56 protein-coding genes, 3 pseudogenes and 1 riboswitch (2 of these 60 only partly in view) are annotated in these 55,882 nt (G+C 72.7%); of the genes and pseudogenes, 16 read left to right on the forward strand and 43 right to left on the reverse strand.

Features of this window, described 5'->3' with window-relative positions; all coding sequences use genetic code 11:
* The 16 genes and pseudogenes from KIS93_RS42995 to pyrR all read right to left on the reverse strand — a co-directional run.
* A protein-coding gene (locus tag KIS93_RS42995) for a hypothetical protein (RefSeq protein WP_080041095.1) crosses the window boundary here: on the reverse strand, positions 1-294 show its 5' end (the start). It extends 1,176 nt beyond the left edge of the window; 294 of the gene's 1,470 nt are visible here — the first part of the coding sequence; its start codon is at positions 292-294; the stop codon falls past the left edge of the window.
* A 49-nt stretch (positions 295-343) separates the two neighbouring features.
* Positions 344-2,824 carry a primosomal protein N' gene (locus KIS93_RS43000; RefSeq protein WP_418115051.1) on the reverse strand — a complete coding sequence of 827 codons (2,481 nt, stop codon included), beginning with the start codon at positions 2,822-2,824 and terminating at the stop codon, positions 344-346.
* 904 nt (positions 2,825-3,728) lie between these two features.
* Positions 3,729-4,916 (reverse strand): methionine adenosyltransferase, encoded by a 1,188-nt coding sequence (gene metK, locus KIS93_RS43005; protein ID WP_080041096.1) that lies wholly within the window; start codon positions 4,914-4,916, stop codon positions 3,729-3,731.
* Between the two features lie 128 nt (positions 4,917-5,044).
* On the reverse strand, positions 5,045-5,368 hold the full coding sequence (locus KIS93_RS43010) for a hypothetical protein (RefSeq protein ID WP_080041097.1): 324 nt from the start codon (positions 5,366-5,368) through the stop codon (positions 5,045-5,047).
* A gap of 151 nt (positions 5,369-5,519) precedes the next feature.
* Complete coding sequence (coaBC, locus tag KIS93_RS43015) at positions 5,520-6,710, reverse strand: bifunctional phosphopantothenoylcysteine decarboxylase/phosphopantothenate--cysteine ligase CoaBC (RefSeq protein ID WP_080041098.1); 1,191 nt, start codon at positions 6,708-6,710, stop codon at positions 5,520-5,522.
* 8 nt (positions 6,711-6,718) lie between these two features.
* Positions 6,719-6,988 (reverse strand): DNA-directed RNA polymerase subunit omega, encoded by a 270-nt coding sequence (rpoZ, locus tag KIS93_RS43020; RefSeq protein ID WP_080041099.1) that lies wholly within the window; start codon positions 6,986-6,988, stop codon positions 6,719-6,721.
* A 4-nt stretch (positions 6,989-6,992) separates the two neighbouring features.
* Positions 6,993-7,601 (reverse strand): guanylate kinase, encoded by a 609-nt coding sequence (gene gmk / locus KIS93_RS43025; protein ID WP_080047036.1) that lies wholly within the window; start codon positions 7,599-7,601, stop codon positions 6,993-6,995.
* A gap of 100 nt (positions 7,602-7,701) precedes the next feature.
* Positions 7,702-8,025: an integration host factor, actinobacterial type gene (mihF, locus tag KIS93_RS43030; protein ID WP_020541698.1), complete on the reverse strand. Its 324-nt coding sequence runs from the start codon at positions 8,023-8,025 to the stop codon at positions 7,702-7,704.
* A 333-nt stretch (positions 8,026-8,358) separates the two neighbouring features.
* Complete coding sequence (pyrF, locus tag KIS93_RS43035) at positions 8,359-9,051, reverse strand: orotidine-5'-phosphate decarboxylase (protein WP_080041100.1); 693 nt, start codon at positions 9,049-9,051, stop codon at positions 8,359-8,361.
* 25 nt (positions 9,052-9,076) lie between these two features.
* Positions 9,077-10,054: a dihydroorotate dehydrogenase gene (locus KIS93_RS43040; protein WP_080047037.1), complete on the reverse strand. Its 978-nt coding sequence runs from the start codon at positions 10,052-10,054 to the stop codon at positions 9,077-9,079.
* The gene (locus KIS93_RS43045) at positions 10,044-10,895 is read right to left on the reverse strand and encodes a dihydroorotate dehydrogenase electron transfer subunit (RefSeq protein WP_230466408.1); all 852 of its coding nucleotides are present in this window, start codon (positions 10,893-10,895) and stop codon (positions 10,044-10,046) included. The genes KIS93_RS43040 and KIS93_RS43045 overlap by 11 nt, the downstream gene beginning before the upstream one ends.
* A 39-nt stretch (positions 10,896-10,934) precedes the next feature.
* On the reverse strand, positions 10,935-14,222 hold the full coding sequence (gene carB, locus KIS93_RS43050) for a carbamoyl-phosphate synthase large subunit (RefSeq protein ID WP_080041102.1): 3,288 nt from the start codon (positions 14,220-14,222) through the stop codon (positions 10,935-10,937).
* Complete coding sequence (gene carA, locus KIS93_RS43055; RefSeq protein WP_080041103.1) at positions 14,209-15,327, reverse strand: glutamine-hydrolyzing carbamoyl-phosphate synthase small subunit; 1,119 nt, start codon at positions 15,325-15,327, stop codon at positions 14,209-14,211. Before carA ends, carB begins: the two co-directional genes overlap by 14 nt.
* Positions 15,324-16,610, reverse strand: coding sequence for a dihydroorotase (locus KIS93_RS43060; protein ID WP_080041104.1), 1,287 nt, complete (start codon positions 16,608-16,610; stop codon positions 15,324-15,326). The genes carA and KIS93_RS43060 overlap by 4 nt, the downstream gene beginning before the upstream one ends.
* The gene (locus KIS93_RS43065; protein ID WP_080041105.1) at positions 16,607-17,524 is read right to left on the reverse strand and encodes an aspartate carbamoyltransferase catalytic subunit; all 918 of its coding nucleotides are present in this window, start codon (positions 17,522-17,524) and stop codon (positions 16,607-16,609) included. Before KIS93_RS43065 ends, KIS93_RS43060 begins: the two co-directional genes overlap by 4 nt.
* A pseudogene (gene pyrR, locus KIS93_RS43070) lies at positions 17,521-18,077 on the reverse strand (bifunctional pyr operon transcriptional regulator/uracil phosphoribosyltransferase PyrR). Before pyrR ends, KIS93_RS43065 begins: the two are co-directional and overlap by 4 nt.
* 253 nt (positions 18,078-18,330) lie before the next feature.
* On the opposite strand from pyrR, the gene KIS93_RS43075 reads away from it, so the two are divergent.
* From KIS93_RS43075 to bldD, 5 genes are all read left to right on the forward strand, one after another.
* Positions 18,331-19,575, forward strand: coding sequence for an arginine deiminase (locus tag KIS93_RS43075; RefSeq protein WP_080041106.1), 1,245 nt, complete (start codon positions 18,331-18,333; stop codon positions 19,573-19,575).
* Between the two features lie 15 nt (positions 19,576-19,590).
* Positions 19,591-20,526, forward strand: a complete 936-nt coding sequence (locus KIS93_RS43080) for a carbamate kinase (RefSeq protein ID WP_080041107.1) — start codon at positions 19,591-19,593, stop codon at positions 20,524-20,526.
* Positions 20,527-20,536: 10 nt separating this feature from the next.
* Positions 20,537-21,958 (forward strand): amino acid permease, encoded by a 1,422-nt coding sequence (locus KIS93_RS43085; RefSeq protein ID WP_186404759.1) that lies wholly within the window; start codon positions 20,537-20,539, stop codon positions 21,956-21,958.
* Positions 21,959-22,879 carry a universal stress protein gene (locus KIS93_RS43090; RefSeq protein WP_080041108.1) on the forward strand — a complete coding sequence of 307 codons (921 nt, stop codon included), beginning with the start codon at positions 21,959-21,961 and terminating at the stop codon, positions 22,877-22,879.
* Between the two features lie 301 nt (positions 22,880-23,180).
* A complete protein-coding gene (bldD, locus tag KIS93_RS43095) occupies positions 23,181-23,675 on the forward strand; it encodes a transcriptional regulator BldD (protein WP_026214021.1) in 495 nt (164 codons plus the stop codon).
* 1,151 nt (positions 23,676-24,826) lie between these two features.
* Here the strand turns inward: bldD and KIS93_RS68455 are convergent.
* From KIS93_RS68455 to KIS93_RS43110, 3 genes are all read right to left on the reverse strand, one after another.
* Positions 24,827-25,609 carry an SAV_6107 family HEPN domain-containing protein gene (locus tag KIS93_RS68455; protein WP_329607753.1) on the reverse strand — a complete coding sequence of 261 codons (783 nt, stop codon included), beginning with the start codon at positions 25,607-25,609 and terminating at the stop codon, positions 24,827-24,829.
* A 112-nt stretch (positions 25,610-25,721) separates the two neighbouring features.
* The gene (locus KIS93_RS43105) at positions 25,722-25,916 is read right to left on the reverse strand and encodes a ferredoxin (protein ID WP_230466410.1); all 195 of its coding nucleotides are present in this window, start codon (positions 25,914-25,916) and stop codon (positions 25,722-25,724) included.
* 3 nt (positions 25,917-25,919) lie between these two features.
* Positions 25,920-27,119: a cytochrome P450 gene (locus KIS93_RS43110; RefSeq protein WP_080041110.1), complete on the reverse strand. Its 1,200-nt coding sequence runs from the start codon at positions 27,117-27,119 to the stop codon at positions 25,920-25,922.
* A 96-nt stretch (positions 27,120-27,215) separates the two neighbouring features.
* Between KIS93_RS43110 and KIS93_RS43115 the strand changes: the two genes are divergently transcribed.
* The gene (locus KIS93_RS43115) at positions 27,216-27,821 is read left to right on the forward strand and encodes a TetR/AcrR family transcriptional regulator (RefSeq protein ID WP_080041111.1); all 606 of its coding nucleotides are present in this window, start codon (positions 27,216-27,218) and stop codon (positions 27,819-27,821) included.
* 89 nt (positions 27,822-27,910) lie between these two features.
* Entirely contained in the window at positions 27,911-28,453 is a 543-nt protein-coding gene (locus KIS93_RS43120; protein WP_080041112.1) for a hypothetical protein, read from the forward strand.
* A 14-nt stretch (positions 28,454-28,467) separates the two neighbouring features.
* Here the strand turns inward: KIS93_RS43120 and KIS93_RS43125 are convergent, their stop codons facing one another.
* Complete coding sequence (locus KIS93_RS43125; protein WP_186404760.1) at positions 28,468-29,349, reverse strand: Rossmann-fold NAD(P)-binding domain-containing protein; 882 nt, start codon at positions 29,347-29,349, stop codon at positions 28,468-28,470.
* Positions 29,350-29,421: 72 nt separating this feature from the next.
* On the opposite strand from KIS93_RS43125, the gene KIS93_RS43130 reads away from it, so the two are divergent.
* Positions 29,422-29,841, forward strand: coding sequence for a winged helix-turn-helix transcriptional regulator (locus KIS93_RS43130; RefSeq protein WP_080041113.1), 420 nt, complete (start codon positions 29,422-29,424; stop codon positions 29,839-29,841).
* A gap of 7 nt (positions 29,842-29,848) precedes the next feature.
* Here KIS93_RS43130 and KIS93_RS43135 read toward each other — a convergent pair whose 3' ends face one another.
* On the reverse strand, positions 29,849-31,546 hold the full coding sequence (locus KIS93_RS43135) for a hypothetical protein (RefSeq protein WP_155128150.1): 1,698 nt from the start codon (positions 31,544-31,546) through the stop codon (positions 29,849-29,851).
* A gap of 107 nt (positions 31,547-31,653) precedes the next feature.
* A complete protein-coding gene (locus KIS93_RS43140; RefSeq protein WP_230466412.1) occupies positions 31,654-32,472 on the reverse strand; it encodes a L,D-transpeptidase family protein in 819 nt (272 codons plus the stop codon).
* 92 nt (positions 32,473-32,564) lie between these two features.
* On the opposite strand from KIS93_RS43140, the gene KIS93_RS43145 reads away from it, so the two are divergent.
* Positions 32,565-33,041 (forward strand): YbaK/EbsC family protein, encoded by a 477-nt coding sequence (locus KIS93_RS43145; protein WP_080041116.1) that lies wholly within the window; start codon positions 32,565-32,567, stop codon positions 33,039-33,041.
* A gap of 1 nt (position 33,042) precedes the next feature.
* Positions 33,043-33,621 carry a GNAT family N-acetyltransferase gene (locus tag KIS93_RS43150; protein ID WP_335673926.1) on the forward strand — a complete coding sequence of 193 codons (579 nt, stop codon included), beginning with the start codon at positions 33,043-33,045 and terminating at the stop codon, positions 33,619-33,621.
* Positions 33,622-33,843: 222 nt separating this feature from the next.
* On the opposite strand, the gene metF is transcribed toward KIS93_RS43150, so the two are convergent.
* Positions 33,844-34,764 carry a methylenetetrahydrofolate reductase [NAD(P)H] gene (gene metF, locus KIS93_RS43155; protein ID WP_080041117.1) on the reverse strand — a complete coding sequence of 307 codons (921 nt, stop codon included), beginning with the start codon at positions 34,762-34,764 and terminating at the stop codon, positions 33,844-33,846.
* 92 nt (positions 34,765-34,856) lie between these two features.
* Between metF and KIS93_RS43160 the strand changes: the two genes are divergently transcribed.
* Positions 34,857-35,924 (forward strand): polyprenyl synthetase family protein, encoded by a 1,068-nt coding sequence (locus KIS93_RS43160; protein ID WP_080041118.1) that lies wholly within the window; start codon positions 34,857-34,859, stop codon positions 35,922-35,924.
* 639 nt (positions 35,925-36,563) lie between these two features.
* Here KIS93_RS43160 and thiE read toward each other — a convergent pair.
* Genes thiE through KIS93_RS43175 form a run of 3 tightly spaced genes read right to left on the reverse strand, consistent with a single transcriptional unit; the run spans position 36,564 to position 38,754 of the window.
* Positions 36,564-37,202, reverse strand: coding sequence for a thiamine phosphate synthase (gene thiE, locus KIS93_RS43165; RefSeq protein ID WP_080041119.1), 639 nt, complete (start codon positions 37,200-37,202; stop codon positions 36,564-36,566).
* Entirely contained in the window at positions 37,180-37,554 is a 375-nt protein-coding gene (locus tag KIS93_RS43170) for an Rv2175c family DNA-binding protein (protein WP_080041120.1), read from the reverse strand. Before KIS93_RS43170 ends, thiE begins: the two co-directional genes overlap by 23 nt.
* A 30-nt stretch (positions 37,555-37,584) precedes the next feature.
* Positions 37,585-38,754: an NAD(P)/FAD-dependent oxidoreductase gene (locus KIS93_RS43175; RefSeq protein WP_329607755.1), complete on the reverse strand. Its 1,170-nt coding sequence runs from the start codon at positions 38,752-38,754 to the stop codon at positions 37,585-37,587.
* Between the two features lie 52 nt (positions 38,755-38,806).
* Positions 38,807-38,924: riboswitch (TPP riboswitch) on the forward strand.
* On the opposite strand from KIS93_RS43175, the gene KIS93_RS43180 reads away from it, so the two are divergent.
* The 4 genes from KIS93_RS43180 (at position 38,893) to pknB (ending at position 43,200) form a co-directional block, all read left to right on the forward strand.
* The gene (locus tag KIS93_RS43180) at positions 38,893-40,134 is read left to right on the forward strand and encodes an FAD-dependent oxidoreductase (protein ID WP_155128153.1); all 1,242 of its coding nucleotides are present in this window, start codon (positions 38,893-38,895) and stop codon (positions 40,132-40,134) included. (Overlaps the previous riboswitch by 32 nt.)
* Complete coding sequence (gene thiS, locus KIS93_RS43185) at positions 40,131-40,331, forward strand: sulfur carrier protein ThiS (protein WP_185106778.1); 201 nt, start codon at positions 40,131-40,133, stop codon at positions 40,329-40,331. Before KIS93_RS43180 ends, thiS begins: the two co-directional genes overlap by 4 nt.
* Positions 40,324-41,079: a thiazole synthase gene (locus KIS93_RS43190; RefSeq protein ID WP_080041122.1), complete on the forward strand. Its 756-nt coding sequence runs from the start codon at positions 40,324-40,326 to the stop codon at positions 41,077-41,079. The genes thiS and KIS93_RS43190 overlap by 8 nt, the downstream gene beginning before the upstream one ends.
* Before the next feature lie 126 nt (positions 41,080-41,205).
* On the forward strand, positions 41,206-43,200 hold the full coding sequence (gene pknB, locus KIS93_RS43195; protein ID WP_080041123.1) for a Stk1 family PASTA domain-containing Ser/Thr kinase: 1,995 nt from the start codon (positions 41,206-41,208) through the stop codon (positions 43,198-43,200).
* A gap of 4 nt (positions 43,201-43,204) precedes the next feature.
* Here pknB and alc read toward each other — a convergent pair whose 3' ends face one another.
* The 10 genes and pseudogenes from alc to uraD form a co-directional block, all read right to left on the reverse strand.
* Positions 43,205-44,149, reverse strand: a complete 945-nt coding sequence (gene alc / locus KIS93_RS43200) for an allantoicase (RefSeq protein WP_080041124.1) — start codon at positions 44,147-44,149, stop codon at positions 43,205-43,207.
* Positions 44,146-45,458 (reverse strand): annotated as a pseudogene (allB, locus tag KIS93_RS43205) (allantoinase AllB). Before allB ends, alc begins: the two are co-directional and overlap by 4 nt.
* A pseudogene (locus KIS93_RS69255) lies at positions 45,455-46,611 on the reverse strand (glycerate kinase). The pseudogenes allB and KIS93_RS69255 overlap by 4 nt, the downstream one beginning before the upstream one ends.
* A 120-nt stretch (positions 46,612-46,731) precedes the next feature.
* Positions 46,732-46,944 (reverse strand): EF-hand domain-containing protein, encoded by a 213-nt coding sequence (locus KIS93_RS43215; protein WP_080041126.1) that lies wholly within the window; start codon positions 46,942-46,944, stop codon positions 46,732-46,734.
* A 37-nt stretch (positions 46,945-46,981) separates the two neighbouring features.
* Positions 46,982-48,364: an 8-oxoguanine deaminase gene (locus KIS93_RS43220; RefSeq protein WP_186404761.1), complete on the reverse strand. Its 1,383-nt coding sequence runs from the start codon at positions 48,362-48,364 to the stop codon at positions 46,982-46,984.
* Positions 48,361-48,831: a (2Fe-2S)-binding protein gene (locus KIS93_RS43225; RefSeq protein WP_080041127.1), complete on the reverse strand. Its 471-nt coding sequence runs from the start codon at positions 48,829-48,831 to the stop codon at positions 48,361-48,363. The genes KIS93_RS43220 and KIS93_RS43225 overlap by 4 nt, the downstream gene beginning before the upstream one ends.
* Positions 48,831-49,691 (reverse strand): FAD binding domain-containing protein, encoded by an 861-nt coding sequence (locus KIS93_RS43230; protein ID WP_080041128.1) that lies wholly within the window; start codon positions 49,689-49,691, stop codon positions 48,831-48,833. Before KIS93_RS43230 ends, KIS93_RS43225 begins: the two co-directional genes overlap by 1 nt.
* A gap of 5 nt (positions 49,692-49,696) precedes the next feature.
* Positions 49,697-50,560, reverse strand: coding sequence for a factor-independent urate hydroxylase (gene pucL / locus KIS93_RS43235; RefSeq protein ID WP_080041129.1), 864 nt, complete (start codon positions 50,558-50,560; stop codon positions 49,697-49,699).
* The gene (gene uraH, locus KIS93_RS43240; RefSeq protein WP_080041130.1) at positions 50,561-50,860 is read right to left on the reverse strand and encodes a hydroxyisourate hydrolase; all 300 of its coding nucleotides are present in this window, start codon (positions 50,858-50,860) and stop codon (positions 50,561-50,563) included.
* Positions 50,857-51,348: a 2-oxo-4-hydroxy-4-carboxy-5-ureidoimidazoline decarboxylase gene (gene uraD / locus KIS93_RS43245; protein WP_080041131.1), complete on the reverse strand. Its 492-nt coding sequence runs from the start codon at positions 51,346-51,348 to the stop codon at positions 50,857-50,859. Before uraD ends, uraH begins: the two co-directional genes overlap by 4 nt.
* Positions 51,349-51,503: 155 nt before the next feature.
* Here uraD and KIS93_RS43250 point away from each other — a divergent pair, with 155 nt between their 5' ends.
* A complete protein-coding gene (locus tag KIS93_RS43250; protein WP_080041132.1) occupies positions 51,504-52,343 on the forward strand; it encodes a deoxyribonuclease IV in 840 nt (279 codons plus the stop codon).
* Positions 52,344-52,716: 373 nt separating this feature from the next.
* Here the strand turns inward: KIS93_RS43250 and KIS93_RS43255 are convergent, their stop codons facing one another.
* The 7 genes from KIS93_RS43255 to KIS93_RS43285 form a co-directional block, all read right to left on the reverse strand.
* Complete coding sequence (locus KIS93_RS43255) at positions 52,717-53,028, reverse strand: hypothetical protein (RefSeq protein WP_186404762.1); 312 nt, start codon at positions 53,026-53,028, stop codon at positions 52,717-52,719.
* Positions 52,995-53,174 carry a hypothetical protein gene (locus KIS93_RS43260; protein ID WP_186404763.1) on the reverse strand — a complete coding sequence of 60 codons (180 nt, stop codon included), beginning with the start codon at positions 53,172-53,174 and terminating at the stop codon, positions 52,995-52,997. The genes KIS93_RS43255 and KIS93_RS43260 overlap by 34 nt, the downstream gene beginning before the upstream one ends.
* A gap of 87 nt (positions 53,175-53,261) precedes the next feature.
* Complete coding sequence (locus KIS93_RS43265; protein WP_186404764.1) at positions 53,262-53,540, reverse strand: hypothetical protein; 279 nt, start codon at positions 53,538-53,540, stop codon at positions 53,262-53,264.
* 151 nt (positions 53,541-53,691) lie between these two features.
* A complete protein-coding gene (locus tag KIS93_RS43270; protein ID WP_186404765.1) occupies positions 53,692-54,213 on the reverse strand; it encodes a sodium:solute symporter family transporter in 522 nt (173 codons plus the stop codon).
* The gene (locus KIS93_RS43275; protein ID WP_080041134.1) at positions 54,210-54,512 is read right to left on the reverse strand and encodes a hypothetical protein; all 303 of its coding nucleotides are present in this window, start codon (positions 54,510-54,512) and stop codon (positions 54,210-54,212) included. Before KIS93_RS43275 ends, KIS93_RS43270 begins: the two co-directional genes overlap by 4 nt.
* Positions 54,509-55,249 (reverse strand): LytR/AlgR family response regulator transcription factor, encoded by a 741-nt coding sequence (locus tag KIS93_RS43280; RefSeq protein WP_080047045.1) that lies wholly within the window; start codon positions 55,247-55,249, stop codon positions 54,509-54,511. The genes KIS93_RS43275 and KIS93_RS43280 overlap by 4 nt, the downstream gene beginning before the upstream one ends.
* Positions 55,250-55,315: 66 nt before the next feature.
* Positions 55,316-55,882: the final stretch of a sensor histidine kinase gene (locus KIS93_RS43285; protein WP_080041135.1), read on the reverse strand. 591 nt of this gene lie beyond the right edge of the window; only the last 567 of its 1,158 coding nucleotides appear in the window; its start codon lies beyond the right edge, outside the window — the gene reads right to left on this strand; it ends in the stop codon at positions 55,316-55,318.

Consider the following 55,882-nt stretch of genomic DNA (forward strand, 5'->3'; position numbering starts at 1 on the left):
CGCCGCCGTCTCGCCGCTCACCTGAGCCGCCTCGTGCAGGTAGTCGACGAGGGTACGGGCGGCGGCGACGGTCTCCGGCGCGCTCTCCGGCGGGGCGATGACCTTGCGCGGGTAGATGGAGAGCAGCAGCTCGTCGAAGGTCTCGGGGGTGAAATCACCCAGTTCGTTGACGTTGAGGTAGTCGCTGGCGTAGTCGCAGAGCAGGCGGACCTCGTCCGCGTCCACTTCGACTTCCCGCGCGCGCCCCCAAGCGCGCAGGTCGTCGATGGCCTGGTTCACCCATTCGATCGACACAGGGGCACGCTAACGGCTGACCCACGGATGAGCGAATCGGGGAAACGGTCTAAATCAGGTCGAGCGGGTCGACACTCACCCTCACGACATCAGGCGTCTTTCTGGCCGCACGCACCCCACTGGCCCCTTTGAGCGCAGCGGCCAGCGCCGCTCCGCCCGCCCGCCGTACGCGGATCATGGCGCGTTCCTGACCCGACTCGTCCACCGGCACGGGGCCCAGCACCTGCGCGTCGGGCGGCAGGCGCACCTCGTCCAGCATCTGCCGGACAGCCGCCGCCGCGCCCGTCAGCGTCGCCATCCGCACCGCCGGCGGGAACCCCAGCTCCGCACGATCCGCCAGCTCCCGCTCCGCGTGCGTGACCGGATCCCACCTCAGCAGCGCCTGCACGGCCGGCAGCGCCGCGTCCCCCAGCACCACCAACTCCGCGGCCGGACGCAGCAGGGCGGCGGCGTTCATCCACCGGCGCACCGTCTCCTCCCCCGCCCGCAGATCGGCCCGCCCCAGCAGCGCCCACCCGTCCAGCAACACCGCCGCCGCATAACCGCCCTCCGCCACCGGCTCCGCGCCCGGCGTGGCGACGACCAGCGCACGAGCGGCCGGCACCGAGGCCAGCACGCCATCGCGCCCCGAGGTTTTGACCGGCACGGACGGGAACGCCCGGCCCAGCTCCTCCGCCGTCCGCCTCGCGCCCGTGACCACGGCACGCAGGCGCGGGCTGCCGCACGACGGGCAACGCCAGCCGGCGTCCACACGGCCGCACCAGCGGCAGTACGGGGCCGCATGGCCACCCCTGAGCGCCAGCGGACCATGGCAGAGCGGCCCCTGCCCGCCCGGCATCGTCTGGACGCCCGCCGGATATCGGCCGTGGACGCCCGCCGCAAGCTCCGTCTGGGCGCCCGCCGGGAACTGTGTCTGGGCACCCGCCGGGAGCTGCGTCTGAGCGCCCGCCGGGAACGGTGCCTGGACGCCGCCGGCCGGGAGCTGGGCGCGGGCGCCCGGCGCGTACTGGACCTCGGCCTGGGGCAGGTCCCCGTGCGCGGTGCGGGTGGGCGGCAGCACGCAGCGGGCGGGGGTGCGGCAGTGCTGGCAGGCCAGGGCGGGCAGATAGCCCCGCCTCGGGACCTGCACCAGCACCGGGCCGCTCTCCAGCCCGGCCCGCAGGGCGCGCCAGGCGATGCTGGGCAGGCGCGCCTGCCGCGCGGCCTGGTCCTTGGCCAGCTCGGCATCCTCACCCGCCGGCCGCACCCGCGGCGCCAGGCTCCTGATCGTGGTCCGCGCCGCCACGATCGGCCTGGCCCAGCCGCTCGCGACCAGCTGGGTTGCTTCGGCGGTACGGGCGTAACCGCCAATCAGCATGCCCGCACCGGTCCTGTGCGCGCGCAGGCCGAGCACTTCGCGGGCATGAGGGTACGGGGCCAGGCGTTCGGCATGCAGGTCGTCACCGTCGTCCCAGATGACCACCAGGCCGAGATCCGCGACGGGGGCGAACATGGCCGCCCTGGTGCCGACCACGGCCCGCACCTGCCCTCTCAGCACCTTCAACCACCGCCGGTACCGCTCCGCCGGCCCCAGATCGGCGGTCAGCGCCACGTGCCTGCCGGGCCCCAGCAACCGGCCGAACTCCGCATCGGCCAGCGCCACGTCCTTCCCGTCGGGAACCACGACGACCGCTCCCCTGCCACCGTCCAGCGTCGCCCGCACCGCCTCCGCCACCGCCCCGGCCCACCCCCTCGCCCCGGGCAGCGCCGACCACACCGCCCGCGGCGCCCGCCCGTCACGCAGCGCACTGAGGAACGACGGCCCGGCCGGATACGCATCCCAGGCACTCACGGGCCGTTCCCCGGTGTCAGGGCTCGCGTCCGCCGGACGCCCCGGGCCGGCAGCCGGGCTCGCGTCCGCCGGACGCCCCGGGGCGGCATCCGGGCTCGCGGCCGGGGTGCGTTGGAACGGCGGGCGCACCGGCACAGCCTCCGGTCCGGCAGTCGCCGCGCTCGGGGACGACGGGTGCACCGGCGCGGCATCCGGGCCCTGCGGATCAGCGGACGGGCCCGTTTCCGGTGAGGCGCTCTTCGGCGCGTCCGGTTTGGGCGCCTCCGCCTCGGCCTTGGCGTGGCGAGGAGGGACGGCCAGGCGGAGCACGTCCGTCAGGGTGCCCGCGTACCGGTCGGCCACCGCCCTCGCCAGGCCCGCGATCTCGGGGGTGAGGACCCGCTCGGGCGAGACCACCCGTTCGAGCGGCGTGAGCTTCCCCTCGTGCTCGCTCTCGGACACCCGCTCCAGCAGGAAACCGTCCACCAGCTTGCCCGCGAACCGCACCCGCACCCGCACCCCCGGCTCGGCCGTCTCGTGCATCGCCTCGGGGATGAGGTAGTCGAAGGGCCGGTCGAGGTGCGGCAGCGGGCTGTCCACGACGACCCTGGCCACGGGGTTCTCAGGAGCGGGGACGGGCGCGCCCTTGGTGTCCTTCGACGACTGCGCGGGCCGCACGGCTTCGAGCGGCAGGAGGGCGTCGTCGGAGGATCGGGTCACGCATAACGTCTACCAGACCCCCACCCTCCCCCATGCCCACCAACCCAACCCGGGGTCCACCGCCTGCCCCGCCGCGCCCACCTGACTGGCCCTGTGTACGGGAGCACACCGAGCCGACCGCCGATGACGTGCGCCGGCCTCCACCGCACCACGTCCCACCGACGCGGCGCCACGAGGAGCTGGCTGACGACGCGCTCTCTCGGACCGCTCTGCGGCACCTCAGCAACAGCCGCCGATCACGTGCGCCGACCTCCACCGCACCACGCCCCGCCGACGCGACGCCACGAGAAGCCGCCCGACGGCGCGCGCAGGAGCACGCCCGGCGCTTGAACGGCGGGCCACAACCAGGGCCCGCTCCCACAAGCACACGCCACGCCGGGCTGAGCCGAGCAAGCGCACGCCGGGCCGGCCGCCGATCACGTGCGCCGACCTCCACCGCACCACGTCCCGCCGACGCGACGCCACAATGAGCCGCCCGACGGCGCGCGCAGGAGCACGCCCGGCGCTTGAATGGCGGGCCACAACCAGGGCCCGCTCCCACAAGCACACGCCACGCCGGACTGGGGCCGAGCAAGCGCACGCCGGGCCGGCCCCCGATCACGTGCGCCGACCTCCACCGCACCACGCCCCGCCGACGCGGCGCCACGAGAAGCCGCCCGCCGGCGCCTCAGGAGCACGGCCGGCGCCTGAACGGCGACCAGAGCCGGGGCCGCTTGCACAGGCGCACGGCGGCAGGGCCGGGAGGGCAGAGGAGCCGAGTCAGGGTCGCGGCGCGCCCGCACGCAGAGCCAGGCAGGCTCCGGGCATGCCCGATGTCCCAGGCGAAGGTCCGGGCGCCCCTTGGCATGCCGAACCGGCGCCACCCCCCAGAAGGAGGGCGGCGCCGGTCAGCGAGCGTGGGCCGTCAGAGGCCGGCGGCGGTGCGGAGGGATTCGGCGCGGTCGGTGGACTCCCAGGAGAAGCCCTCGCGGCCGAAGTGCCCGTAGGCGGCGGTCTCCGAGTAGATCGGCCGCAGCAGGTCGAGGTCGCGGATGATCGCGGCGGGCCGCAGGTCGAAGACCTGGAGGACGGCCTCCTGGATCTTCTCCACGGGCAGCTTCTCGGTGCCGAAGCACTCGACGAACAGGCCCACCGGCTGGGCCTTGCCGATCGCGTACGCGACCTGCACCTCGCACCGGTCGGCGAGCCCGGCCGCGACGACGTTCTTGGCGACCCAGCGCATGGCGTAGGCGGCGGAGCGGTCGACCTTGGACGGGTCCTTGCCGGAGAAGGCGCCGCCGCCGTGGCGGGCCATGCCGCCGTAGGTGTCGATGATGATCTTGCGGCCGGTGAGGCCGGCGTCGCCCATGGGGCCGCCGATCTCGAAGCGGCCGGTCGGGTTGACCAGCAGGCGGTAGCCCTCGGTGTCGATCTCGATGTCCTTGAGGACGACGTCGACGACGTGCTCCTTGATGTCGGGAGCGAGCATCTCCTTGAGGTCGATCTCGGCGGCGTGCTGGGTGGAGACCACGACGGTGTCGAGGCGGACGGGCGTGTCGCCGTCGTACTCGATGGTGACCTGGGTCTTGCCGTCGGGGCGGAGGTAGGGGACGGTGCCGCTCTTGCGCACCTCGGACAGGCGCTGGGCCAGCCGGTGGGCGAGGGTGATGGGCAGCGGCATCAGCTCGGGGGTCTCGCGGCAGGCGAAGCCGAACATGAGGCCCTGGTCGCCGGCGCCCTGGCGGTCGAGCTCGTCGCCGTCGCCGTCGACGCGGTGCTCGTAGGCGTCGTCGACGCCCTGGGCGATGTCGGGCGACTGCGCGCCGATGGACACCGACACGCCGCAGGAGGCGCCGTCGAAGCCCTTGTGGGAGGCGTCGTAGCCGATCTCCAGGATCTTCTCGCGGATGACGCCGGGGATGTCGACGTAGGTCTCGGTCGTGACCTCGCCTGCGACGTGAACCTGGCCGGTAGTGATCATCGTCTCGACGGCGACCCGGCTCTTGGGGTCGTCCTTGAGCATGGCGTCGAGAATCGCGTCACTGATCTGGTCGGCGATCTTGTCCGGGTGGCCCTCGGTGACCGACTCGGATGTGAACAGGCGACGTGACAACTCAGTGGCTCCTCATGCAGCGGCTGCTGACGGATTTGGGACCCGGGGCGCTTGGGCGCGGCTGGGCCTCGGGGAAGTCTAGCCCTACCCGGCGCCAGGTCGCGAAACTGTCCACCATATGTCTCCCATCACAGCTCGGGCAGGGGGTCGGCCGGCAGGATCTCCGGGGTGAAGATCTCCGCGTCGGCGGCCGACACCACAGCGGCGTACTCCTCATCGAACTCGAAGACGATCGAGCCGAGTTCGAGAACGTGTCCAGGCATGATGGGGCCGAGTCTGGTGCGCCTCGGGAACTCGGCGAACACCGACACCGGCCTGTCGGTCCTGAGCGTCCTCGTGGCCAGGACGGATATGGCCGTGTCGGTGACCACGATCAAGAAGTTGCCCGTCCCCGCGGGCCCCTCGGAGAACGCCGGGAAGACGTAGTGGATCTCCCCTTGGTCGCCGAGCAACGTTCTACAACGTTCCCTGACAGCAGAACCCACCGGCATTCCATCCCCCTTCGCCCCAAGTATCCGCAGGCGAGGAGGATTGTTGCAACAGGTGATCGGGTAATCGCGACTGTACGCTTTGTACGATTTCCGCCGTATCTGCGAGCTCGGCTCAGGAGAGCCGTACGGCCACCAGATCCCAGATGGCGTCGGCGAGATCCTCCTTGGGCCCGAACGGCACCTCGACCGGCTCGCCGCCCGCCACCAGCACGGTGGCGGCGTTGTCGGGCGTGCCGAAGGCCAGCCCCTCCCCCACCTGGTTGACCACCAGCAGGTCGCACCCCTTGCGCGCGAGCTTGGCCTGCCCGTTGGCGAGCACGTCGTGCGTCTCGGCGGCGAAGCCGACGATCACGCGGGGGCCGGGCTCGTGGCGGCGGCGCTCGCCGAGCTCGGCGAGGATGTCGGGGTTTTTGACGAGGTGGATGGCCTCGGGCTCGCCGTCGGTCTTCTTGATCTTGGCGTCGTGCCGGGTCGCCGGACGGAAGTCGGCCACCGCGGCCGCCATGACCACCACGTCGGCGTCGGCGGAGGCGGCGAGCACGGCGTCGCGCAGCTCGGCCGCGGACTCGACCCGCGCCACCTTGGCGCCGGCCGGGTCGGGGAGCGTGACGTTGGCCGCCACGAGCGTGACCTCGGCGCCCCGCGCGGCGGCCGTGCGGGCCAGGGCGTAGCCCTGCAGCCCGGAGGAGCGGTTGCCGATGTAGCGCACCGGGTCGATGGCCTCGCGGGTGCCGCCGGCGGAGACGACGACCTTGCGGCCGGCGAGGTCGCGGGGCCGGCCGCGCAGCACGCGCAGGCAGACCTGGAAGATCTCGGCGGGGTCGGGCAGCCGCCCGGGGCCGGTGTCGGCGCCGGTGAGCCGGCCCACGGCCGGGTCGATCACGACGGCGCCCCGCTCGCGCAGGGTCGCGACGTTGGCCCGCGTCGCGGGGTGCTGCCACATCTCGGTGTGCATCGCGGGCGCGAACACCACCGGGCACGTCGCGGTCAGCAACGTGTTGGTGAGCAGGTCGCCCGCCAGCCCGTGCGCGGCCTTGGCCAGCACGTCGGCGGTCGCGGGCGCGACCACGACGAGGTCGGCCGACTTGCCGATGCGCACGTGCGGCACCTCGTGCACGTCGTCCCACACCTCGGGGGACACGGGGTGGCCCGAGAGGGCGGCCCAGGTGGGCGCGCCCACGAACTTCAGGGCCTCGCGGGTCGGGACGACCCGCACCTCGTGACCCGACTCGGTGAACAGCCGCAGCAGCTCACACGCCTTGTACGCGGCGATGCCGCCGCTGACTCCCAGGACGACTCGCATCGAAGGGGTCAGGCCGCGCCTTCGATGGGCTCGGCGTTGAGCAGGCCCTCGGAGACCTCTCGCAGCGCGATGGACAGCGGCTTCTCCTGGGCGTGCGTCTCGACCAGGGGGCCGACGTACTCCAGCAGGCCCTCGCCGAGCTGGGAGTAGTAGGCGTTGATCTGGCGAGCGCGCTTGGCGCCCATGATCACCAGGGAGTATTTGCTGTCGACGATGTCGAGCAGCGCGTCGATCGGCGGGTTGGTGATGCCCTCCGCGGCCGGGGTGGTGCCTGCCACGATGTCAGACCTCTCGGTTGGTGGTTGTCGTGACCCCCTGAGGGTCAGTCATCAAGGCTATCAGCCGCAGGCACACGTCCTGGACACTCGTGTTCACCAGTGTCAGGTCGAACTCCGACTCGGCGGCCATCTCGACCCGCCCGGCCTCCAGCCGGCGCGCGATGACGTCCTCGGGCTCGGTGCCGCGGCCGCGCAGCCGCTTCTCCAGCTCCTCCCACGTGGGCGGGGCCAGGAACACCAGCAGCGCCTCCGGCATGCTCCTGCGGACCTGCCGGGCGCCTTCGAGGTCGATCTCGAGCAGGGTCGGCACGCCCTCGGCCAGTTTCTTCAGCACCGGCTCGCGGGGCGTGCCGTAGCGGTTGCCCGCGAACTCCGCCCACTCGAGCAGCTCTCCCGACTCCACGAGCCGGTCGAACTCCTCGCCGTCGACGAAGAAGTAGTGGACCCCGTTCACCTCGCCGGGACGGGGCCTCCTGGTGGTCACCGAGACCGACAGCCACACCTCGGGGTGTGCCCGCCGGAGCTCGGCGACGACCGTGGACTTGCCGACGCCCGACGGCCCTGACAGGACCGTCAGCCGCCGTTCGCTCAAGGGCGGGAAGCCGACCTCCACTTCCGGTCCGACCGCCTCGTAGGCACTGACTTCGCCGGACCAGGACCTGTCGGTCACTTCCTACCCCCCGTTGAACCTGCGCTTTCGTGTGGAACAGAGATTAGCTCTCGTTGCCACCGAACTCGCGCTCGAGGGAGGCCCTCTGGTTCGCGCCGAGACCCCGCACGCGGCGGGACTCGGCGATGGCAAGCCGCTCCATGAGCTGCTTGGCGCGGACCTTGCCCACGCCGGGGAGCGATTCCAACAGGGCCGACACCTTCATCTTGCCGATGACGTCGTCGGTCTGCCCATCCTTGAGCACCTCAGCCAGAGAAACCGCGCCATGCTTGAGCCGGTTCTTGACCTCGGCACGCTCTTTACGGGCCTTGGCAGCCTTTTCCAAAGCTGCGGCGCGCTGCTCAGGGGTCAGGGGAGGAAGAGCCACGCCGGGTCACCTCGAATTTCTGTCGATGTACTCGGACGGGAAGGGAAACTAGCTGGTCATCGCCCCCTAAGCAACGTCAAGAGCGGTTTCTCTCGCGACAAAATCCACTTCATCACTCTCCGTGTTCGTAAAATCACCTTGTGCTGATCAAATCGCCCTCACTTCCGCCTTCACGCGTCGGCTCGCGCCGGTGTCGCGAAACGCAAGGACGGTCGCCTCCGGGCCGCTGACCGATGTCCGAAACCCGGCCCGCACCAGGGCCGAAACCCGGGTCGCAAGATCGTCCGGAGTGCCTTATGATCTTGTCCAGGCAGGCGGTGCGGGCGCGCGGCCTCAGCTCGCGCGGCGGAGCGAGGCGGCGATGGCCGCCGCGGCCGCTCCCGGGTCGGGCGAGCCCGTGATGGGCCGGCCGATCACGAGCAGGTCGGCGCCGTCCGCGAGGGCCTGCTCGGGCGTGGCGACGCGCATCTGGTCCTGGGTGGCGGCTCCGGTGGGCCGCACGCCGGGCGTGATGAGCGTGATATCCGGGCCCACCTCGGCCCGTACGGCGGGCACCTCGTTGGGCGAGCACACCAGCGCGGTAGCTCCGGCCTCGACCGACAGCGCTGCCAGGCGGCGCACGGCCTGGTCGGCCGGCCCGGAGAGCCCGATGCGCTCCAGGTCGCCCTCGGTGAGGGAGGTCAGGACGGTCACGGCGGCGATCTGGGTGTGCGGCGCGGACTCCACGGCCGCCCTGATCATGGCGGGCCCGCCGGCGGCGTGCACGGTCAGGATCGAGGGCCGCAGCCGCGCCACCGCCCGCGCGGCGCCCGCGACGGTGTTGGGGATGTCGTGCAGCTTGAGGTCGAGGAACACGCGCACGCCGCTGGCCCCCCGCACGGAGGCGATCACGTCGGGCCCGTAGCGCAGGTAGAGCTCCAGGCCCACCTTGACCGTGCTGACATGGGGCGTGACCAGGGCGGCCCACCGGGCGGCCGTCTCCAGGTCGGGGGCGTCGAGAGCGACGGCGATCGGTGCGGGGGTCAAGACGTGCTCTCCTGGGATTCGGGAGTCAAGGCGTGCTCTCCTCGGTGTCGACCAACAGGTGCCGGGGTGCGCTCCCCGGCGGGCGGTGGGCCAGGCCGACGGCGTCGGCCAGCCGCTGGAAGCCGCGGGCCCTCAGGAGCTCCTCAAGCTCGCGTTCGATGCGCAGGCAGGCGTAGGGGTCGTGGAACAGCGCCGTGCCCACTCCGACCGCGCAGGCGCCCGCCAGGACGAGCTGGAAGGCGTCCCTGCCCGTCATGACGCCGCCGACGCCGATCAGGGGCACCCCGGGCAGCGCCGCGTGCACCTGCCAGACGCACCGTACGGCCAGCGGCAGGATGGCGGGCCCCGACAGCCCTCCGGTGACGGCGGCGAGCGAGGGGCGCAGCGCCTCGGTGTCGATGGCCATGCCGAGCGGGTTGTTGATCATGGACAGGGCGTCGGCCCCGGCGTCCACGCAGGCGCGCGCGACGGAGACGATGTCGGCCACGTCGGGGGCGAGCTTGGCGACGACGGGCACGTCGTAGCGCATGATGGAGCGCACGGAGGCGATCACCTCGGCCGCGGCGCTGCCCTCGCGGGCGAAGACGCGCCCGCGGTCCTCCATGTTGGGGCAGGAGAGGTTGACCTCGAGCGCGGTGACGCCGGGCGCGTCGGCGAGCCTGCGGGCCAGCTCGGAGTACTCGGCGACGGTGCCGCCGCCGATGGAGACGATGGTCTTGATGCCGCGCTGGGCCAGCCAGGGCAGCTCGCGCTCCAGGAACGCCTCGATGCCCGGCCCCTGGAGCCCGACGGCGTTGAGCATGCCGGAGGGTGTCTCGGCCATGCGGGGGGTGGGCCGGCCGGCGCGCGGGGCCATGGTGATCGAGCGGGTGGTCAGCGCGCCGAGCCGGTGCAGGTCGAAGAACTGGGCGAGCTCGCGGCCGGAGGCGGCGCAGCCGGCGGCGGTGGTGATGGGGTTCGCCAGCTCCACGTGCGCCAGAAAGGTCCGCATATCAACTGACATGTCGTGCACCGCCTCCGGGGGCGCCGAGCGCGTCGAACGGGATCGTTCCCACGTCCTCGAACCGCACCCGCTCCCCCCGGAACACCGGCCCCTCCGCGCACGCCCTGACCATCCTGGTCGCCCCGTCGTCGCCGATGACGGGCAGCACGCACGTCATGCACACCCCGATGCCGCAGGCCATGGCCTCCTCGACCGCCACCTGCACCGGGATGTCGAACTCCATCGCCACCGCCGTCACCGCCCGCAGCGTCTCCATCGGCGCGCACGCGTACACGGCGTCGGCCCGCGTGTCGGCGATCACGGACGGCAGCGCGTCGGTGACCTTGCCGCGCAGGCCCAGCGAGCCGTCCTCGGTGGTCAGCGTGGTCGTCTCGGCGATGCGGCGGGCCCGCATCGCCCCGAACACCCGCTCGGCCCCCGCGCCGCCGAGCACGAAGTCGACCCGGCAGCCCCGCGCCAGCAGCGCGTCGGCCAGCGGGAACAGCACGGCCGAGCCGTACTCGGAGCCGACCAGCACGCAGTGGACCGGGTCGCGCGGCAGCGGGAAGGGCCGCCCGAGCGGCCCCACCAGGTCGAGCGTGTCACGGGCGCGCCGCTCGGCCAGCCACGCCGTGCCCGAGCCGCGCACGGTGAAGACCAGCTCCACCGTGCCGCCGTAGTCGGACTTCACGTCGTGGATGGACAGCGCGCGGCGCGTCACCATCGACGAGTACGGCCCGCCGACCGCCACGGAGACGAAGTGGCCGGGGCGGTAACGCTCGGCGATGCCGGGCGCCACCACCGTCAGCGCATGGTAGGCGTCGACCCGGCGCGTCGTCAGCACCGTGCCCGTCACCTGCACCGGTGTGCCGGCCAGTCGTCTTCACCTCCTGTGCGGGGGTCAGCCCCGGAGTGCCTGTGCGTGCTCCTGGAGAGACCGTACGCCGACGTCGCCGCGCACGATCGCCTGGATGCCGGCCGCCGCGGCGGCCAGGCCCGAGACCGTGGTGATGCACGGGATGCCGCGCAGCACCGCGGCCGTGCGGATCTCGTAGCCGTCGAGCCGCGGCCCCGACTGCCCCGGGCTGCCGAAGGGCGTGTTGACGATCAGGTCGACCTCGCCGTCGAGAATGGCCTGCACGCTCGTGGGCTCACCTCCGGGACCCGTCCCCTCGCTGTGCTTTCGCACGATCTTGGCATGGACACCGTTGCGGCGCAGCACCTCGGCGGTGCCCTCGGTCGCGAGGATCTCGAACCCGAGATCCGCGAGCGCCTTCACAGGGAAGATCATCGCACGCTTGTCCCTGTTGGCCACAGATACGAACGCGCGTCCCTTCGTCGGGAGCTGCCCGTACGCGCCCGCCTGCGACTTGGCGTAGGCGATGCCGAAGAACTCGTCGATGCCCATGACCTCGCCCGTGGAGCGCATCTCGGGCCCCAGGACGATGTCCACGCCGCGGAAGCGGTTGAACGGCAGCACCGCCTCCTTGACCGCGATGGACGCGTCGAGCGGCAGCGTGCCACCGTCGCCCTCGGCGGGCAGCATGCCCTCCTCGCGCAGCGAGGCGATCGACGCGCCGAGCATCACCCTGGCCGCCGCCTTGGCCAGCGGCGTGCCGGTGGCCTTGGACACGAACGGCACGGTGCGGCTGGCGCGCGGGTTGGCCTCCAGGACGTACAGGATGCCGGCGGACATGGCGTACTGGACGTTCAGCAGGCCGCGCACGCCCACCCCGGCGGCGATGGCCTCGGTGGCGGCGCGGATGGCCTTGATGTCGGCGCTGCCGAGCGTGATCGGCGGCAGGGCGCACGCCGAGTCGCCGGAGTGGATGCCGGCCTCCTCGATGTGCTCCATGACGCCGCCCAGGAACAGCTCCTCGCCGTCGTAGAGGGCGTCGACGTCGATCTCGATGGCCTCGTCGAGGAACTTGTCCACCAGCACCGGGTGGCCGCCCTCCTGGGCCGCCATGTACGTGCTGAGCGTCTCCTCGTCGTAGACGATGGCCATGCCGGCCCCGCCGAGCACGTACGAGGGGCGGACGAGCACGGGGTAGCCGATCTCCTCGGCGATCTCCAGCGCCTCGGCCACGGTCAGCGCGGTGCCGTGCTTGGGCGCGGGCAGCCCGGCCTCGGCCAGCACCCGTCCGAACGCGCCGCGTTCCTCGGCCAGGTGGATGGACTCGGGCGAGGTGCCGACGACGGGCACGCCGGCGTCCTTGAGCGCCTGCGCGAGCCCGAGCGGCGTCTGGCCGCCGAGCTGCACGATGACGCCCGCGACGGGGCCCGTCTGCTGCTCGGCGTGCACGACCTCCAGGACGTCCTCCAGCGTGAGCGGCTCGAAGTAGAGCCGGTCGGAGGTGTCGTAGTCGGTGGAGACGGTCTCGGGGTTGCAGTTGACCATGACGGTCTCGAACCCGGCCCGCGACAGCTCGAACGAGGCGTGCACGCACGCGTAGTCGAACTCGATGCCCTGCCCGATGCGGTTGGGCCCGGAGCCGAGGATGATGACCTTCTGGCGCTCCCCGGTGGGGACCTCGGTCTCCTCGTCGTAGGTCGAGTAGAGGTAGGGCGTCTTGGCGGCGAACTCGGCGGCGCAGGTGTCGACGGTGTTGTAGACCGGCCGCAGCCCGAGTGCGTGCCGCAGGTCGCGCACCCTGGCCTCGTCGATGCCGCGGATCTCGCCGATCTGCACGTCGCTGAACCCGAGGTGCTTGGCCCGCTCGAGCACCTCGGCGGTGAGCTCGGGCGCCTCGGCGACCGCCTGGGCCTCCTCGTGCAGCAGGAAGAGCTGGTCGAGGAACCACGGGTCGACGCTGGTGGCCTCGTACAGCTCCTCGGCCGTGGCGCCGGCCCTGATGGCCTGCTGCATCGTGCGCAGCCGGCCGTCGTGCGGGGTGCGGCAGGCCGCCAGCAGCTCCTCCTTGGGCGCGACCTCGCCGGCCCAGGTGAAGGAGGAGTCCTTCTTCTCCAGCGAGCGCAGCGCCTTCTGCAGCGCCTCGGGGAACGAGCGGCCGATGGCCATGGCCTCGCCCACCGACTTCATGTGCGTGGTGAGGGTCTGGTCGGCGCCCCTGAACTTCTCGAACGCGAAGCGCGGGACCTTCACCACGATGTAGTCGAGCGTCGGCTCGAAGGAGGCCGGAGTCTCCTTGGTGATGTCGTTGGGGATCTCGTCGAGGGTGTAGCCGATGGCCAGCTTGGCCGCGATCTTCGCGATGGGGAAGCCGGTGGCCTTGGAGGCCAGCGCCGACGAGCGCGACACGCGCGGGTTCATCTCGATGACGATCATGCGCCCGGTGCGCGGGTCGACCGCGAACTGGATGTTGCAGCCGCCGGTGTCGACGCCGACCTCGCGGATGACCGCGATAGCGACGTCGCGCATGTTCTGGTACTCGCGGTCGGTCAGGGTCAGCGCGGGCGCCACGGTGACGCTGTCGCCGGTGTGCACGCCCATCGGGTCGATGTTCTCGATGGAGCAGACGATGACGACGTTGTCGGCCTTGTCGCGCATGACCTCCAGCTCGTACTCCTTCCAGCCGAGGATCGACTCCTCCAGGAGCACCTCGGTGGTCGGCGAGGCGTCGAGCCCGGCGCCGGCGATGCGGCGCAGGTCGTCCTCGTCGTACGCGAAGCCGGAGCCGGCGCCGCCCATCGTGAACGAGGGCCGCACGACCAGCGGGTAGCCCAGCTCGCCGGCGGCGGCCAGGCACTCGTCCATGGTGTGGCAGATCAGGGACCGGGCGGACTCGGCGTTGAGGCCGTGCTCGCGGGCGACCTTGGCGACGATCTCCTTGAACTTCTCGCGGTTCTCGCCCGACTGGATCGCGTCGAAGTCGGCGCCGATCAGCTCGACCTCGTACTTGTCCAGGACGCCCGACTCGTGCAGCGCCACGGCGGTGTTGAGCGCGGTCTGGCCGCCCAGCGTGGGCAGCAGCGCGTCGGGCCGCTCCTTGGCGATGATCTTCTCGACGAACTCGGGGGTGATCGGCTCGACGTACGTGGCGTCGGCGAACTCCGGGTCCGTCATGATCGTCGCGGGGTTGCTGTTGACCAGGATCACGCGGAACCCCTCGGCCCGCAGCACGCGGCACGCCTGGGTGCCGGAGTAGTCGAACTCGCACGCCTGGCCGATCACGATCGGCCCCGAGCCGATCACCAGGACCGACTGGATGTCCTCACGCTTTGGCACGGGTCATGACCTCGCAGAACTCGTCGAAAAGATAGGCGGCGTCGTGCGGCCCGGCGGCGGCCTCCGGGTGGTACTGGACGCTGAAGGCGCGCCCGTCGAGCAGGCGCAGCCCCTCCACGCAGCGGTCGTTGAGGTTGACGTGGCTGACCTCGGCCGGCCCGTATGGGGTCTCGAACGGCCCGTCGAGCGGCGCCTCGACCGCGAAGCCGTGGTTGTGCGCCGAGATCTCCACCTTCCCGGTGCGCACGTCCTGGACGGGCTGGTTGACGCCGCGGTGGCCGTACCGCAGCTTGTAGGTGGACAGCCCGAGTGCCCGCCCGAAGAGCTGGTTGCCGAAGCAGATGCCGAAGAACGGCACCCTGGCCTCCAGCACCTGCCGCAGCGCCGAGACGTCGGCGGTGGCGGGGTCGCCCGGCCCGTTGGAGAAGAACACGCCGTCGGGCTCGACCGCCATGATCTGCTCGTAGGTGGCGTCGGCGGGCAGCACGTGCACCTCGCAGCCGCGCTCGGCCATCCGGTGCGGGGTCATGCCCTTGATGCCGAGGTCCACGGCCGCGACCGTGAACCGCTTGGCGCCGATGGCGGGCACGACGTACGTCTCGCCGGTGGCGACCTCGCGGGCCAGGTCGGCGCCCTCCATGAGGGGCGAGCGGCGCACCCGCTCGACGAGCTCCTCGACCGGCTCCCGCGGCGCGCTGAAGATGCCGGCGCGCATGGCGCCGCGCTCGCGCAGGTGGCGGGTGAGCGCGCGGGTGCCGGGGATGGCGATCCCGACGACGCCCTGCTCCTTGAGGTAGTCGTCGAGCGAGCGGTTGGCCCGCCAGTTGGAGACCACCCTGGACGGCTCGCGCACGACGTAGCCGGCCACCCAGACGCGCTTCGACTCGGGGTCCTCGTCGTTGACGCCGGTGTTGCCGATGTGGGGCGCCGTCATGGCGACGATCTGCCGGTGGTAGGAGGGGTCGGTGAGGGTCTCCTGGTAGCCGGTCATGCCGGTGTTGAAGACCATCTCGCCGAACGTCTCGCCTTCGGCGCCGTAGGACGTTCCGTGGAAGACCCGGCCGTCTTCCAGGACGAGCACCGCAGCGTTGGACGCAGTGTTCAAACCAGCTTCCCTTCGAGAACGGTCGGCCTGCCGCGCAGGAACGTGGCCACTACCCGGCCGGGCAGCGTCATCCCCTCGTACGGGGTGTTCCGGCTCTTGGAGGCGAAGGCGGACGGGTCCACCTTCGTGCGCGCGGACGGGTCGTACAGGGTGATGTTGGCCGGGGCGCCCACGTCGAGCGGCTGCCCCTGGCCGCCGAGCCGCCCGATGCGGGCGGGCACGACGGACATGCGCTGGGCGACGCCCGCCCAGTCGAGCAGGCCGGTCTCGACCATGGCCTCCTGGACCACGCTGAGCGCGGTCTCCAGCCCGACCATGCCCATGGCCGCGGCCGACCACTCGGTCTCTTTGTCCTCGACCGGGTGGGGCGCGTGGTCGGTGGCCACGATGTCGATCGTGCCGTCGGCCAGCGCGGCGCGCAGCGCCTCGACGTCGGCGCGGGTGCGCAGCGGCGGGTTGACCTTGTAGATGGGGTTGTAGGCGCCCACCGGCGACTCCTCGACGAGGTCGTCGGTGAGCAGCAGGTGGTGGGGGGTCACCTCGGCGGTGACGTTCCAGCCCTTGGACTTGGCCCAGCGGATGATCTCGACCGAGCCCGCCGTGGAGACGTGGCAGACGTGCAGCCGGGAGCCGACGTGGGCGGCCAGCAGGCAGTCGCGGGCGATGATCGCCTCTTCCGCGACCGCGGGCCAGCCGGTCAGGCCGAGCCTGCCGGAGACGACGCCCTCGTTCATCTGGGCGCCGGCGGTGAGCCTCGGCTCCTGGGCGTGCTGGGCGACGACGCCGTCGAACGCCTTGACGTACTCGAGGGCGCGGCGCATCAGCACGGCGTCGTCCACGCACTTGCCGTCGTCGGAGAAGACGCGCACGCGGGCGGCGGAGTCGGCCATGGCGCCCAGCTCGGCGAGCTGCTTGCCCTCCAGCCCGACGGTGACGGCCCCGACCGGGTGCACGTCGCAGTGGGCGAACTCGCGGCCCAGCCGCCACACCTGCTCGACGACGCCGGCGGTGTCGGCGACGGGCGAGGTGTTGGCCATGGCGTGCACGGCGGTGTAGCCGCCGCGGGCCGCCGACTGGGTGCCGGTCTGGACGGTCTCGGCGTCCTCGCGGCCGGGCTCGCGCAGGTGCGTGTGCAGGTCGACCAGGCCGGGCAGCGCGATCGCGCCCGCCCCGTCGACGACGCTCTCGCCGGGCAGGTTCGGCCCGATCTCGGCGATCGCGCCGTCCTCGATCCTGATGTCGGCGGGCTCGCCGCCCAGGATCCTCACGTTGCGAATGATCATGCGGTCTCTCCCCCGAGCAGCAGGTACAGGACGGCCATGCGGATGGTCACGCCGTTGGCGACCTGCTCGACGATCGTGGATCGCGCCGAGTCGGCCACTTCGGCGGCGATCTCCATGCCCCGGTTCATCGGACCCGGGTGCATGACGATCGCCTCATCGGGCATCTTCGCGAACCGCTCTCGATCCAGACCATAACGCCGGCTGTATTCGCGCTCACTCGGGAAGTACGCGGCGTTCATCCGCTCCTTCTGCACCCGCAGCATCATCACCGCGTCGGACTTCGGCAGCACCGCGTCGAGGTCGTAGGACACCTCGCACGGCCAGGTGCCGACGGAGACGGGCAGCAGCGTGGGCGGCGCGACGAGGGTGACCTCGGCGCCGAGCGTGTTCAGCAGCAGCACGTTGGAGCGGGCGACCCGGCTGTGCAGCACGTCGCCGACGATGGTGACCTTGCGGCCCTCCAGGCTGCCCAGGCGGCGGCGCATGGAGAAGGCGTCGAGCAGCGCCTGCGTGGGGTGCTCGTGGGTGCCGTCGCCGGCGTTGACGACGCTGCCGCGCACCCACGTGGCCAGGCGGTGCGGCGCGCCGGAGGCGCTGTGGCGGATGACGACCGCGTCGGCGCCCATGGCCTCCAGGGTGAGCGCGGTGTCCTTGAGCGACTCGCCCTTGGACACGCTCGACCCCTTGGCCGAGAAGTTGATCACGTCGGCGGACAGCCGCTTGGCCGCCGCCTCGAACGAGATGCGGGTGCGGGTGGAGTCCTCGAAGAACAGGTTGACGACCGTGCGCCCGCGCAGCGTCGGCAGCTTCTTGATGGAACGTTCCGAGACCCTCGCCAGCTCCTCGGCGGTGTCGAGGATGAGCAGCGCGTCGTCCTTGGTCAGGTCTCCGGCCGAGATCAGGTGCCGCTTCACTGGGCGCCCCCCTTCATGAGCAGGACGGCGTCGCGGCCGTCGATCTCCTCCAGGTAGACCTTCACCTTCTCGCTCTTGGCGGTCGGGAGGTTCTTGCCGACGTAGTCGGCGCGGATGGGCAGCTCGCGGTGGCCGCGGTCGACCAGGGTGGCGAGCTGCACGGCGGTGGGGCGGCCGAGGTCGTTGAGCGCGTCGAGCGCGGCGCGTACGGTGCGGCCGGAGTAGAGGACGTCGTCGACGAGCACCACGACCTTGCCGTCGATGCCGTCGGGGGCAGCTCGGTCGGGCCGAGCGGCCGGACGGGCCCGCGCCGCAGGTCGTCGCGGTACATGGTGATGTCGATCGAGCCGACGGGGGTCTTGACGCCTTCGAACTGCTCGATGCGGTCGCCGAGCCGGCGGGCCAGAGTGGCCCCGCGGGTGGGGATGCCGAGGAGGACGACGTCGCCCGCCCCCTTGGTGCGCTCGAGGATCTCGTGCGCGATCCGGGTGAGTGCCCGGTGGATGTCGGGGGCCTCCAGGACGGCCCTGGAATCGCCCACAGGTGTGGACATGACGAAGCTCACCACCTTTCCCGCCTCACGGGACGGGTCTTAAAAGGGTGTTGGTCGGGACACACAGTACCAGGGGCTACCAGGTACAACGCGAGCACCCTCCCCCAGGGCCTGCACGGGGAGCGACGGCCCGGTCGCGATCCCGGATCAGGTAATTTCCCCCGCCCCGCCGTGTGGGAGGCCGCTCCGCAGGGCAGGTCGTCTACCCGGTGCGGGGCGTGACTTCTGCGTCCGGGAGGGGGATACAGGACAGATGACGTTCCATGTCGATTCCGAGGTCGGGCGCCTGCGGCAGGTCCTGCTGCACCGGCCCGACCTGGCGCTGAGACGGCTGACCCCCACCAGCAAGGACGCGTTCCTCTTCGACGACGTGCTGTGGGTGCAGCGCGCGATCGAGGAGCACGAGGAGTTCGAGCGGGTGCTGACCGATCGCGGCATCCAGGTCCACCTGCTGGCCGACCTGCTCAGGGAGACCGTCGACATCCCCGAGGCGCGCAAGCACATCCTCGACGCGGTCATCGACGAGCGCTGGCTGGGGCCCGGCGCCATCGACGACATCCGCAACACGCTCGACGGCATGGACTCCGCCACGCTCCAGGTCTACCTGACCGGCGGCATCACCAAGCGCGAGCTGGTCGCGATGGGCTGCGACCCCAAGTCGGTGACCTTCCACGCCACGCACGACGACGACTTCATCCTGCCGCCGCTGCCCAACCACCTGTTCACGCGCGACACCTCGTGCTGGATCTACGACGGGGTGTCGATCAACGCGATGAAGAAGAAGGCCCGCATGCGCGAGACGGTCAACATGGAGGCCGTCTACATGTACCACCCGACGTTCGCCGGCGGCTTCGACCGGCCCGGGCAGGGCGGCTACCACTGCTGGATGCCCGGCCAGCCGGTCGCCCCCGCCACCATGGAGGGCGGCGACGTGCTGGTCATCGGGCGGGGCGCGGTGCTCGTCGGGATGAGCGAGCGCACCCAGCCGCAGGCCGTCGAGATGCTGGCGCAGCGGATGTTCAGCGCCGGGTCAGCGCGCCGGATCGTGGCGCTCGACATGCCGAAGGCGCGGGCGTTCATGCACCTCGACACCGTGATGACGATGCTCGACGTGGGCGTGTTCACCAAGTACGCCGGGCTGGGCATGCTGCCGGCGTACACGATCGAGCCGGGCGAGACGTCCAAGGAGCTCAAGGTCACCGACCACCCGCCCGAGGACATGCACAAGGCGATCGCGCACGCCCTCGACCTGCCCGACATCAAGGTCCTGACCCCCGCCCAGGACGTCTACGCCGCCGAGCGGGAGCAGTGGGACGACGGCTGCAACGGGCTGGCGCTGGAGCCCGGCGTGGTCGTCGCCTACGAGCGCAACGCCACCACCAACAACTACCTGCGCGACAACGGCATCGAGGTGATCACCATCAGGGGCAGCGAGCTCGGCAGGGGGCGCGGCGGTCCCCGCTGCATGAGCTGCCCGCTGGAGCGCGACGCGGTCTGAGGAGAGGGGGGCGGCATGCGGGTCATCGTGGCGCTGGGGGGCAACGCGGTGCTGCGGCGCGGGCAGCGTCCCGACGCCGACGTGCAGCTCGCCAACGTGCGCGGCGCCGCCAGGACGCTCGCCAGGCTGGCCGGCGAGCACGAGCTGGTCATCACCCACGGGAACGGCCCGCAGGTCGGGCTGCTGGCCATGCAGAGCGCCGCCGACCCCGGCCTGACCGGCCCGTACCCGTTCGACGCGCTCGGCGCGCAGACGCAGGGCCTGATCGGCTACTGGATGCAGCAGGCCCTGCAGAACGCGCTGCCCGGCCGCCAGGTGCTGGCCATGGTCACGCAGACGCTGGTGTCGGCCGTCGACCCCGCCTTCGCGGAGCCGTCGAAGTTCGTCGGCCAGGTCTACGAGCGGGAGGAGGCGGAGAAGCTGGCCGCCGAGCACGGCTGGACGGTGCGGCCCGACGGGCGGCACTGGCGGCGCGTCGTGCCCTCCCCCGCGCCGCGCCGCGTCGTCGAGACCCGGCTGATCCGCCGCATGATGGGCGAGGGCGTGATCGTGGTGTGCGCGGGCGGCGGCGGCGTGCCCGTCGTCCGCGACGAGCGCGGCCGGCTGACCGGCGTCGAGGCCGTCGTCGACAAGGACCTCACCACGGCGCTGCTGGCCGAGGCGCTGGAGTGCGACGCGTTCCTCAGCCTCACCGACGTGCCGCGCGTCATGCGCGGCTTCGGCACGCCCGCCCAGAGCGGGATCGGCCACACCACGCCGCACGAGCTGCGCGCGCTCGACTTCCCCGCCGGGTCGATGGGGCCGAAGGTCGAGGCGGTGTGCCGGTTCGTCGAGACGACCGGCGACATGGCGGCCATCGGCCGGCTGGAGGATGCTGAGAGCATCCTCGGCGGGTCGGCCGGCACCATCGTCACGCCCAACGGCCGCTGGCCGCTGACGAGCACGTTGTGAGGGGTGTGCGATGACACTGGCCCGGCGGCTCCTCCGCACCAAGCCCACCGAGCGCATCGTGGCCGAGGGCGGGCACGGCGAGGGCGGCGAGCTGCGCCGCACCATGTCGTTGTGGCAGCTCACGCTGTTCAGCGTCGGCGCGACGCTCGGCACGGGGATCTTCGTCATCCTCGGGCAGGCGGTGCCGAAGGCCGGGCCCGCCGTGGTGCTGGCGTTCGTGCTGGCGGCCGTCACCGCGCTGTTCTCGGCGCTGTCGTACGCCGAGCTGGCCGGCACGATCCCCGTGTCCGGGTCGTCCTACTCCTACGCGTACGCGACGCTGGGCGAGCTGGTCGCCTGGGTCTGCGGCTGGTGCCTCATGCTCGAGTACGCGGTCTCCGTGGCGGCCGTGGCGGTCGGCTGGGGCGAGTACCTCAACGCGTTCCTGCGCGCCGTCTTCGGCTTCGCGCTGCCCGACGCGATCACCCGCTCCCCCGGCCAGGACGGCGGCGTGATCAACGTCGCCGCCGTCGTCATCGTGCTGCTGGCCACCTGGCTGCTCCTCTATGGCGCCTCCGAGAGCGCCAAGGCCAACGCCTTCTTCGTGCTCATCAAGATCGCGGTGCTGCTGTTCTTCTGCGCGGTGACGTTCACGGCGTTCCGGTCGGGCAACCTGGCGCCGTTCGCCCCCATGGGCGTGGCCGGCATCACCGCCGCCGCCTCCCAGGTCTTCTTCTCTTACATCGGCTTCGACGCCGCCTCCACCGCCGGCGAGGAGGCCAAGAACCCCAAGCGCGACCTGCCGCTGGCCATCATCCTGTCGCTGGCCATCGTGACGGCCGTCTACGTGCTCGTGGCCCTGGCCGCCGTCGGCGCCATGCCGTACACCTCGTTCGAGGCCGGCGGCACCGAGGCGAGCCTGGCGCACGTCGCCGACCTCGCCGCCGGAGCCACCTGGCCCGGCCTGATCGTCTCGTTCGGCGCGGTCGTCGCCATCGCCAGCGTCGTGCTCACCGTCATGTACGGCCAGACCCGCATCCTGTTCGCGATGTCCCGCGACGGGCTCATCCCCCGCGTCTTCCAGCGGGTCGACCCCCGCCGGCAGGTGCCGGTCGCCAACACCCTCATCGTGGCCGCGTTCGTCTCGGTGCTGGCCGGGCTGGTGCCGCTCGGGCAGCTCGCCGAGGCCACCAGCATCGGCACGCTGTTCGCGTTCGCCATCGTCAACGTCGGCGTGCTCGTGCTGCGCTACCGCAGCCCCGAGCTGCCGCGCAGCTTCCGCACGCCGCTCTTCCCCGCCACGCCGGTGCTGGGCGCGGTGCTGTGCGTCGTGGTCATGGCGGGGCTGGCCGGGGTGACCTGGCTGGCGTTCGGGTTGTGGATGCTCGCGGGCCTGATCTGCTACTTCCTGTACGGGTACGGCCATTCGCGGCTGAATGCCGAGGTGGAGTGAATGAAGCTCGACGACGTGCTGGCCGGATACGTCTCCGGCGTCCGGGGCAGGGACGCGCTGGCGCTGGCCGTCCTGCTGGCGCGGCAGGCGCACGCCCGGCTGACGGTGGCGACCGTGCGGCCGCCCGCCCACTCCACGCCCGGGCCCGCCAGGGCCGAGGAGAGCGCATGGCGCGCCTACCTGCGCGAGCAGGCGGAGGCGACGCTCGCGCAGGCCCGCGAGCTGGTCGCCGAGCTGGGCGGCGGCGACGCCGAGTACGTCACGCACACCCACAGGGGCAGCGGGCGGGGGCTGGTGGAGCTGGCGCGCCGGCGCGGCGCCGGCGTCGTGGTGATCGGCTCCGCGCCCGGCGGCTCCGCGCTCAGTGCGGGGCTCGGTGGCGGCAGGGGGCGTATCTCGGTGGGCAGCACCGCCGACCAGCTCCTGCACTCCTCCTCCGTTCCCGTCCTGCTCGCGCCGCGCGGCTACGGCGAACGGCCGCCGGCCGCCTTCGACCGCCTGACCGTCGCCTACCGCCGCGGCCCCGGCTGCGACGCGGCGGTCAAGGACGCGGCCGGGACGGCCGCCGCGCTCGGCGTGCCGCTGCGGCTGGTCACGCTCGTGATCAGCAGCGGCAGGCGGGCGAGGATCGAGGAAGAGATGCTCGTACGCCTGCGCGACCGGGCCGCGGCCGACCTGGAGGCGGCGGCGCGGGCCCAGCGCTCGCCGGGACGGCCGGCGGGCAGGCCCGTGGAGGTCGAGGTGCTGGAGGGCCGCAACGTGGCCCAGGCGCTCGGCACGACCTCGTGGCTGCCCGGCGAGATGATCATATGCGCTTCGAGCGACACCGGGCCACTCAGACGGGTCTTCCTCGGGGACACCTCGATCAAGATCGTCCGGGCTTCCACCTGCCCTGTCATGATTCTCACCCGCCAGCCCTGATCCCCCGAATTTCTCGTCAAAACCTGACGAAGTCACCGTTCCCAGTGGGACATGAGGGGCGATTGTGGCGATCCCTACCGGACCGGATTCGGCATCTTTTTTCCAATCAGCTTGACCTTAGGCGTCCACCCCTTTACCGTCACTGTGCGTAACCACACCGCGCGGCGTTCTGGGGTAAACCCAGAGCCATGGCTACCGATGGTGCCTAGCCTGGCACCACACCCCCCGGTGGCCCGGGCATACGCCGCAAGGGAGCACAATCTACTGAGAGCGATACATACGAGAGCCGGGGGGCCACACGATGCCGTCTGAGTACGCAAAGTCGCTGGGTGCACGACTCCGCGCCATCCGCACCCAGCAGGGCCTGTCCCTGCATGGAGTCGAAGAGAAGTCGCGTGGCAGGTGGAAAGCCGTGGTCGTGGGCTCCTATGAGCGTGGCGACCGAGCGGTGACCGTGCAGAAGCTTGCCGAGCTTGCCGACTTCTACGGGGTGCCCGTATCCGAGCTGCTGCCGGGCGGCGCCGCCCCCAGCCCGCTCGGGCCGACACCCAAGCTTGTGATCGACCTGGAGCGGCTCGCCACACTGCCCAAGGAGAAGGCCGGCGCCCTCGCCCGGTACGCCGCCACCATCCAGAGCCAGCGTGGCGACTACAACGGCAAGGTGTTGTCGATCCGCCAGGAGGACCTGCGCTCCCTGGCCGTGATCTACGACAAGTCGCCGAGTGAGCTGACCGAGGAGCTCATCAGCTGGGGCGTCCTCGACGCCGAGGCCCGCCGGGCCGTCGAGTCGTTCTGACCCCCTGACACCACCCACCCTCCGGGACGGTCCCCCGTCCTGAGGGGTGGTCGTTTTCGGGCCCCGGTCCCGATCGAGGACCGGTCCGGGTCGGCTCCGGCTCGTTGAGCTCGACCCACCGCTCAAGGTCGCCTCGTCGCGGTCGCCTCCTCGAACGGCTTGTCGAGGCCGGCACGGCGGTCGAGGCCGCCCTGGTCGTACACCCGAGGCCCGTGGTTTTGAGGTCACCCGCTCCCACCGAGGGGCTCGCCGCACCGTCGGCGAGCCCCTCGGCTTTTCCCCACCTCTGCCCTCCTCACCCGTCCCCACCGGCGCCCTTTCGCCTCCCCGGCCACGTTGGCGCCCGGGTGCGGGCTCAGTCCCATGTGCCGGCCGCCGCACACGTTGCGCCGACCACCACCGCACCACATCCCGCCGCACCGGCGCCGGAGTGGGCGGCGGAGGGCCGCACGCGAGGCTCGGCCCGCACGCACGCCCGTGGACGTGACCCCGCCGAAGACGCGGGCCGCCCACCTGGGCGAGGCAGCGCGAGCGAAACAGCCTGGGCGACACGACCTGGGCGGATGCGGGTGCGGGCTCGGTCCACGTGCCGGCCGCCGCACACGTTGCGCCGACCACCACCGCACCACATCCCGCCGCACCGGCGCCGGAGTGAGGGGCGGAGGGCCGCACGCAAGGCTCGGCCCGCACGCCTCCCCCGAGGACGCGGGCGGCGCACCTGGACCAGGCACCGCGAGCGAGACAGCCTGGGCGACACGGCCTGTGGCATGGCCTGGGCGGCTGCGCGGCAGGCTTGCGTGGGCGACATCGCAGGCGCGATCAGGGGCATGAGCCGTCCTGCGGGGCCATGCCTGCGAGGCGCGGGCGTCAGGCGGCATCGCGGCGGCATGCCAGCCGGCCGCACGCCACACCCGCCCGCACCAGCGCGCACACCGAGGCACCGGAGCCGCGTCACGTGGCGCGCTCAAGCGGCGCGACCGCGACGAGCACGGCACAGCCGCCTCACCGCGCGGGGAAGCTCACACCCGCACGATCGCGCCGACGCGGGAGAGGACGACCGCGTCGAGCGGCAAGCGGGCCGTCTCAGTCGCCTCGGCGGCCCTGGGAGGGTGGTGCGGGAGCGCGGGGCCGTGGGGCCCGGGCTCCCCGGGCTATCCCGCCAGCGGCACGTTGACGTCCACCGGCAGCTGGGGCTGGGACGGGACGCCCAGGATGCTTTCGACGGTCGTCACGAACGTCTCCGCCTCGGCGAGGATCTCGTCGGCGTCGGCGGCGCTGACGCGGCGGACCATGCCCGCCTCGGCGGCGGCCCGCTTGGCGGCGGTGGTGGAGAAGTAGCCGGCCCACTCCGCCAGGTCGGGCTCGGCCTCGGGCAGGAGGTCCCAGGCGCTGCGCAGCCGGCGGCGGCGGCCTTCGGTGGGGCGGGGGTGGGCGGCCAGGATCGCCGCTGCGGCTCGGAGTGCCGCCAGGTGGGCGGCCACATATCGGGATGCCGGGGTGCGAGCGGCGCTCGCCTCCGCCAGGCAGGAACGTGAATCGGTCAGGTGTGCCCGAACCGCAGGCGACAGCCGGGGCCCGGGCGTTTCTCTAGGCCGTGGTGCCATCTTGCGCGCCTCCTTTGGAGTCGTGGGCGGCGGCCGGCTTCTGCGCCGATGGAGCCAACAATCGCAGACGCCACCGACATTTCCGCCGGGCAGGCCGGACGAGGAGCTTCCCCTCTCCCCGTCCGGCCAGGACACGCCCACTCGTCTCCGCCGACGACGAGGACGCGCCCTTCGCCCGAGAACCTGGCCGCGGGAATCGCTTGGGGAAGCGAACGGCCCGCGACCAGGCTCTTGTGACGTTGAGCCGCGAGCCTCACCGTCACTAGGTCGAACATAATTTCGATCACGCCCCGTTGTCAACCGATCCACGAACACAGGTTCGATGACCATGAACGAAAGTGCCGGTGAAAGACGGAAAGCCGCCGCCGCGGGTTCGGGTGCGGCGACGGCGAAGCGGTGCTGTCAGGGCGGTGTCAAGGCGCGGCCCCCGCCGGGGGGCGGCTCAGACGACCGAGATGGCCCCGGACGGGCAGAGGGTCACGGCCCGGCGGACGGCCTCTTCCAGCTCCTGTGGCGGCTTGTCCTGAAGGACGACGACCGTGCCTTCGTCCTCGCTCTGGTCGAACACCTTCGGCACCGTCAGCGCGCACATGCCCGCGCCGATGCACACCGTCGTATCTGCCTTGATTTCCATCATGACCTACCAAGTGACAGGGAGGCGGTGCACCCCGTAGATGGTCATGTCGGAGCGCATCGGCACCTCCTCGGGTGTTACCGCCAAGCGTAGGCCAGGCAGGCGCCGCAGCAGTGCCGGGTAGGCGATGCGCATTTCGGCGCGGGCGAGCTGCTGGCCGAGGCACTGGTGGATGCCGTGGCCGAAGGTCAGGTGCCCGCCGGCGGGCCGGGTGACGTCGAGCCGTTCGGCGTCGGGGAAGCGGGAGGCGTCGCGGTTGGCGGCGGGCAGGTGGATGGTGACGGACTCGCCGGCCTTGATGGTGACGCCCTCGATCTCGACGTCCTCCAGCGCGGTCCGGATGGGGCCGAGGTGGATGATCGTGAGGTAGCGCAGCAGCTCCTCGACGCCGTTCTCGACGACGGAGGGGTCGTCACGCATGGCGGCGAGCTGGGCGGGGTTCGTGAGCAGCGCGTACGTGCCGAGGCCGAGCATGTTGGCGGTCGTCTCGTGCCCGGCGATGAGCAGGAGCACCCCGACGCCGGTGAGCTCGTCGTCGGCCAGCTCGCCGCTCTCGAGGAGCCCGCTGAGCAGGTCGTCGGCCGGCTCCTTGCGCTTGCGCTGGATCAGCCCGTGCAGGTACGCCGAGACGCGCCCGAGCGCCGCGACGGCGTCGTCGACCTTGGTCTCCAGGTTGACCAGCAGCTTGCTGTCCGCCTGGAACCGGTCGCGGTCCTCGTACGGCACCCCGAGCAGCTCGCAGATCACCAGCGACGGGATCGGCAGCGCGAACTCCTGCACGAGGTCCACGGGCGGCCCCGCGGCCTCCATGGCGTCGAGGCAGGTCTCGGTGATCTCCTGGATGCGCGGCTCCAGCATCTTCATCCGCCGCACGGTGAACTGGCCGGTGAGCAGTTTGCGGTAGCGCGTGTGCTCGGGGGCGTCCATGCGCAGGAAGAAGCCGGGCGGCACGCGCATCAGCTCGGGCCGCATGGCGGCCTCCATCCTGGCGGAGCGGATGGGCGGGTGCACGTTGTTCTCGGGCCGGTTGCTGAAGTGCGGGCCGGCCAGCACGGCGCGGGCGGCGGCGTAGCCGGTGACGAGCCAGCCCTGGTGGCCGTCGGCGTACGTCATGCGGTGGATCGGCGCCTGTTGTCGCAGCGCGGTGACTTCGTCGGGCGGGTCGAGCGGGCGCTGGCGGGCGGTGGGCAGGGTGAGTTCTGACATGTTCCGCTCCCTTCCGAGCTCTCCCTCCCAGAAAACATCATCGGGTGCAAAGTTTCAATGGGTGAAAACAATAAGGACGTGCAGTATAGTTCCGGCATGGTGGAAGGACTCCGTGAGCGCAAGAAACAGCGCACGCGGCAGGCGCTGATCGAGGCGGCGCTGCGGCTGTTCGAGGAGAAGGGCTTCGAGGAGACCACGCTCGCGGAGATCGCCGAGCAGGCCGACGTGTCGACCCGCACGTTCTTCAGCTACTTCGCCAGTAAGGAGGACGTGGTCTTCTACGACACCACGGCCCGGCTGGAGGCGGCGATCAGCGCCATGGAGAGCAGGCGGCCCGACGAGACGGTGACCGGCGTGCTGCTGCGGATCATCGAGGAGAGCTTCGAGCAGGCGACCTCGTACCAGGACCTCACGCCCGCCGACGCGGCGCTGCGCATGCGGCTGATCCTCACCGAGCCCGCGCTGCAGGCGCGGGCCCTGCTCCTGCTGTTCGACAGCCAGCTCAGGCTCGCCAAGGGGCTGCGCGACGCGTTCCCCGGCCTGACGCTGGCCGACGCGGCGGCGGCCGTCGGCGCGCTCATCGGGGCGATCAAGCTGACCGTGATGGCGACGCTCGACGACGAGCAGACGCTGGAGGACATCCTGGCCACCGCGCACCGCGCCGCCGAGGTCGCGATCTCCGGCCTGCGCACCCTCGGGTAGGGAATGCCCTCCCCCGTACGCTCTCGCGTGGAAAGCGCCCGGCACTTTTTGAGAAGCTGTCCCGCGGAACCTCGGGGGAAGGAGAGCGGATGGCGACCTCCCAGGGGCGCGGCGGCCGCGTGGGCCTCGTGCTGCTGGCTCTGGGGCCGGCCCTGGTGGCGGCCTACGCGGGCGCCGGTTACGTGGCCATCAAGGCGGCCGTGCGGGCGCAGGTCACCGGCCCTGAATGGGCCGGTCGCAAGGCCGGCGCGGCCGGGTTCACCTCGCTGGGCGTCGACACCTGGCGGCTGACCTGGTGGACCGCCCTGGTGGTGGGGCTCGTGGCGGTCCTCTACCTGCTCTTCGGGGTGCTGCTGCGCCGCGGGAGCAGGGGTCGCACGCTGATCCTCGTGGTGTCGGGGCTGCTGATCGTGCCGTACGCGCTGGGGTTCGGGGTCGCGCTGTTCAACCCGCCCGCCATGCTGGCGAACCTCTACGACAATCCCGACTTCCTCGCCGGCCTGCCCGCGTGGCAGCCGTTCACCGCCTGGCTGCTGCTGGCCGCCGGGCTGGCGCAGGCCGTGGGGATGGTGCTGGCCACCACGCGGATCGGGCGCGCCCCCGCTCAGCCTCGGGTCGGCAGCCCGAGCTGACGCCCGCCCCCAGGTCAGTGGCTCGCGCCGACACCCGCCCGTACGACTGCCGCGATCAGGTCGCGGGCCGGACGGGGCGCGTCCACGAACGCGGGCAGATCGCTTTTACGGGCCTCCAGCAGGCCGGCGCCGATGTTGGCGAAGGTCGACATCGTGTGACCCGCCTGGTACGCCTCCATCCCGGCCAGCCCCGCCCGCGCGGCCCCCAGCGGCACCGGAAGGTAGCTGACGGGCCGCCCCAGCACCTCCGACAGCACCTCGGCCAGATCGTGCCCGCCGACCGCGCTCAGGCCCTCCAGCTCGTACGTCCGGCCCGCGTGCCGCCGCTCGCCCCCCGACACGACGTCCTGCCACGCCTCGGCCGCCACGCGCACGGCCACGGCCGCCAGGTCGTCCCGCGCCGCCACCGACACCCGTCCCGCGCCGAGCGGCGCCGCGAACACCCCGCTCTCCGCCGCCGCCGCGGCACCCATGAGCGCCAGCCCGGCCGGGATCTCGGCGTACAGCCCGTTGCGCAGCACCGTGACGTCGAACGGCGCCTCCGCCAGCCGCGCCTCGGTCCACCGGTGGGCCAGCGCGATCGTCAGCCGCTCCCCCGAGGCCGCCAGGCTGGTGTAGATCACGTGCTCCACGCCCGCGTCGGCCGCGGCCCGGACGACCGCGCCGTGGCGGGCGAGCACGACGTCGTCCTCGGCGTACCCGGCCGACACGAACACCAGCACCCGCGCCCCCTCGAACGCCTCCTTCAGCGTCTCGGGGCGGTCGAAGTCGGCGTGCCGCACCGCCGTACCGTCGCCCGACCTGCTGGCCCCCACCACCTCCAGCCCGCCGGCGGCCCGCAGCCCGCCGAGGATCGCCCCGCCCAGTGCCCCGGACACGCCCGTAACGACAATCATGAGTCCCCCTAGTGTGAGTGCGAGGAACCCAGGATGGGCGAGGCCGCGCGCCCGCCGTAAGGAGGCACTTTCATGTCAGTCGCGCACACCGAGGTAACCCCTCAGGTCGAGGGGCAGGTCACGGGGCCCTGCGGGGACGACGACTGCGGCATCAGGGACGTGCTCGACCGCATCGGCGACAAGTGGACGGTGCTGGTGCTGGTGGAGCTGTCCAAGGGGGTGCGGCGCTTCAGGGAGCTGCACCGGGCGGTGCCCGGCATCTCGCAGCGCATGCTGACGTTGACGACCCGGCGGCTGTGCCGGGACGGGCTCGTCGAGCGGACGGCGTACCCGACGATCCCGCCGCAGGTCGAATACCGGCTCACGCCCATGGGCCGCAGCCTCGCCGAGGCCGTGCGGCGGCTGGCCGACTGGTCGCGCGAGCACAAGGACGCCATGGACGACGCCCGCGCCCGCTGGGACGCCGGCCACGGCCTTGACAGCGAGGACTGAGTGAGGGCTAGCAGCGGGACCAGGTCGCCCAGCCGTGGCGGGCGCCGGTGACGGTCCAGCCCTCGGGCGGCGGCCCGGCGTCCTCTTGGACGACGGCGGTGCAGATTCCTTCGGGAGGCGTCGTGCCGTGGAAGCGCTCGATCCCGGTCCACCACACCCGGTACGACAGCGGGACCCACACGTTCCACCGCACCCCGGCCTCCACCGCCACCCGCCCGGGCGGCGCGGGCGCGGGCAGCCAGTCGGGGCCGGCGGCGGGCGGGCTGGGCGCCAGGTGCGCGATGAACGCGAGGTGGATCAGCGCCAGCACGCCCACGACCGCCGTCGCGGGCCGGCCTGCCGGAGTCGCCGTCGCCGGCCGTGCGAGCAGGGCCGCGGCCGTCAGGCAGGCCAGCAGGGCCAGGGCCGAAAGGGAGGCGGTGACCAGGTCGAGCGCGTCGAACGTCCGGGTGAGGAAGATCACTTCGGGGAAGTCGAAGGCGATGAACGCGTGCCGGTGCAGCCGGTCCCCCGCGTACCAGGCCGTCACGCCGCCGGTCACGGCGAGCAGCCCGGCGGCGGCGAGCGCGCACCGCGCCACCGCGAGCCGCCGGGCGCGCAGGAGGGTGAGCAGGCCCGCGAGGGTCCAGGCCACGGCGACGCACGACAGGTAGCGGCCGTAGGCGAAGTTGCCGACCCGGTGCTCGTCTGGCAAGGCGGCCGAGGAGGCGTACGCGATGCCCAGGGTCGCCGCCAGCAGCGCTCCCGCGAGGACGCGCGGCGCGAGCGGGGCCGAACGGCGGGCGAGCAGGGCCGCCGCGCCCGCGAGCCCGACGCCGGCCAGGCCCCACGTGCCGGTGACGAGGTACCAGAGCTGGCCGGCCGCGCCGGACAGAGCCCACGCCTGGCCGTCCACGCTGGTGAGGCGCTCGACCAGCAGCGCCGACAGGTCCCGGGGGCCGCCGGGGTAGAGCGCGGCCCGCAGCGCCGCGTTGAGCGCGTCCCCCGCCACCGCGCCCGCGACGGCGCTCGCCAGCGTCGCGATCAGGGCGGCGCGCGGCAGCCTGCGCCAGAGCGCGACGGCCACGAGCAGGCACACCGCCACGATCACGGTGCCGCGCAGGTGCGTCGCCATCGCGTACGCCCCCAGCCCGCCCGCCACGACCCCGGCCACCACCCGCCGCCGCTCAGCCCCGCCCGCGACCAGGTCGTGCAGGGCGGTCAACCAGGCGAGCACGACCACGGGCAGGATCGCGTCGGCCAGCGCGAACCCCGAGAACACCAGCAGCGCGGGCGACAGACCCGCCACGAACGCGGCGACCAGGGCCGCCCGCCGGTCCAGCCGCAGCCGCCGCAGCAGCACGTACGCCGCCGGGTACGCGCTCGCCGCCGCCATCGCCCCTGCCCCGACGGCCAGCCGGTACGCCAGTGCCGGGTCCGAGGTGAGCCAGAAGATGGGGACGAGCAGCAGCGCGTACCCGGCCTGGTAGAAGGTGGAGCCGGACAGGTCGGCCCCGGCGCCGCCGGCCAGCCATCGGGCGGCCAGGAGGTAGCCGGTCTCGTCCGGGTTCGCCACGGGCATGGTGTGGTAGCGGTTCAGCCACAGCCGCAGCGCGACCTGCGCGAGCCAGCCGGCGGCGAGCAGCCACCACACCCGCGCCCCGGCCGCGCCGCTCCGTCCGCGGACGGGCGGAGCGGGCGTGTCCACCATGAAAGCCGTCGTCATGAGATCCCCCCAATGTCCGGGGGAAGCTCACCAGAGGGCGGATAACCGGCCTGTCACCGTTTCCGGTTATGCGGAGGTTATGCGGGGACGGGCAGGCTCGTACGGGTTCAGGCGCGCTTGTACGCCCCCCTGACGTGCACCGGGACGCCCTTGCCGAGCAGGCCGGGCAGCTCCCCGGCCACGTTCATGGGCATGCGCACGCACCCGTGGGAGGCCGGGTAGAGCGGCACCGACAGCGCGCCGTGGAAGGCGATGCCGCCGTTGAAGAAGATCGGGTTGTACAGCTCGCCCAGGTACGACTTGTGCCAGCCGCTCACCCGCCACGTGGTGCGGTAGTTGCCCGTGGGCGTGCGGGCCGAGCCGCAGAAGCGCTGCTCCTTGCCCTGCCAGGTGGTGGTCTCGCAGTAGGGGATGCCGCTGCCGGAGGAGATGTGGGTGATGAGCTTCACCTGGCCGCGCACGTACAGGACCATGATCTGCTTGGTGAGGTTGACCTCGGCGCGGGTCGCCTTGCCGCCGGGGACCAGGACCTTGGGGGCGCGCGGCGCTTCCAGCGCCTCCCAGGTGCGCTTGGCGATCGTGCTGGTCGGCTTGATGCCGTTGACCTTCTGGAACGCCCACACGGCGGCCAGCGTGGTGCCGCCGTACTGGCCGTCGGCCTTGCCGGGGCGGTAGCCGAGCTCGGTCAGCCGCTTCTGCATCCAGGTGACGGCCTTGCCCTTGGCGCCCAGCCTGAGCGTCTTGCGCGGCGCGGTGACGGCGGCTTCAGGCGCGGCGGCCGGGCCTTGTTGGGCGGCCGCGGGAGAGGGGACGGGTGGGAGGGGTGTTTGTGCCGGACGTTCCATGTGCTGCGTGCCGCAGCCCGAGACGACGACCACACCGGCCGTCAGAAGAGCAGCCACCCCGGGCAGCCGTCGAACCCGCACCCGTACCACCTCTCCTAAAGATCGGATCAGGGGACCATACACCACTCCCCCGGAATGGGTAATAGAGGCGTCAACCTGTTTAGAGTGTCTCCATGCCTGAGAAGTTGCCCGCGAACGCCGTCCTCGTCGAGTCCGCCCTGCGCGCACTGGGGGCCGCCGGTGAGATCGTGGTCCTGCCGGAGAAGGCGCCCACGGCCGCGACCGCGGCGGCGCAGCTCGGCTGCGAGGTGGGCGCGATCGCCAACAGCCTCATCTTCGACGCCGACGGCGCGCCGCTGCTCGTGCTGACCAGCGGCGCGCACCGCGTCGACGTCGAGCTGATCGCCCGCACGGCGGGTGTGCGGAAGGTACGCCGGGCGACGCCGGAGTTCGTCCGGCAGGCCACCGGGCAGCCCATCGGCGGGGTGGCCCCGGTCGGGCATCCGGCGCCCGTGCGCACCCTGGTCGACAACTGGCTGGGCAAGCACGAGGTGGTGTGGGCCGCGGGCGGGCATCCGCACACGGTGTTCCCGACGACGTTCGACGAGCTCGTGCGCATCACCGGGGGCACGCCTGTGGACGTCGAGTAGTGTGCGACGGGTGATCGAGTTTCGCGGGGCCGGTCCGGCCGAGTTCGCCGAGCGGCTGGATACGGTGATCGACATTTACACGGCGGCCATGAATCCGCCGGAGGATCAGATCACCGGCCGCAAGACCATCATGCGAAATCACGCGACATATCCCCATTTTCAGTGCTATTTCGCGGAATTGCGTGAATCATCCCCAGATGCGCCCGCCCCGGAACCTCTGACCGTCGGCTTCGCGTACGGATTTCGCGGCGCACCCGGGCAATGGTGGCACGACGTCGTCCTCCGGGGCCTGGAGGACCGGATGGGCACGGAGGCCGCCAACGCCTGGATGGGGCACGCGTTCGAGCTGGCCGAGATCCACGTCCACCCCGACTACCAGGGCAAGGGCATCGGGCGCGCCATGATCCGGACCCTCTGCGCCGGCCGCCGCGAACGCTCCGCCGTGCTGTCCACCCACGACCAGCCCACCGCCGCCCGCCACCTGTACGCCAGCATGGGCTTCACCGACCTGCTGACCAGGTTCGTCTTCCCCGGCGGCTCCGAGGAGTACGCCATCGCGGGCAGGCCGCTGCCTTTGTAAAGCCATGACCTGCGGGTTTGCCGTCGCATGACGCAGGGCATGCTCGATGACAGCACGTGACCGGCCCTTTACCCGCCGGCCGACGGCCCTTGCCCGTCACCCGCCCGGTCCCCCTGCGGACGGGTGGCGGGCGCTCACGCTTCATGGGCGCTCACCTCTTACGGGCGCTCACCCCTCTCGGGCGCTCACCCCTCGCGGGCGCTCACCTTTGGTGAGCGTCGCTCATGTGGCGGCCGGCACCCGCTCCAGCCGCTGGAACACCTCGCGCGACGCGCTCGACCGGTTGAACGTGATGAAGTGGATCCCCGGCGCACCCTCGTCGAGCAGCCGCTGGCACAGCTCGGCGCCGTGCTCGATGCCGAGCTGCCGCACCGCCGCCGGATCGTCCTTGACCGCCTCGAACCGCGCCGCCACGTCGGGCGGGAACGGCGCCCCCGAAAGCTGCTCGGAGCGGGCGATCGTGCTCATCTGCGTGACCGGCATGATGCACGGGATGATCGGCGTGTCACACCCCTTGGCCGCCACCCGGTCACGCAGCCGCAGGTAGTCGTCGGCCTGGAAGAACATCTGGGTGATCGCGTAGTCGGCCCCGGCCCGGCACTTGCGTACGAAGTATTCGACGTCGGACTCGACGGACGGCGAGCGCGGATGCTTGTAAGGGAAGGCGGCCACGCCGACACAGAAGTCGCCCGCCTGCCGGATCAGCCGCACCAGCTCCTCGGCGTACAGGACGCCCTCCGGGTGCTGGACCCACTCGCCCATCGGGTCGCCCGGCGGGTCGCCGCGCACGGCCAGGATGTTGCGCACCCCGGCGTCGGCGAAGCGGCCCACGAGGTGACGCAGCTCGCGGACCGAGTGGTTGACGGCGGTGAAGTGCGCCACAGGAGTGAGAGTGGTGTCGTGGGCGATGCGCTCCACGATGTCGACGGTACGGTCACGGGTGGAGCCGCCGGCGCCGTACGTGACCGACACGAAGGTCGGACGCAACGACTCCAGCTCCCTGATCGCCCGCCAGAGCTGCCGCGCGCCCTCGTCGGTCTTCGGGGGGAAGAACTCGAACGAGAACGACCGGCCACCGGAGGCGAGCATCTCGCGGACGGTGGGAACACGATCGGGCCGGATGGAGGATCGACCAAGCGCCATGAGCCAAGGTTACCGTCACATGTGCGAACCAGCGGGTGAGAGCAGCCACCTGGAGATCCTGACCTGTCCCCGCGGCCACTAGTCTCAGGGGCATGACCACTCACGCCGCCGGCATGGAGACCCTGCGCGCGCAGGTGGAGCGCGCCCTCGCGGAGTTCGTCGAGCGGAAACTGCCCTCGGGCGGCGACCCCGAGTTCGCGCCGCTGCGCACGGCCGCCGACGAGCTGCTGTCCGGCGGCAAGCGGCTGCGCCCGGCGTTCTGCTACTGGGGCTGGCGCGGCGCCGGCGGCACCGACGAGCCCGGCGTCTTCACCGCCGCCGCCTCCCTGGAGCTGCTCCAGGCCAGCGCGCTCGTGCACGACGACGTGATGGATAAGAGCGACCTGCGCCGGGGCATGCCGTCCGCGCACCGCCGCTTCCAGGCCATGCACGAGAAGTCCGGCTGGCACGGCTCGGCCGAGCAGTTCGGCGAAGGCGCCGCCATCCTGCTCGGCAACCTGCTCCTCATCTGGTCCGGCGAGATGTGGCGCACCAGCGGCCTGCCCCGCGAAGCCCTCGACGCCGCCCAGCCCGTCCACGACCACATGCGCAGCGAGCTCATGTGCGGCCAGTACCTCGACCTGCTGGAGCAGGCCCACGGCGAGAACACCTTCGAGTCCGCGCTGCGGGTGGCGCTGTTCAAGAGCGGCAAGTACTCGGTGGAGCAGCCGCTCAGGCTCGGCCTCGCCCTCGCCGCCCGCGAGCTCACGCCCTGGATGGACGAGCTGTGCACCGGCTACGGGCGGCGCGTCGGGATCGCCTTCCAGCTCCGCGACGACATCCTCGGCGTCTTCGGCGACCCCGCCCAGACCGGCAAACCCGCCGGCGACGACCTGCGGGAAGGCAAGCGCACCATGCTCGTCGCCCGCACCCTCGCCGCCGCCTCCCCCGCCGACGCCGACACCGTCCGCCTCCTCCTGGGGGATCCGGGCCTGGACGAGGCCGGCGTCGCCACGCTCCGGCGGATCATCGAGGGCACGGGGGCCTTGCAGGAGTGCGAGGACCTGATCGGCGACTACCTGAGCCAGGCCCTCTCGGCCCTGGAGTCGTCCCCGGTCACCCCCGAGGCCCGCAAGGCACTCACCGAGCTCGCCATCGCCGCCACCTCCCGCAAAACCTGACCACCCTTCACCGGCGGTGACGGGCCGGAGTGGCGGGCACACGTGCGGCGCAGCACAGGCCCACGCAGGCGACCACCGTGATGCGAGCGATCCGCAGGGCGAGAGTGACGGGCGGGAGTGGCGGGCGCACGTGGCGGCGCAGCACAGGCCCACGCAGGCTACCGCCGCGATGCGGGCGCCGCGCAGGGCGACGGCGACGGGCGGGGTGGCGCGGTGCCCCGAGCGAAGCGCGCCGGAGCACGTAGCCGCCACGGCAACCGCCGCGCCACGTGCCGCGTGAGGCGCGCCGCCTGCCGCGTCAGGCGCACCGCGTGCCGCGTCAGGCGCACCGCGTGCCGCGTGCCGCGTGCCGTGTGAGGCGTGCCGCGTGCGGCGTGAGGCGCGCTGCGTGCGGCGCCGCTGCGTGAGGCGAGGACCGGGCCGGCGACCGTGCGCAGCGCGAGGGTCACGGACGGGATCGCGCAGCGCCACACCCCGCAGCGCGGAGCGGCGCGGCGGACGGCAGCGCGATGACGCACACCCGCCCGCCGAGGGGGGCGCGCGTGTGAGGGCGGCGCCGGGATACGAGCGGCGCCTTCTGACGCGTTCAGGGCGCGGCGGGTCGGTGGGCGCCCGCGGTGCGGGCGGGCGCCCGAGTGGTCAGGCGGTGGCCAGGCGCTTGGCGAACTCCGCGGCCGCCGCCCCCGGGTCGTCGGCCTCGGTGATCGCGCGGACGACCACCACGCGCCGCACCCCCAGCGACAGGACCTCGTCGAGGTTGGCGAGGTCGATGCCGCCGATGCCGAACCACGGCCGCGGGGTGTCCAGCGACGCCGCGTGCCGGAGCAGCGGCGGGCCGGGGGCCGGGCGGCCGGGCTTGGTCGGGGTGGGCCAGATGGGGCCGCAGCAGAAGTAGTCGACGCCCTCCTCCACGGCCGCGGCGGATGCCTCGGCGGTGGAGTGGGTGGACCGTCCGATGACGATGTCGTCGCCGAGTATCTCTCGCGCGACCGTCACAGGAAGGTCGTCCTGCCCCAGGTGGAGCACGTCGGGCCGGGCGGCGTAGGCGATGTCCGCCCGGTCGTTGACGGCCAGCAGCTTGCCGTGCCGGTCGCAGGCGTCGCGGAAGACTTCGAGGAGGGCGAGTTCTTCGCGGGCCTCCAGGCCCTTCTCCCGCAGCTGGATGATGTCCACGCCGCCGGCCAGCACCGAGTCGAGGAACTCTGCCAGATCGCCGCGGTCGCGGCGGCCGTCTGTGCAGAGATAGAGGCGGGCCTCAGAAAGCGAGGGCTTGGGCACGCCGCTTGACCTCAGTGTGACGGCCGGCCTTGATCGCCTCGATGGGCGACCCCGGCAGGGACTCGTCTGGGGTGAAGAGCCAGCGCAGCGCCTCGACGTCGTCGTAGCCGGCGTCCTGCAACACGGTGAGCGTGCCTGGCAGGCCCTTCATCACGTCCTTTCCGTCGAGGAACACCGCGGGCACCTGCGGCCCGCCGCTGCCCCGGCGTACGCCGAGGAGCTTGTGGTCCCGGAGGAGTTGCTTGGCCCGCCCGATCGGGAGATCGAGGCGCGAGGCCACTTCGGGGAGGGTGAGCCACTCGTCTACGAGCTGGTCGGTCTCCCGGTCGATCTGTGCAACAGAAAGCGTCACGAAACCACAACTACCACATGGCGTGCTTGCTCAAACAACACAATCCCGTAGGGGTACTTGTGGATCTACCAGGCGTTCCGCGTCGAGACGGGACCCGGCGTCGATGATACGGCGTCCTTGGACGAGATCGCGCGGCCGGTCCACGGCGAGGACGGCGGCGAGGGTGTCGTCGGCGGTGAGCCAGACGGCCGACCATTTGTCCTCGGGTTCGCCGCGATAGATGAGCCGGTCGCCCGCGGGGTGGTGGCCGGCGTACTGGAGCATGTGCCCGAACTGCTCGGACCAGAAGTACGGCACCGGGTCGTACACCGCCTCCTCGCCCAGCAGCGTGGCGGCGGCGACCTCGGGGGCGTTGAGGGCGGTGTCCCAGTGCTCGACCCGCAGGCGGGTGCGCCAGCGGCGCGACCACCAGGCGGCGCAGTCGCCGACGGCGACGACGCCGGGCAGCGAGGCGCGCAGGTGCTCGTCGGTGACGACGCCGTTGTGCAGGTCGATGTCGGCGTCGGCGAGCCATTCGACGGCGGGGCGGACGCCGATGCCGGTGACGACGACGTGCGCGTCGACGAACTCGCCGCCGACCAGCCGTACGCCGCCCTCGTCGACGGAGTCGACCATGACGCCGAGCCGCAGGTCGATGCCGTCGTACCAGGGCAGGGTGCGCCCGCCGATCTCGGTGCCGACGGCGGTCGACAGCGGCGTGGCGGCGCTCTCGATGACCGTGACCTCGCAGTCGGCGCGGCGGGCGGCGGTGGCGACCTCGGCGCCGATCCAGCCGGCGCCGATGATCGCGACGCGGGCGCCGGGGACGAGCACGGCGCGCAGCTCGTGGGCGTCGTCGATGGTGCGCAGGACGTGCTGCGGGCCGTCGCCGGGCAGCCGGATCGGGTCGGCGCCGGTGGAGATCACGAGGCCGTCGTAGGGGACCTCGCCCTCGGTGGTCTCCACGACGCCGGGACGCAGCGACTTGGCGGCGACGCCCGCCCAGAACTCGACGCCGAGCGCGTCGAGGTCGGTGTCGACGTAGCTGGTGTCGGCGTCGCCCTTCAGCACCGCCTTGGACAGCGGCGGACGGTCATAGGGCCGATGGCGCTCCTCGCCGATCAGCGTGATCCGGCCGGTGAAGCCGCGCCCGCGCAGGGCCTCCACCGTACGCACTCCGGCCAGGCCGGCTCCCACCACCACGACATGGTTCACGCTCATGACCATAACGGGGGGCGTGCCCGGGCGTCGCACCGAGGCCGTAGGCTGTTCGGGTAAGACGCGCGGGAGTCCGGCCGTTCACCGGGCTGAGAGGAAGGCTTTCACGGGCCTTCGACCGCAAGACACCTGATCCGGATCATGCCGGCGAAGGGAGCGCAGGTGGATGTGATCGTGGGTGGCGGGGTCGTCGGGCTCTCGGTGGCCTGGCGGATGGCGCGCGAGGGGCGGCCCGTCACCGTGGTGGATCCGGCTCCCGGCAAGGGGGCCTCGTACGCGGCGGCGGGGATGCTCGCGCCGGTCAGCGAGGTGACCTACACCGAGGGGCCGTTGCTGCGGCTGGGGGTGGCCTCGCTGCGGCGCTGGCCGGCCTTCGCCGCCGAGCTGGCCGCCGACGCGGGCTTCACCGGCGAGGGCGACGCGACGGGCCTGGTCACGGGGCCGGGTGCCGGGACGGGTTCGGGTGCCGGGGCGGCGCCGGCCGAGGTGCGGGCGCTGGACCTGCGGGCCGACGGAACCCTCGATGTCGCGTTCGGGGCCGACGACATGGCCGCGCTGGGCGAGCTGGCCGCGTACATGGAGAAGCTGGACCTGCCGGTCGAGCGGCTCACGGGCCGTGAGTGCCGCCGCCTGGAGCCCATGCTGGCCCCGTCCGTGCGCGGCGGCCTGCTCGCGCCGGGCGACGCGTGGGTGGACCCGCGGCGCGTGACGGCGGCCCTGCTGGCCGCGCTGGAGCGGCTGGACGTCCCCGTGGTGCGGGCGCGCGCGACCGGGCTCCTGTACGAGGGCGGCAGGGTCGCGGGGGTACGCCTCGCCCCGCCGTCCTCGGAGCCCGAGCACGAGCATGAGCACGGCCGGGGAGAGGTGCCCGGCGAGGTGCGGGGTGAGCGGGTCGTGGTGGCGGCCGGGGCGTGGAGCTCGGAGCTGGCCGAGGTGCCGGTGCGGCCGGTCAAGGGGCAGATCATGCGGTTGCGCTCGCCGCAGCCGCTGCTGCGCCGGTGTGTACGCGGCACCGTGCACGGCTCGTCCGTCTACCTGGTCCCCCGGGGCGACGGCGAGCTCGTGGTCGGGGCCACGCAGGAGGAGATGGGCTTCGACACGAAGGTGACGGCGGGCGGGCTCTACGAGCTGCTGCGCGACGCCAGGGAGCTGGTGCCGGGCGTCACCGAGCTGGAGGTCGCCGACGTGGTGGCGGGGCTGCGTCCGGGCACTCCGGACAACCTTCCGCTGATCGGCCCGAGCGGGACGCCGGGGCTGGCGTTCGCGACGGGGCATCACCGGGGCGGCGTCCTGCTGGCCCCGCTCACGACCGCGATCCTGCTGGGCGAGGAGAGCGAGCTGGCGGCGCTGTGCGCACCAGGGAGATTTCGGGAAATTTCATGATTGTTGTGATCAACGGCTCTACCCACGAGGTGGCCGACGGCATGACCGTGGCCCAGGCCGTACACACGCTGACCTCGGCCACCACCGGAGTGGCCGTGGCCGTGAACGACGAGGTGGTCACGCGCGGCGCCTGGGAGACGACGGCGCTGCGCGACCGTGACCGCGTGGAGGTGCTGACGGCGGTGCAAGGTGGATGATCTGATCATCGCCGGGGAGAAGTTCTCCTCCCGGCTCATCATGGGCACCGGCGGCGCGCCCTCGCTGGAGGTGCTCGACCAGGCGCTGGTGGCGTCGGGCACCGAGCTGACCACGGTGGCGATGCGCCGGCTCGACCCCGGCGCCCGCGGCTCCGTCCTCGACGTGCTGCGCGAGCGCGACATCAAGGTCCTGCCGAATACGGCGGGCTGCTTCACCGCGGGCGAGGCCGTGCTGACGGCCCGGCTGGCCAGGGAGGCGCTGGGCACCGACTGGGTCAAGCTGGAGGTCATCGCCGACGAGCGGACGCTGCTGCCCGACCCGATCGAGACGTTCGACGCGGCCGAGCGGCTGGTGGCCGACGGGTTCGTGGTGCTGCCGTACATCGGCGACGACCCGGCGCTGGCGCGGCGGCTGGAGCAGGCCGGCTGCGCCGCCGTGATGCCCCTGGGGGCGCCGATCGGCTCGGGGCTCGGCATCCGCAACCCGCACAACATCGAGCTCATCGTGGAGGCCGCCTCGGTGCCGGTCATCCTCGACGCGGGCATCGGCACGGCCAGCGACGCCGCGCTGGCGATGGAGCTGGGCTGCGACGCCGTCCTGCTGGCCACGGCGGTCACCCGGGCGCAGCGGCCCGACCTCATGGCGGCGGCCATGAAGGCGGCCGTGACGGCCGGGCGGCTGGCCCGTCAGGCGGGCCGCATCCCGCGCCGCCGCTACGCCGAGGCGTCGTCCCCGATGACCCCTTGACGGCGGCGCGCCTTCAGGGCCGATGCCGCTGCGCGACCGGGCGGGGACGTTCCGTGGAGAACGTCTCCGCATCGGTTTCGGGCGCCAGGGCCATGCCGGTGGCAAAACGCCCGTAAACTCGGCGGGGTGGATACGACGACTGCGGACCCCCTGGTCGGGCGGCTCCTCGATGGGCGCTACCGCATCGAGAGCCGGATCGCCCGGGGCGGTATGGCGACCGTCTACCTGGCGCTCGACATCCGGCTCGACCGGACGGTGGCGCTGAAGGTCATGCACCGCTCGCTCGCCGAGGACCCTGCGTTCGTCAGAAGGTTCATCGGCGAGGCCAAGTCGGTTGCCAGCCTCTCGCACCCCAACGTGGTGCACGTCTTCGACCAGGGCACCGACAACGACGTCGTCTACCTGTCGATGGAGTACGTCCCGGGCCGGACCCTGCGCGACATCCTGCGGGAGCGCGGCAGGCTGCCCGCCCGCGAGGCGCTCGAGATCATGATCCCGGTGCTCGCCGCGCTCGGCGCCGCCCACCAGGCCGGGATGGTCCACCGCGACGTCAAGCCCGAGAACGTCCTGATGACCGACGACGGCCGGGTCAAGGTCGTCGACTTCGGCCTGGCCAAGGCGATCGAGGCGACGAACCAGACCCGTACCGGCGTGATGATCGGCACGGTCGGCTACATGGCGCCGGAGCAGGTCATCACCGGCGCCGCCGACGTGCGCAGCGACGTCTACGCCGCGGGCATCATGCTGTTCGAGCTGGTGACGGGGCAGCAGCCGTACGACGGGGAGACCCCGATGTCGGTGGCCTACCGGCACGTCCACGACACGGTGCCGGCGCCGTCGTCGGTGGCGCCGGAGGTGCCGCCGCTGGTCGACACGCTGGTGGCGAGCGCGACCGCGCGCGAGCCCGAGCACCGGCCCGCCGACGCGACGGCGATGCTGGTGGCCGCGGTCGACGCGCACCGCATGCTGCCGCGCACGACGATCCCGCCGGGCACCGGCCCGGTGATGTCGCACTCGCAGCCGCTCGCCGCGCCCCACGCGACGATGGCGCTGCCGCAGGGCGCCTATCCCGGCCCCGGCCCCGGCCCCGGACCCGGCATGGCCGCGCCGCCGCACGGCGCGCACTCCGGCGCGGCGTCGATGCCGCAGCCGGCGCCCGCGCACACGCTGGTCCAGCCCCGGGCGGAGGCTCCGGAGCGGCGGCGCGGGTTCCGCCCCAACTGGTTCCTGGTGGCGCTGGCCGTCGTGATGGTCGCGGCGGTCGGGCTGACGGGGTGGTACTTCGCCCAGCCCGAGTACGTCAAGGTGCCCGACCTGATCGGCCAGAACCTCGCCGTGGCGGAGAAGAACCTCGCGGGCGCCGGGCTGCTGGTGCGCAAGGCCGACGGCCAGTACGACGAGAAGGTGGCCGAGGGCCTGGTCCTGAGCACCGACCCGGCGGCGAACGTCGAGCTGGAGAAGGGCTCCACGATCACCGTGGTGCTCTCGCTCGGCCCCAAGCGCATCGTGGTGCCCAACGTCGAGGGCAAGACCGCCAACGAGGCCCGCGCCGAGATCGCCAAGGCGGGGCTGAACGTCGGCGGCGTCAAGCGGCTGGCCAACCCCGACGTCGAGCGCGACAAGGTGATCCGCACCTCGCCGCAGGCGGGCGAGAAGCTCAAGGAGGGCACCAAGGTCGTCATATACGTCAGCGCCGGGCTCACCATGCCCGACGTGGGCGGGATGCCGAAGGACCAGGCGGCCGAGTTCCTGACCCGTCAGGGCTTCGGGGTGCAGGTCAACGAGGTCGACGACGACGCCGAGCCGTGCACGGTCATCGCGCAGGCGCCCAAGGCCAAGGCCGAGGTCGACAAGGGCGCGCAGGTCATGGTGACGGTGTCGCGCTGCCAGAGCGACATCTGGGACTTCTTCCGCAGGCACGGCGAGGCGCGCGACGACGAGCAGTTCGCCCTGGTGCCCGGGGTGATCGGCAAGAACGTCAACGACGCGAAGGCCGAGCTGGAGGCCCTGGGGTTCCAGGTGCGGGTGCAGCGGCTGGGCGGCGGCGGCGTGGTGCAGTACCAGCGGCCGCTGCCCAACAGCGAGCGGCCCGCGGGCAGCCTCGTCTACCTCTGGCAGTAGGAGTTCAGGCCAGGTGTCCGTGGAGGCGGACCCTGGCCAGGCCGCCGTCCGGGTGGATGTCCACGCGGACGTGCGTGACCGGCTCCTCGCGCCCGAGCCGGAAGCGGTGCGGCGTGTCGGGCTGCAGGCGGGTCCTGGGCAGGAGCTCGATCTCGCGGTCCCCGTCGAGGCCCGTCAGCGTGACCGCGGCGGGCGCGTTGAACAGCAGGTTCGTGGTGTCGATCTCGGCGAGCCGGACGACGCCGCGCCCGGCGAGCCGGATGACGAGCCAGTCGTTGCCGCCGTCGCGCCGCCGCGCGGTCTCCCAGCCCTCCGCCTGGTGCCGGGCCAGGCCGGGCGCGAGCACGTTGTTGGGCGCGGAGTAGAACTCGTCGGAGCAGGCGGTGACGAGCCCGCCGTTGGCGAGCGCGGCCAGGTCGAGCCCGAGGCCGTCGTGGACGCTGAGGTCGGGACGGGCCTCGCCGTGCACGCGGAGCCGGGCGACGCCTCCGTCGGGGTGGATGTTCAGCCGTACGTGGGTGTAGCGGCCCTCGTCGTGGACGTCGAAGGCGTGCTCGGCGTCGCCGGTGAGCTTCGACAGCGGCACGACCTCCGTCCAGGCCGCCGCCAGCACCTCCGCAGGCGACGGGTGCCCCTCGACGCAGGCGGCCTCCACGGAGGCGTGGGTGGGGTAGTTGCCCTTGAACCAGGCCGTGTCGATCACGACCCCGCGGATCACGCCGGGGATGCCGAGCCGCACCAGCGCCCAGTCGTGCCCCGGCGCGCGCCGGCGCCGGGTCTCCCAGCCGTCGTAGACCTGCCCCTTGCTGCCGAACGTCTGGGGCCGGAAGCCGGGCCTGCCGGGCCTGATGAGGCTCTCCTTCTCGGCGAACGACTCGTCGCTGGCGGCCAGGACCGAGCCGCCGAGCGTGCGCAGGGCCAGGTCGGGCAGCCGGGTGAAAGGACTCATGCGCGGGCCTCCAGGATCGGTCGTCCGTGCGGCCGGCCGTCCACCGGACGGCCGCGCAGCCAGGTGGTCAGGACGGCCCCCTTGAGCGTGCGGCCGTGGTAGGGGGTGACGGGGTTCCTGTGGTGGAGGCGGGCGGCGTCCACGAGGGTGTCGGCGGCGGGGTCGAACGCCACGAGGTCGGCGTCGTTCCCGGCCATGATGCCGCCCTTGCCGGCGATGCCCGCCAGGGCGGCGGGGGCGGCCGACATCCAGCGGACCACGTCCGCCAGCCCGTGCCCGCGGCGGGCGGCCTCCGTCCAGACCGCCGTCAGCCCGAGCTGGAGCGAGGAGATGCCGCCCCAGGCGGCGGCGAAGTCGGGCACCTTGAGGTCGGCCGTGGAGGGCGAGTGGTCGGAGACGACGCAGCTCAGCACGCCGCGCCGCAGCCCGTCCCACAGCAGGTCGCGGTTGGACTCCGAGCGGATCGGCGGGCAGCATTTGTACGCGGTGCCGCCCTCGGGCACCTGCTCGGCCGCCAGCGTCAGGTAGTGGGGGCACGTCTCGGCGGAGACCGGCACGCCGCGCGCCTGCGCCGCCTCCAGCACGTCGAGGCATTCGGCGCTGGAGACGTGCAGGACGTGCACCCGGCAGCCGGTCTCCTCCGCCAGCCGCACGAGCCGGGCGACGGCGCTGCGCTCGGAGGCGCCGGGCCGCGAGGCCAGGAACGCGGCGTAGCCGGGCCCTCGGGCTCGGCCAGCAGCTCCGGGTCCTCCGCGTGCACGATCACCAGCCCGCCGAACCCGGCGACCTCCTCCAGCGCGAGCCGCAGCTCACCGTCGGCCAGCGGCGGGAACTCCTCCACCCCGGACGGCGACATGAAGCACTTGAACCCGCGCACCCCGCGCCCGTGCAGCGGCGCCAGGTCCTTGACGTTGCCGGGGACGGCCCCGCCCCAGAACGCGACGTCCACGTGACACTGCCCCTCCGCGGCCCGCAGCTTGGCGTCGAGCGCGTCGCAGGAGACGGCGGGCGGCAGGGAGTTGAGCGGCATGTCCACGATCGTGGTGACGCCGCCGGCCGCCGCCGCCCTGGTGGCGGAGTCGAAGCCCTCCCAGTGCGTACGGCCGGGCTCGTTGACGTGGACGTGCGTGTCGACCAGGCCCGGCAGGAGCGCCAGGTCGCGCAGGTCCACGTCCTCGGCCGCGGGCAAGGGGGCGGCGTAGTCGTACAGGGCGGCGATCCTCTCGCCGCGCACGGCGACGGCGGCGGCGCGCTCCCCCTCGGGCGTGACGGTCCTGCGCGACCTGACGACGAGATCGAACGGGGTCATCCATCGCCCTCCAGCCGGCGGTCGGCGGCGATCCGGGCCGCGAGGCGTTCGAGCAGCGGCCCGGCCTCCGCCATGCAGCGGGCCGGGTCGGGCTCCAGGTCGGTCAGGGCGTAGGCGGCCTCGATGCCGGCGGCCTTCAGCTCGGCGTCGGCGAGCGTGCGGCGCCCGCAGACGGCCACCACCGGCACGCCGGCCCTGGCCGCGGCCTGGGCGACGCCGACGGGGGCCTTGCCGCGCAGCGACTGCTCATCCAGCGACCCCTCGCCGGTGATCACCAGGCGCGCCCCCTTGACCAGCTCGCCGAACCCGAGCAGGTCGAGCAGGTAGTCGATGCCGGGCCTGATCTCGGCGTGCAGGAACGCCAGCGCCGCGAACCCGACCCCGCCGGCCGCGCCCGCGCCCGGCGCCCCCGCGACCCCCATGGCGCGCACGACGTCGTCGTGCTCGACCGCGCCCATCAGCCCGTGCGTGGCGGTGGCGACGGCGGCCAGCCGGGCCAGCGCCGCCTCCAGCGTCCGGACGTCGTCGGGCGTCGCGCCCTTCTGCGGGCCGTAGACGGCGGCGGCGCCGTGCGGGCCGAGCAGCGGGTTGTCCACGTCGCTGGCGACCACGAACTCGACGCCGGAGACCTCGATGAAGCCCGACATGTCGATGCGGGCCAGCTCCTTGAGCGCCGCGCCGCCCCTCGGCAGGTCGCGCCCCTCGACGTCCAGCAGGCGGGCGCCGAGCGCCTGGGCCATGCCCGCGCCGCCGTCGGTGCAGGCGCTGCCCCCAGCCCGAGCACCACCCGCTTGGCGCCGCGGCACACGGCGTCGGCGATCAGCTCGCCCGTGCCGTAACTGGTCGCGGTCAGCGGCTCGCGCCCGCCGGGCAGCCGCCGCAGGCCCGACGCCTCCGACAGCTCGACCACGGCCGTGCCGGCGGGCTGCCAGGCGTACGAGGCGGCGACCCGCTCGCCGGTCGGCCCGGTGACGTCGATCGTGACCCGCTCGAAGCCGCAGGCCACGGCGGCGTCCACGGTGCCGTCACCGCCGTCGGCGACCGGGAGCTCGACCGTGGGCACGCCGAGCCCGGCCGACACCCGGGAGCAGACCTCGGCAGCCGTCAGCGACCCCTTGAACTTGTCGGGGGCGACCAGAACATGCTGAACCACTACGAACTCCCACCTGATGATGAACAATGTCCAGACACGCCTTCCTGCCCGGTGCGAGCGGGCAGGAAGGCGTGACTCATCATCACATCCCGCCCCGGGCGAGGGCGGACCGCTGGGGGCTTACGAGACCGTGCGGACGAACTCCTCGAAGGAGTAGCGGCCGTCCTGGTCGGAGTCGGCCTCCTGGCTCATCGCGCCGAGCGCCTCCGGAGGCAGATCGGGGAAGTGCCGCTTCAGCTCGGCCTCGCTGATGTAGCCGTCGCCGTCGGTGTCGATCGAGGTGAACGCGATCTTGAGCTCGGCCAGCCGCTCGTCTGGAAGTTCCGCCGACACGGGACCACCTTTCCTTCTCGTTCCGGACATTGTCACCCTAGTGGTCGCGGTGGATCTCCTTGGGGGCGGTGATGCCGCGTCGCTCGGCCAGCTCCGTCAGGCGCCGGTGCGCCCGTGCACCGGCGCGGCCCGCCTCGTCCTGGGGGACGGTGCGCAGCTCGCCGTCGGCCACCACCGTGCGGCCGCCGACCAGCACCCTGGCCAGGGGCGGCGTGGGGCCGAAGACGAGGGCGCAGACGGGGTCGGCGACGGCGGCGGTGTAGGGGCCGTCCACGCGCCACAAGGCGAGGTCGGCGAGCTTGCCGGGCTCCAGTGAGCCGAGTTCGTGCTGGCGGCCGAGGTTGCGGGCGCCGCCGAGAGTGGCCAGCTCCAGGGCCTGGCGGGCGGTGAGCGCGTCGGGGCCGTACCTGGCGCGCTGGAACAGCAGGGCCTGCCGCATCTCGCCGGCCAGCGGCGTCAGCTCGGAGGAGGCGCTGCCGTCCACGCCGAGGCCGACGTGCGCGCCGCGCCGCAGCATCTCCGAGACGCGGGCGATGCCGGCGCCGAGCCGCCCGTTGGAGGAGGGGCAGTGCGCGGTGCCGGTGCCGGTGGCGGCCAGCGTGCCGATGTCGTCGTCGCTGAGGTGCACGGCGTGGGCGAACCACACGTCGGGGCCGAGCCAGCCCAGCTTGGCCATGTAGTCGACGGGCCGCAGGCCGAACTGCTCGCGGCAGTGCTCCTCCTCGTCGAGGGTCTCGGCGAGGTGCGTGTGCAGCCGCACGCCCTTGTCCCTGGCCAGGGCGGCCGACTCGGTCATCAGCTCGGCGCTGGCCGAGAACGGCGAGCAGGGCGCGACCGCCACGCGCAGCATCGAGGAGAAGGACGGGTCGTGGTAGGCGTCCACGGCCTCGGCGGTGGCGCTCAGGATGTCGTCCAGCTTCTCGACGACGGCGTCCGGCGGCAGGCCGCCCTGGGACTCGCCGCGGTCCATGGAGCCGCGGGCCGGGTGGAAGCGCAGCCCGATCCGGCGGGCGGCGGCGATCTCGGCGGCCAGCAGGTCGCCCCTGCCCTGGGGGAAGACGTAGTGGTGGTCGCTGGTGGTGGTGCAGCCCGACAGGGCCAGCCAGCCCAGCCCGGCGGTGGCGGCGCCCTCGACGACCTCGGCGTCCATGGCGGCCCACACCGGGTAGAGCGCCACCAGCCACTCGAACAGCGTGGCGTCCTGGGCCAGGCCCTGGGAGGCCCACTGGTAGAGGTGGTGGTGGGTGTTGACGAGGCCGGGGGTGGCCAGGCAGCCGGTGCCGTCGATCCTGGGGACGCCGGGGGCGTCGGGTGCGGGGCCGGGCGCCACTTCGGCGATCCGGTCCCCCTCGATCCTGATATATCCGGATTCGAGTTCGGGGCCGGCGACGGGGGCCACGTACACGTTCTCAATGATCATCGTGCCTCCTTGCGGCCGGCGGCCAGGCGGACCGCGTCGAGGATCTTCTCGTAGCCGGTGCACCGGCACAGGTTGCCCGCCAGCGCCTCCCTGATCTCCGCGTCGGACGGCCGGGGACACCGTTCGAGCAGGTCGTGCGCCTGGACGATGAGGCCGGGCGTGCAGAAGCCGCACTGCACGGCCCCGCACTCCACGAACGCCTCCTGCACCGGGTCGAGCCGGTCGCCGTCGGCCAGCCCCTCGACGGTACGCACCACCCGGCCCTCGGCCTGCCCGGCGGCGACCAGGCAGGCGCAGACCGGCACGCCGTCGAGGTAGACGGTGCAGGAGCCGCACTCGCCCTGCTCGCAGGCGTTCTTGGAGCCGGGCAGGCCGAGGCGCTCGCGCAGCACGTACAGCAGGCTCTCGCCCTCCCAGACGCCGTCGGCGCTCTCCTCGCGGCCGTTGACGGTCAGCGTCACCCGCATCAGGCGGCCCTCTCCTTCAGGTGGTCGTTCCAGGCCCAGGTGAGCGTGCGGCGGGCCATCACGGAGATGGCGTGCACGCGGTAGGCGGCGGTGCCGCGCACGTCGTCGATGGGGGCGGCGGCCCGCGCGCACAGCTCGCCGAAGCGCCGCAGCAGCGCCGGGTCGAGCGGCGCCTCCCAGTCGAGCTCCGCCGCCAGCAGCTCCTCCGCCTCCAGGGCGCGGCGCGGGGTGGGCGCGGCCGAGCCGATGCCGGTGCCGACCCGCCGCTCGCGCGGGTGCAGCGCGATCGCGAACGAGCACACCGCGATCACCATGGCGTTGCGCGTGCCGACCTTGGAGAAGTACTGGGGCCCGGTGGCGGGCGGCACGTGCACGGCCCTGATCAGCTCGTCCGGCTCCAGCGCGCTGCGCTTGACCCCGAGATAGAACTCGGCGGCCGGGATCATCCGCACGCCCCGCTCGCGCGACTCCACCTCGACCACCGCCCCGGCCGCCAGCAGCGGCGGATGGCTGTCGCCCGCGGGCGAGGCGGCGCCGAGGTTGCCGCCGACGGTGCCGCGGTTGCGGATCTGCGGCGAGCCGACCGTGCGGGCCGCCTGCGCCAGCCCCGGCAGCGGGCCGGCCAGCTCGCCGATGACCGCCGCGTACGGCACCCCGGCCCCCACCCGGCACAGCCCGCCGGTCATCGACCACTCGCGCAGCTCGGCCACCCGCGTGAGGTCGAGCAGCGCGGGCGGCCTGCGCACGTCGAAGTTGATCTCCACCATCACGTCGGTGCCGCCCTGGATGGGCACCGAGCCGGGCCGGTCCGCCTTGGCGGCCAGCGCCTCCTCCCACGTCGTGGGGCGCAGAAAGTCCATCTCCCCTACTCCCACGCGAATCCGGCGTCGGGGGCGTCCTCGCGCAGCACGCCGCCCTCGATGAGCCCGTACGGCCGGTCGGCGGCGTGGAAGACCTCGTTGTCGTTGTCGAGGCCGAACGGCGACAGGTCCACCGCGAAGTGGTGCTTGTTCGGCAGCGACAGCCTGACCTCGCAGATCTCGGGGCAGGTGGTCAGGGCGCGCTCGCCCATGGCGTACAGGGTCTGCTGCAGCGAGAGGCTGTGGGTCTGCGCGAACGCGTCGAGCAGGCACCGCCGGACCTCGCCGTACGACTTGGCGAAGGCGGAGCCGTCGGCCGAGGTGTGCCGCCACTGGGCGGTGACGGCCGTGGCCAGGACGCGGTCGGTGGCCGGCTGGAGCGTCGTGTACTCGTCGGTGATGAAGCCGTGGAACTCCGAGCCGGTCGAGTTCAGCAGCACGAGGTCCTTGAGCCCCGACAGCACGGTGGTGCGGCCGTCGCGGTCGTGGTGCACGACGCAGGTGCGCACCTCGCCGCCGTCGCGCACGAACGAGTGCGGGCCCGTGCGGGTCCAGCCGTACTCCTCGATCGCGACCCTGGCGTGGTGGATGGAGTGCTGGGCGGCGACGAAGTGCCGGGCCAGGCGCAGGGCGAACTCCTCGATCTCGCCGACGCCGTGCCGCCGGGCGAAGACGTACACGGTGTTCTTCTGCGTGTCGGTGGGCAGCACGGCGGAGTTGTCGCCGGTCAGGTGCGCGGCCTCCATGTCGCCCGACAGGGAGGTGCTGACGTTGACGTCCTTGAGGTGGTGCACGGGGCCGTCCCTGACGACGTGGACGAGCCTGGTCTCCGCCTTGCCGTAGCGGTTGGCGCCGAGTCTGACGGTCATTCAGCTCCCTCGGTAGGTGGAGTAGGCGTACGGGCTGAGCAGCAGGGGCACGTGGTGGTGCCGGCCGGGGTCGGTGATGGTGAAGGTGACGACGACCTCGGGGTAGAAGGTGTCCTTCAGGTACGCGCCGGTGTCGAAGACGACCCGGTGCACGCCGGCGCCGGGCTGCCAGCCGCCGATGCGGCCGTCGTCGTCGGTGCGGCCCTCGGCGATCACGCGGCCGTCGTGCTCCAGGCGGACGCGCAGGCCGGCGGCGGGCCGGCCGGTGACGGCGTCGAGCACGTGGGTGGAGAAGCTCACGGCGCCTCACCGACCAGTCTGGTCAGCCGCAGCCGGGTGATGGCGGCCAGCTCGGCACGGACGACCGCGCGCTCGCGCTCCTCGTCGTTGCCCAGCCGCTCGCGCAGCCGGGCCAGCATCTCCGCGCCGGTCAGCCCGGTGGCGCAGACGAGGTAGACGTGCCCGAACCGCTCCTCGTAGGCCCGGTTGCCGTCGGCGAGCGCGGCGCGCAGCCCGTCCTCCACGCCCGACTGCTCCTGGCGGGACCAGGCGGCCTCGCGGCCCTGCCCGCTCGCCCGCTCGCCGATCCTGGGGTGGGCGCTCAGCGCCTCCAGGACGTCGGGCCAGTCCAGCTCCAGCACGGCCGCGCCGGCGGCGTCGAGCAGCGCCCGCGCGTCGGCGTACGGCCGCAGCGCGGCCACCTTCCCGGCGAACGTGCGGGAGGCGCAGCAGGCCATCAGGTCGGCCTCGGCCTCGTCCGGGGAGCGGGCGTTGAAGTCGGTGAGCATGCGAGAAGTACACACATGCGCTTCGTGCCCGGTCCATCCGCGAGAACTCCCAAGTCGCGGTCCTGATGCCGGGCACTTTTCGTGTCATGCTCCAACCCCCGCGGCTGCGTGTGGGGACGGGAACAGTCGGTGACCGCACCTAAACTGAAGCCATCATGACCCCAACTTCCCTGATCGGCGGACACGTGTCCGTCACGGGCGGCCTGGCGACGGGCGGCCTCAAGTACATGGCCGAGATCGGCGCCGAGATGATCCAGGTGTTCGTCACCAACCCGCGCGGCTGGGCGCTCAACGACGGCAAGCCCGACGAGGACGCCAAGCTGGCCGAGTCGGGGGTGACCGCGTTCATCCACGTGCCCTACCTGGTCAACTTCGGCTCGCCCAGCCCCGAGACGCTGGCCAGCTCCGTCGGGGTGGTGCGGCACGCGCTGCGCCGCGGGGTGGAGACCGGCGCCAAGGGCGTGGTGGTGCACACCGGCTCGGCGGTGACGCAGCCGCGCGACGACGCGCTGCGCCAGTTGCACGAGCACCTGCTGCCGCTGCTCGACGAGATCCCCGACGGCGGCCCCGACCTGCTGCTGGAGCCGATGGCGGGCCAGGGCGCCATGCTGTGCGCCACCGTCCAGGACATCGAGCCCTACCTGGCCGCGCTCGACTGGCATCCGCGGGCGTGCATCTGCCTCGACACGTGCCACGCCTTCGCCGCCGGTCACGACCTGGCCGCCGAGGGCGGGGTGAAGGAGACGTTCGACGCGCTGCACGCGATCGCGCCGGGGCGGCTCAAGCTGATCCACGCCAACGACTCCAAGGACGTGTGCGGCGCGAAGAAGGACCGCCACGAGAACATCGGGTCGGGCCACATCGGCGCGCAGCCGTTCGCGGAGCTGATGCGGCACCCGGCGGTGGCCGGGGTGCCGATCTGCATCGAGACGCCGGGCAAGGCGCCCAAGCACGCCGAGGACATCGCGCTGCTGAAGAAGCTCAGGGACGGCTGACCGCCCCGAGCCAAAGCCCAGGGACGAATGCCTCATCGGGCCGGTAACCGTGATAGGGGCGCCCGCTCGCGCGATCCGGCCGCCCCCGAAGGCCGGATCGCGGGGCCGCGCGAGGCGGCCTGCACGGGCGCCCCTTCACGTCCGGCATGGCGGGCCCCACCCCCCGGTAAGGGGCCCGACAGCCGCGGCGACCTGCGTTTGTCGCCGGTGAACCCGGTGCACCAGACCCTCTCGGTGAGCCTTGCGGCCCGTCCCCCCGGTGCGCCGGGATGGCTCCGATGCCGAAACACTACGGTTGCGATCTTGCGGGCGAAACCCTGTTTACGGACAGCGCGTTGAACGGTCTGTAGTCAGCGTTATACGGAGAGTGTTGTTACGACCAGCGGTCGTCGTCGCGCGACGAACGGTAGGCAGGGGGGCCCGCAAGATGCTCGGGCAGATGCATCCGGGCCATCATCCGGCCCACCACTTGCGGCACCCGACCCGGTGTGACCAGGGATGTCACCACCATCGCGGCGAACGAGAGCGGCACGGCGACCGGCGCGGGGCAGGAAGTCAGCGCGCCCATCTTCACGCCTGCCTGCTCCGCGACCACCAGCGCCGCCGTCACGCCCCCGCCGGTCACGAACCCGGCCGCGACGCCCACGTCCGTCAGCCGGGGCCACCAGATGCCGAGCACGAGCATGGGCAGAACGTGGCGGCCGACAGGCTGAAGCCGAGCAGCACGAGCGCCACCGAGACGCCGGGGCTGCTGAGCGCCGTCAGGGCCAGCGCGGCGAGCATGACGGCCGCCACCGCCGTACGGAACGAGCGCACCCCGGCCCGCGACACGCACGCCGACACCGCGCCCCGACGGCCACCAGCACGCCCCGGAGGTGGCCAGGAAGGCCGCGAACGCGCCGGCCGCCAGCAATCCCGTCAGCACCTCCCCACGGCGCCTGAGAGCATCCTGGCGGGCAGCAGGAGCACGATCTCGTCGGCGGCGGCCCCGCGCACGTGGACGTGCCCCAGGACCCCGTACAGCGGCGGCACGACGCAGAACAGGGCGAGCAGCACCTGCGTGGCCACGATCGAGCGCCGGGCGCCGGGCCCGTCCCTGCTGGTGTAGACGCGCACGATCACGTGCGGCAGCCCCATCGTGCCCAGCGCGCACGCGACCAGCACGGACAGCACCCCGGGCAGCGACGGGTCGCCCACCCCCGCCAGCCGGTGCCGCCGGACCGGTAGGCCCCGGCGAACCAGCCGTCGGGCCCGGGGACGAGCGGCGTGCCGACCGTCCACCAGCACACGGCCCCGACCCCGACGAACACCGCCAGCTTCAGCCAGAACTGCGCGGCCTGCACGCTCGTCACGCTGCCCAGCCCGCCGGCGAGCGCCACGGCCAGCGCCGCCCCGCGACGCCGGCCCAGCCCAGCCACGGCGGCAGCCCGGTCAGCAGCCGCACGACCACCCCGGCCGCGTGCAGCTGGGCGACGAGGAACGCCAGCCCGACGACGAGCACGAAGCAGGTGGTGAAGCGGCGCAGCCGCGCCGAGCGCAGCCGCCATTCGGCGAAGTCGGGCAGCGTGTACGTGCCCGACCGCCGCAGCGGGGCGACCACGAGGGCCAGGATGACGACGAACCCGGCGGCGGCCCCCGCCGGGTACCACAACATCGGCGAGCCGTGCGTGGCGATGAGCCCGGCCGTGCCGAGGCAGGCGGCGGCCGAGGTGAACTCGGAGGTGATCGCGGCGCCGTTCCACCACGGGGGCACCGCCCTGGCCGCGACGTAGAAGTCGGAGGCGCCGCGGGAGCGGCGCGGTCGCGCGGCGCCGACCATGACGCCCAGAACCAGCACGAAGGCGATCCCGGTCAGCACCGCGACGGTCATCTCTCCAGCCGCTCCGCCCATCTGAGGTGCAGCACGGACAGGCCCACCCAGGCCCCCTGGACGGCCAGCGACATCGCCACCCAGGCCCAGGGGTCGGGCACCCAGGCGGCGAGCACCGGCACGCCCAGCAGCAGCCCGGCCACGGCGCCCACCGTGCGCAGCGCCTGCCGTAACTGCGGGCCGACGATGGCGGGCACGCCGGGCGAGTCGCCGGGTGAGTCGCCGGGGAGCGGCGGGGTGCCGCGGCTGCCGAGCGGCGGGGGCCGCCGCGTCACGACGACGCGGCGCCCGCCGCTCACGAGATCACTCCCCGGTGCTGCCGGACGAGCTGCTCGCGCACCTGCCGGCTGTGCCGCCTGCTGACCTGCAAGGTCTCGGTGCCGACGGTGAGCGTCACCCGCCCGCCCTCGAAGCGCAGCTCGCTGACGTGCCGGCCGGAGACGAGCGTGCTGCGGTGGATGCGGATGAACCCGGCATCCGACCAGCGCCGCTCCAGCGCGGCCAGCGACATGCGCACCAGGTAGCTGCCGTCGACGGTGTGCAGCCGCACGTAGTCGCCCTTGGCCTCGGCGAACCAGACGGCCTGCTGCGGCACGAAGCGGGTGCGCCCGCCCAGCTCGACGGGGATCACGTCGTCCTGGCCCGGCTCGGGCACCGGGCTGGTGGCGGCCTCCAGCCGGCGCACCGCCTCGGACAGGCGCTCGGCCCGCACGGGCTTGAGCAGGTAGTCGACCGCCTCCAGCTCGAACGCCTGCACCGCGCACTCCTCGTGCGCCGTGACGAACACCAGCCGGGGCGGGCTGGGGAACCCGCCGACCAGCCGGGCGAGGTCGAGCCCGTCGAGGCCGGGCATCCGGATGTCGAGGAAGACGCCGTCGAGCCGCTCGCCGCCGCCGATCATCTGGACCATGTCCTGCAGCGCCGTGACGCCGTCGGCCGCGGTCGTGACGTGTTCGATTCGGTCGTCCTGGCGCAACAGGTAGGCGAGCTCCTCCAGAGCAGGCACTTCGTCGTCAACGGCCAGAACTCTCAGCATGTCCACCACGCTGTCGTATGAAAGCAGAGGTCACCAGCGCCACGCTAGCATAGGGTAAGGATTTGACTACAAAGAGCTAAGTTGCGTCTTGGGGACGCGCAGCCGCACCTTCGTGCCGGCCCCCAGCGCGGTCTCCACCACGAGGCCGTAGCCGTCGCCGTAGATCTGGCGCATGCGCAGGTCCACGTTCGCCAGGCCGATGCCGCTGCCCTCGCGCGCCGGGTCCTCGTCCAGCATGCGCCGCGCGCACTCCGGGTCCATGCCGGCGCCGTCGTCCTCGACCGTGATGTGCGCCTCGGGGCCGGCGTCGCGTACCACGACCCGCACCTCGCCGGGGCCGCCGCGGCCCGCCATGCCGTGCTTGATGGCGTTCTCGACCAGGGGTTGCAGGCACAGGAACGGCACCGGCACGGGCAGCACCTCGGGGGCCACCTGCATGCTGAAGCGCAGCTTGTCGCCGAACCTGGCACGTTCCAGCAGCAGGTAGCGGTCCACGCAGGTCAGCTCGTCGGCCAGGGTGGTGAAGTCGTGGGCCCTGCGCAGCGCGTAACGGGAGAAGTCGGCGAAGTCCAGCAGCAGCTCGCGGGCGCGCTTGGGGTTGGTGCGCACGAACGAGGCGATCGTGGTCAGCGC

The organism is [Actinomadura] parvosata subsp. kistnae, from assembly GCF_900323885.1.
GTDB lineage: Bacteria > Actinomycetota > Actinomycetes > Streptosporangiales > Streptosporangiaceae > Nonomuraea > Nonomuraea composti.

Excerpts from the sequence above, each read along its gene's own strand:
- coaBC (WP_080041098.1), bottom strand. The coding sequence starts at position 6,710 with ATGCGAGTCGTCCTGGGAGTCAGCGGCGGCATCGCCGCGTACAAGGCG.
- KIS93_RS43040 (WP_080047037.1), bottom strand. The coding sequence starts at position 10,054 with ATGTCAGTTGATATGCGGACCTTTCTGGCGCACGTGGAGCTGGCGAAC.
- KIS93_RS43060 (WP_080041104.1), bottom strand. The coding sequence starts at position 16,610 with ATGATCATTCGCAACGTGAGGATCCTGGGCGGCGAGCCCGCCGACATC.
- KIS93_RS43075 (WP_080041106.1), top strand. The coding sequence starts at position 18,331 with ATGACGTTCCATGTCGATTCCGAGGTCGGGCGCCTGCGGCAGGTCCTG.
- KIS93_RS43080 (WP_080041107.1), top strand. The coding sequence starts at position 19,591 with ATGCGGGTCATCGTGGCGCTGGGGGGCAACGCGGTGCTGCGGCGCGGG.
- KIS93_RS43085 (WP_186404759.1), top strand. The coding sequence starts at position 20,537 with ATGACACTGGCCCGGCGGCTCCTCCGCACCAAGCCCACCGAGCGCATC.
- KIS93_RS43090 (WP_080041108.1), top strand. The coding sequence starts at position 21,959 with ATGAAGCTCGACGACGTGCTGGCCGGATACGTCTCCGGCGTCCGGGGC.
- bldD (WP_026214021.1), top strand. The coding sequence starts at position 23,181 with ATGCCGTCTGAGTACGCAAAGTCGCTGGGTGCACGACTCCGCGCCATC.
- KIS93_RS68455 (WP_329607753.1), bottom strand. The coding sequence starts at position 25,609 with ATGGTCATCGAACCTGTGTTCGTGGATCGGTTGACAACGGGGCGTGAT.
- KIS93_RS43105 (WP_230466410.1), bottom strand. The coding sequence starts at position 25,916 with ATGATGGAAATCAAGGCAGATACGACGGTGTGCATCGGCGCGGGCATG.
- KIS93_RS43110 (WP_080041110.1), bottom strand. The coding sequence starts at position 27,119 with ATGTCAGAACTCACCCTGCCCACCGCCCGCCAGCGCCCGCTCGACCCG.
- KIS93_RS43115 (WP_080041111.1), top strand. The coding sequence starts at position 27,216 with ATGGTGGAAGGACTCCGTGAGCGCAAGAAACAGCGCACGCGGCAGGCG.
- KIS93_RS43120 (WP_080041112.1), top strand. The coding sequence starts at position 27,911 with ATGGCGACCTCCCAGGGGCGCGGCGGCCGCGTGGGCCTCGTGCTGCTG.
- KIS93_RS43125 (WP_186404760.1), bottom strand. The coding sequence starts at position 29,349 with ATGATTGTCGTTACGGGCGTGTCCGGGGCACTGGGCGGGGCGATCCTC.
- KIS93_RS43130 (WP_080041113.1), top strand. The coding sequence starts at position 29,422 with ATGTCAGTCGCGCACACCGAGGTAACCCCTCAGGTCGAGGGGCAGGTC.
- KIS93_RS43135 (WP_155128150.1), bottom strand. The coding sequence starts at position 31,546 with ATGACGACGGCTTTCATGGTGGACACGCCCGCTCCGCCCGTCCGCGGA.
- KIS93_RS43145 (WP_080041116.1), top strand. The coding sequence starts at position 32,565 with ATGCCTGAGAAGTTGCCCGCGAACGCCGTCCTCGTCGAGTCCGCCCTG.
- metF (WP_080041117.1), bottom strand. The coding sequence starts at position 34,764 with ATGGCGCTTGGTCGATCCTCCATCCGGCCCGATCGTGTTCCCACCGTC.
- KIS93_RS43160 (WP_080041118.1), top strand. The coding sequence starts at position 34,857 with ATGACCACTCACGCCGCCGGCATGGAGACCCTGCGCGCGCAGGTGGAG.
- KIS93_RS43175 (WP_329607755.1), bottom strand. The coding sequence starts at position 38,754 with ATGAGCGTGAACCATGTCGTGGTGGTGGGAGCCGGCCTGGCCGGAGTG.
- KIS93_RS43180 (WP_155128153.1), top strand. The coding sequence starts at position 38,893 with ATGCCGGCGAAGGGAGCGCAGGTGGATGTGATCGTGGGTGGCGGGGTC.
- thiS (WP_185106778.1), top strand. The coding sequence starts at position 40,131 with ATGATTGTTGTGATCAACGGCTCTACCCACGAGGTGGCCGACGGCATG.
- alc (WP_080041124.1), bottom strand. The coding sequence starts at position 44,149 with ATGAGTCCTTTCACCCGGCTGCCCGACCTGGCCCTGCGCACGCTCGGC.
- KIS93_RS43220 (WP_186404761.1), bottom strand. The coding sequence starts at position 48,364 with ATGATCATTGAGAACGTGTACGTGGCCCCCGTCGCCGGCCCCGAACTC.
- KIS93_RS43225 (WP_080041127.1), bottom strand. The coding sequence starts at position 48,831 with ATGCGGGTGACGCTGACCGTCAACGGCCGCGAGGAGAGCGCCGACGGC.
- KIS93_RS43230 (WP_080041128.1), bottom strand. The coding sequence starts at position 49,691 with ATGGACTTTCTGCGCCCCACGACGTGGGAGGAGGCGCTGGCCGCCAAG.
- pucL (WP_080041129.1), bottom strand. The coding sequence starts at position 50,560 with ATGACCGTCAGACTCGGCGCCAACCGCTACGGCAAGGCGGAGACCAGG.
- uraD (WP_080041131.1), bottom strand. The coding sequence starts at position 51,348 with ATGCTCACCGACTTCAACGCCCGCTCCCCGGACGAGGCCGAGGCCGAC.
- KIS93_RS43250 (WP_080041132.1), top strand. The coding sequence starts at position 51,504 with ATGACCCCAACTTCCCTGATCGGCGGACACGTGTCCGTCACGGGCGGC.
- KIS93_RS43255 (WP_186404762.1), bottom strand. The coding sequence starts at position 53,028 with ATGCTCGTGCTCGGCATCTGGTGGCCCCGGCTGACGGACGTGGGCGTC.
- KIS93_RS43270 (WP_186404765.1), bottom strand. The coding sequence starts at position 54,213 with ATGACCGTCGCGGTGCTGACCGGGATCGCCTTCGTGCTGGTTCTGGGC.
- KIS93_RS43280 (WP_080047045.1), bottom strand. The coding sequence starts at position 55,249 with ATGCTGAGAGTTCTGGCCGTTGACGACGAAGTGCCTGCTCTGGAGGAG.